At 36.8% G+C, this 57671-nt stretch carries 53 protein-coding genes and 4 tRNA genes (1 of these 57 only partly in view); 32 read left to right on the top strand and 25 right to left on the bottom strand.

Going from position 1 to position 57671, the window contains the following annotated elements; all coding sequences use genetic code 11:
• The first annotated feature begins 116 nt into the window (after positions 1-116).
• The 6 genes from IW16_RS08485 (at position 117) to IW16_RS08460 (ending at position 5379) form a co-directional block, all read left to right on the top strand.
• Positions 117-551, top strand: a complete 435-nt coding sequence (locus IW16_RS08485) for an FKBP-type peptidyl-prolyl cis-trans isomerase (protein WP_084694517.1) — start codon at positions 117-119, stop codon at positions 549-551.
• A 215-nt stretch (positions 552-766) separates the two neighbouring features.
• Entirely contained in the window at positions 767-1717 is a 951-nt protein-coding gene (locus tag IW16_RS08480; protein ID WP_034742180.1) for a hypothetical protein, read from the top strand.
• Positions 1718-1783: 66 nt separating this feature from the next.
• A complete protein-coding gene (locus tag IW16_RS08475; RefSeq protein WP_034742177.1) occupies positions 1784-2194 on the top strand; it encodes an Rrf2 family transcriptional regulator in 411 nt (136 codons plus the stop codon).
• A 60-nt stretch (positions 2195-2254) separates the two neighbouring features.
• Complete coding sequence (locus IW16_RS08470) at positions 2255-2908, top strand: NAD(P)-dependent oxidoreductase (RefSeq protein ID WP_034742174.1); 654 nt, start codon at positions 2255-2257, stop codon at positions 2906-2908.
• A gap of 19 nt (positions 2909-2927) precedes the next feature.
• On the top strand, positions 2928-4103 hold the full coding sequence (locus IW16_RS08465) for an MBL fold metallo-hydrolase (RefSeq protein WP_034742171.1): 1176 nt from the start codon (positions 2928-2930) through the stop codon (positions 4101-4103).
• Positions 4104-4278: 175 nt separating this feature from the next.
• Entirely contained in the window at positions 4279-5379 is a 1101-nt protein-coding gene (locus IW16_RS08460) for an alkene reductase (protein ID WP_034742167.1), read from the top strand.
• 56 nt (positions 5380-5435) lie between these two features.
• Here the strand turns inward: IW16_RS08460 and IW16_RS08455 are convergent, their stop codons facing one another.
• Positions 5436-6464 (bottom strand): M23 family metallopeptidase, encoded by a 1029-nt coding sequence (locus IW16_RS08455; RefSeq protein ID WP_034742164.1) that lies wholly within the window; start codon positions 6462-6464, stop codon positions 5436-5438.
• Between the two features lie 225 nt (positions 6465-6689).
• Here IW16_RS08455 and IW16_RS08450 point away from each other — a divergent pair, with 225 nt between their 5' ends.
• The gene (locus tag IW16_RS08450; protein ID WP_051890020.1) at positions 6690-7730 is read left to right on the top strand and encodes an NAD(P)H-dependent glycerol-3-phosphate dehydrogenase; all 1041 of its coding nucleotides are present in this window, start codon (positions 6690-6692) and stop codon (positions 7728-7730) included.
• 81 nt (positions 7731-7811) lie between these two features.
• Here the strand turns inward: IW16_RS08450 and IW16_RS08445 are convergent, their stop codons facing one another.
• Entirely contained in the window at positions 7812-9209 is a 1398-nt protein-coding gene (locus IW16_RS08445) for an aminopeptidase P family protein (protein ID WP_034742161.1), read from the bottom strand.
• A 353-nt stretch (positions 9210-9562) separates the two neighbouring features.
• On the opposite strand from IW16_RS08445, the gene mqo reads away from it, so the two are divergent.
• The 3 genes from mqo (at position 9563) to IW16_RS08430 (ending at position 12479) form a co-directional block, all read left to right on the top strand.
• A complete protein-coding gene (mqo, locus tag IW16_RS08440; RefSeq protein WP_034742158.1) occupies positions 9563-11068 on the top strand; it encodes a malate dehydrogenase (quinone) in 1506 nt (501 codons plus the stop codon).
• Between the two features lie 134 nt (positions 11069-11202).
• The gene (locus IW16_RS08435) at positions 11203-11604 is read left to right on the top strand and encodes a hypothetical protein (protein WP_034742155.1); all 402 of its coding nucleotides are present in this window, start codon (positions 11203-11205) and stop codon (positions 11602-11604) included.
• A 2-nt stretch (positions 11605-11606) separates the two neighbouring features.
• Positions 11607-12479, top strand: a complete 873-nt coding sequence (locus tag IW16_RS08430; RefSeq protein ID WP_034742152.1) for an AadS family aminoglycoside 6-adenylyltransferase — start codon at positions 11607-11609, stop codon at positions 12477-12479.
• Here the strand turns inward: IW16_RS08430 and IW16_RS08425 are convergent.
• The gene (locus IW16_RS08425) at positions 12476-14059 is read right to left on the bottom strand and encodes a GMC family oxidoreductase N-terminal domain-containing protein (protein WP_034742774.1); all 1584 of its coding nucleotides are present in this window, start codon (positions 14057-14059) and stop codon (positions 12476-12478) included. The two genes, IW16_RS08430 and IW16_RS08425, sit on opposite strands and share 4 nt — an antisense overlap.
• Positions 14060-14193: 134 nt before the next feature.
• Between IW16_RS08425 and IW16_RS08420 the strand changes: the two genes are divergently transcribed.
• The gene (locus IW16_RS08420; protein WP_034742149.1) at positions 14194-14811 is read left to right on the top strand and encodes a DUF1684 domain-containing protein; all 618 of its coding nucleotides are present in this window, start codon (positions 14194-14196) and stop codon (positions 14809-14811) included.
• Positions 14812-14817: 6 nt separating this feature from the next.
• Positions 14818-15291 carry a GNAT family N-acetyltransferase gene (locus tag IW16_RS08415; RefSeq protein ID WP_034742147.1) on the top strand — a complete coding sequence of 158 codons (474 nt, stop codon included), beginning with the start codon at positions 14818-14820 and terminating at the stop codon, positions 15289-15291.
• Positions 15292-15320: 29 nt separating this feature from the next.
• Here the strand turns inward: IW16_RS08415 and IW16_RS08410 are convergent, their stop codons facing one another.
• The 4 genes from IW16_RS08410 to IW16_RS08395 all read right to left on the bottom strand — a co-directional run bounded on the left by IW16_RS08410 (position 15321) and on the right by IW16_RS08395 (position 18605).
• Positions 15321-16088: a LytR/AlgR family response regulator transcription factor gene (locus IW16_RS08410; RefSeq protein WP_034742144.1), complete on the bottom strand. Its 768-nt coding sequence runs from the start codon at positions 16086-16088 to the stop codon at positions 15321-15323.
• A complete protein-coding gene (locus tag IW16_RS08405) occupies positions 16069-17094 on the bottom strand; it encodes a sensor histidine kinase (protein ID WP_034742141.1) in 1026 nt (341 codons plus the stop codon). The genes IW16_RS08410 and IW16_RS08405 overlap by 20 nt, the downstream gene beginning before the upstream one ends.
• A gap of 109 nt (positions 17095-17203) precedes the next feature.
• Entirely contained in the window at positions 17204-17674 is a 471-nt protein-coding gene (locus tag IW16_RS08400; RefSeq protein WP_034742138.1) for a hypothetical protein, read from the bottom strand.
• Between the two features lies 1 nt (position 17675).
• A complete protein-coding gene (locus IW16_RS08395) occupies positions 17676-18605 on the bottom strand; it encodes a heme-binding domain-containing protein (RefSeq protein ID WP_165571972.1) in 930 nt (309 codons plus the stop codon).
• Between the two features lie 210 nt (positions 18606-18815).
• On the opposite strand from IW16_RS08395, the gene IW16_RS08390 reads away from it, so the two are divergent.
• Together IW16_RS08390 and IW16_RS08385 are read left to right on the top strand one after the other, a co-directional pair.
• Complete coding sequence (locus tag IW16_RS08390; protein ID WP_034742133.1) at positions 18816-19625, top strand: glucose 1-dehydrogenase; 810 nt, start codon at positions 18816-18818, stop codon at positions 19623-19625.
• A 33-nt stretch (positions 19626-19658) separates the two neighbouring features.
• Positions 19659-22316 carry an MGH1-like glycoside hydrolase domain-containing protein gene (locus tag IW16_RS08385; RefSeq protein ID WP_034742129.1) on the top strand — a complete coding sequence of 886 codons (2658 nt, stop codon included), beginning with the start codon at positions 19659-19661 and terminating at the stop codon, positions 22314-22316.
• 33 nt (positions 22317-22349) lie between these two features.
• Here IW16_RS08385 and recO read toward each other — a convergent pair whose 3' ends face one another.
• From recO to IW16_RS08365, 4 genes are read right to left on the bottom strand one after another with little or no spacing between them, the layout of a single operon-like run.
• The gene (gene recO, locus IW16_RS08380) at positions 22350-23036 is read right to left on the bottom strand and encodes a DNA repair protein RecO (RefSeq protein WP_034742125.1); all 687 of its coding nucleotides are present in this window, start codon (positions 23034-23036) and stop codon (positions 22350-22352) included.
• A complete protein-coding gene (porZ, locus tag IW16_RS08375; RefSeq protein ID WP_034742122.1) occupies positions 23036-25288 on the bottom strand; it encodes a type IX secretion system anionic LPS delivery protein PorZ in 2253 nt (750 codons plus the stop codon). The genes recO and porZ overlap by 1 nt, the downstream gene beginning before the upstream one ends.
• 1 nt (position 25289) lies before the next feature.
• Positions 25290-26240, bottom strand: a complete 951-nt coding sequence (locus tag IW16_RS08370) for a bifunctional metallophosphatase/5'-nucleotidase (protein WP_034742119.1) — start codon at positions 26238-26240, stop codon at positions 25290-25292.
• Entirely contained in the window at positions 26240-26998 is a 759-nt protein-coding gene (locus IW16_RS08365) for a 5'-nucleotidase C-terminal domain-containing protein (protein ID WP_034742117.1), read from the bottom strand. Before IW16_RS08365 ends, IW16_RS08370 begins: the two co-directional genes overlap by 1 nt.
• A gap of 107 nt (positions 26999-27105) precedes the next feature.
• Between IW16_RS08365 and dapA the strand changes: the two genes are divergently transcribed.
• The 4 genes from dapA to IW16_RS08345 all read left to right on the top strand — a co-directional run bounded on the left by dapA (position 27106) and on the right by IW16_RS08345 (position 29954).
• Entirely contained in the window at positions 27106-27978 is an 873-nt protein-coding gene (gene dapA, locus IW16_RS08360; RefSeq protein WP_034742115.1) for a 4-hydroxy-tetrahydrodipicolinate synthase, read from the top strand.
• Positions 27979-28136: 158 nt separating this feature from the next.
• A complete protein-coding gene (locus IW16_RS08355; protein WP_034742113.1) occupies positions 28137-28640 on the top strand; it encodes a GNAT family N-acetyltransferase in 504 nt (167 codons plus the stop codon).
• A 293-nt stretch (positions 28641-28933) separates the two neighbouring features.
• The gene (locus IW16_RS08350) at positions 28934-29515 is read left to right on the top strand and encodes a helix-turn-helix domain-containing protein (protein ID WP_034742110.1); all 582 of its coding nucleotides are present in this window, start codon (positions 28934-28936) and stop codon (positions 29513-29515) included.
• Positions 29508-29954: a response regulator gene (locus IW16_RS08345; RefSeq protein WP_034742107.1), complete on the top strand. Its 447-nt coding sequence runs from the start codon at positions 29508-29510 to the stop codon at positions 29952-29954. The genes IW16_RS08350 and IW16_RS08345 overlap by 8 nt, the downstream gene beginning before the upstream one ends.
• A 599-nt stretch (positions 29955-30553) precedes the next feature.
• On the opposite strand, the gene recG is transcribed toward IW16_RS08345, so the two are convergent.
• The 9 genes from recG to IW16_RS08300 form a co-directional block, all read right to left on the bottom strand.
• Entirely contained in the window at positions 30554-32638 is a 2085-nt protein-coding gene (gene recG, locus IW16_RS08340; protein ID WP_034742105.1) for an ATP-dependent DNA helicase RecG, read from the bottom strand.
• Between the two features lie 119 nt (positions 32639-32757).
• Positions 32758-33291 (bottom strand): thioredoxin family protein, encoded by a 534-nt coding sequence (locus tag IW16_RS08335; RefSeq protein ID WP_034742102.1) that lies wholly within the window; start codon positions 33289-33291, stop codon positions 32758-32760.
• 41 nt (positions 33292-33332) lie between these two features.
• Positions 33333-34808 (bottom strand): peptide MFS transporter, encoded by a 1476-nt coding sequence (locus tag IW16_RS08330; protein ID WP_034742099.1) that lies wholly within the window; start codon positions 34806-34808, stop codon positions 33333-33335.
• Between the two features lie 22 nt (positions 34809-34830).
• Positions 34831-35229, bottom strand: coding sequence for a hypothetical protein (locus tag IW16_RS08325; RefSeq protein WP_131327863.1), 399 nt, complete (start codon positions 35227-35229; stop codon positions 34831-34833).
• A 57-nt stretch (positions 35230-35286) separates the two neighbouring features.
• Positions 35287-37041: a peptide MFS transporter gene (locus tag IW16_RS08320; protein WP_034742091.1), complete on the bottom strand. Its 1755-nt coding sequence runs from the start codon at positions 37039-37041 to the stop codon at positions 35287-35289.
• 132 nt (positions 37042-37173) lie between these two features.
• Positions 37174-38829: a peptide MFS transporter gene (locus IW16_RS08315; protein WP_034742088.1), complete on the bottom strand. Its 1656-nt coding sequence runs from the start codon at positions 38827-38829 to the stop codon at positions 37174-37176.
• Between the two features lie 130 nt (positions 38830-38959).
• The gene (locus tag IW16_RS08310) at positions 38960-39745 is read right to left on the bottom strand and encodes a hypothetical protein (protein ID WP_034742085.1); all 786 of its coding nucleotides are present in this window, start codon (positions 39743-39745) and stop codon (positions 38960-38962) included.
• A complete protein-coding gene (locus tag IW16_RS08305) occupies positions 39745-41874 on the bottom strand; it encodes a S9 family peptidase (RefSeq protein WP_034742082.1) in 2130 nt (709 codons plus the stop codon). Before IW16_RS08305 ends, IW16_RS08310 begins: the two co-directional genes overlap by 1 nt.
• Before the next feature lie 110 nt (positions 41875-41984).
• The gene (locus IW16_RS08300; RefSeq protein ID WP_034742079.1) at positions 41985-42176 is read right to left on the bottom strand and encodes a bacteriocin-like protein; all 192 of its coding nucleotides are present in this window, start codon (positions 42174-42176) and stop codon (positions 41985-41987) included.
• Between the two features lie 130 nt (positions 42177-42306).
• Between IW16_RS08300 and IW16_RS08295 the strand changes: the two genes are divergently transcribed.
• Together IW16_RS08295 and IW16_RS08290 are read left to right on the top strand one after the other, a co-directional pair.
• Entirely contained in the window at positions 42307-42780 is a 474-nt protein-coding gene (locus tag IW16_RS08295; RefSeq protein WP_034742075.1) for a hypothetical protein, read from the top strand.
• A 10-nt stretch (positions 42781-42790) separates the two neighbouring features.
• The gene (locus IW16_RS08290) at positions 42791-42976 is read left to right on the top strand and encodes a DUF6496 domain-containing protein (protein ID WP_034742072.1); all 186 of its coding nucleotides are present in this window, start codon (positions 42791-42793) and stop codon (positions 42974-42976) included.
• 59 nt (positions 42977-43035) lie between these two features.
• Here IW16_RS08290 and glgP read toward each other — a convergent pair whose 3' ends face one another.
• Complete coding sequence (gene glgP / locus IW16_RS08285; protein WP_034742069.1) at positions 43036-44691, bottom strand: alpha-glucan family phosphorylase; 1656 nt, start codon at positions 44689-44691, stop codon at positions 43036-43038.
• A gap of 201 nt (positions 44692-44892) precedes the next feature.
• Here glgP and IW16_RS08280 point away from each other — a divergent pair, with 201 nt between their 5' ends.
• On the top strand, positions 44893-45690 hold the full coding sequence (locus IW16_RS08280) for a hypothetical protein (RefSeq protein WP_034742066.1): 798 nt from the start codon (positions 44893-44895) through the stop codon (positions 45688-45690).
• 170 nt (positions 45691-45860) lie between these two features.
• Complete coding sequence (locus tag IW16_RS08275) at positions 45861-47960, top strand: T9SS type B sorting domain-containing protein (RefSeq protein WP_034742063.1); 2100 nt, start codon at positions 45861-45863, stop codon at positions 47958-47960.
• Between the two features lie 82 nt (positions 47961-48042).
• Here the strand turns inward: IW16_RS08275 and IW16_RS08270 are convergent, their stop codons facing one another.
• Positions 48043-48378 (bottom strand): nuclear transport factor 2 family protein, encoded by a 336-nt coding sequence (locus IW16_RS08270; protein ID WP_131327862.1) that lies wholly within the window; start codon positions 48376-48378, stop codon positions 48043-48045.
• 82 nt (positions 48379-48460) lie between these two features.
• On the opposite strand from IW16_RS08270, the gene IW16_RS08265 reads away from it, so the two are divergent.
• From IW16_RS08265 to IW16_RS08255, 3 genes are all read left to right on the top strand, one after another.
• Positions 48461-49048: a DUF1572 family protein gene (locus IW16_RS08265; protein ID WP_051890018.1), complete on the top strand. Its 588-nt coding sequence runs from the start codon at positions 48461-48463 to the stop codon at positions 49046-49048.
• 70 nt (positions 49049-49118) lie between these two features.
• Positions 49119-50465, top strand: a complete 1347-nt coding sequence (mtaB, locus tag IW16_RS08260; RefSeq protein ID WP_034742054.1) for a tRNA (N(6)-L-threonylcarbamoyladenosine(37)-C(2))-methylthiotransferase MtaB — start codon at positions 49119-49121, stop codon at positions 50463-50465.
• Positions 50466-50517: 52 nt separating this feature from the next.
• Positions 50518-52035, top strand: a complete 1518-nt coding sequence (locus IW16_RS08255) for an FMN-binding glutamate synthase family protein (protein WP_034742051.1) — start codon at positions 50518-50520, stop codon at positions 52033-52035.
• On the opposite strand, the gene IW16_RS27185 is transcribed toward IW16_RS08255, so the two are convergent.
• Complete coding sequence (locus tag IW16_RS27185) at positions 51950-52219, bottom strand: hypothetical protein (protein WP_117590632.1); 270 nt, start codon at positions 52217-52219, stop codon at positions 51950-51952. The genes IW16_RS08255 and IW16_RS27185 overlap by 86 nt on opposite strands.
• A gap of 660 nt (positions 52220-52879) precedes the next feature.
• On the opposite strand from IW16_RS27185, the gene IW16_RS08245 reads away from it, so the two are divergent.
• Positions 52880-53320, top strand: a complete 441-nt coding sequence (locus IW16_RS08245; protein WP_034742046.1) for an RNA-binding S4 domain-containing protein — start codon at positions 52880-52882, stop codon at positions 53318-53320.
• A 13-nt stretch (positions 53321-53333) separates the two neighbouring features.
• On the opposite strand, the gene IW16_RS08240 is transcribed toward IW16_RS08245, so the two are convergent.
• On the bottom strand, positions 53334-53849 hold the full coding sequence (locus IW16_RS08240; RefSeq protein WP_034742043.1) for a shikimate kinase: 516 nt from the start codon (positions 53847-53849) through the stop codon (positions 53334-53336).
• A gap of 114 nt (positions 53850-53963) precedes the next feature.
• Between IW16_RS08240 and IW16_RS08235 the strand changes: the two genes are divergently transcribed.
• From IW16_RS08235 to IW16_RS08220, 4 genes are all read left to right on the top strand, one after another.
• Positions 53964-54036 (top strand) — tRNA-Lys (locus tag IW16_RS08235).
• 37 nt (positions 54037-54073) lie between these two features.
• Positions 54074-54156: transfer RNA gene (locus tag IW16_RS08230), tRNA-Leu, on the top strand.
• A gap of 57 nt (positions 54157-54213) precedes the next feature.
• Positions 54214-54286 (top strand) — tRNA-Lys (locus tag IW16_RS08225).
• A gap of 182 nt (positions 54287-54468) precedes the next feature.
• A tRNA-Lys gene (locus IW16_RS08220) sits at positions 54469-54541 on the top strand.
• 416 nt (positions 54542-54957) lie between these two features.
• Here the strand turns inward: IW16_RS08220 and panC are convergent.
• Positions 54958-55806 (bottom strand): pantoate--beta-alanine ligase, encoded by an 849-nt coding sequence (gene panC, locus IW16_RS08215; RefSeq protein ID WP_034742040.1) that lies wholly within the window; start codon positions 55804-55806, stop codon positions 54958-54960.
• Between the two features lie 171 nt (positions 55807-55977).
• On the opposite strand from panC, the gene IW16_RS08210 reads away from it, so the two are divergent.
• Together IW16_RS08210 and IW16_RS08205 are read left to right on the top strand one after the other, a co-directional pair.
• Positions 55978-56748, top strand: coding sequence for a glycogen/starch synthase (locus IW16_RS08210; protein ID WP_034742036.1), 771 nt, complete (start codon positions 55978-55980; stop codon positions 56746-56748).
• A gap of 12 nt (positions 56749-56760) precedes the next feature.
• Positions 56761-57671 carry the 5' portion of a DUF4270 family protein gene (locus tag IW16_RS08205; RefSeq protein WP_083536121.1) on the top strand. 682 nt of this gene lie beyond the right edge of the window, so only the first 911 of its 1593 coding nucleotides appear in the window; it begins with the start codon at positions 56761-56763; its stop codon lies off the right edge, out of view.

Here is a 57671-nt window from a genome sequence, read left to right as displayed (position 1 = left end):
TTTGAATTTTGAGGAAATAGGGCGATTCTTCTTTCTCAATCCTGATAACCAGCAACTAAACAAACCGGTATCTATCCTTTTTTCAAAAACCACTATCTTTGTAAAAAATATCAACAATGGGAGTAGCAGATATGTTATTTAAAAAGAAAAAAGAACTGGCAGAAAAGAACCTTAACGATGGTAAGGAATACATGGTGGAATATGGTAAGAGAGAAAGTGTTGTACAATTGCCCAGCGGTTTGCAGTACGAAATCATTACCGAAGGAGATGGACCAAAACCAGGACCGAAATCCACAGTGAAATGCCATTACCACGGAACTACCATTTCTGGTAAAGTCTTTGACAGCTCTGTAAAAAGAGGAACGCCTGCATCTTTCCCTTTAAACAAGGTGATTAAAGGTTGGACAGAAGCGCTTCAGTTAATGCCTGTTGGAAGCAAATGGAGATTGATTCTTCCTCCACATTTAGCGTATGGAGATCAGCAGATCAGCAAAGAAATTGGCCCAAATTCTACACTAGTTTTCGAAGTAGAATTATTGGATATAAAATAATTTTGCTTAAAAATAGATTAAAAATTTACCCGAATTCGGGTAAATTTTTTTATTTGTATTATATTCGTATTGATCAATTACAAAGGACAAACATGATTAAGATTTCTTTTGGGAATACCATGACCTAAAGAATCTGGTTACAATTTTATCGGGAATAAAATTATTTCGCCTTTAGGATCAGCCAACCATGTTACACAAAGCAAAGTACAGACTGAATGAAAAAACTCTTTTACCTTTTGGCAATATTGGGCCTGCTGACTTCCTGTGTTTCCAAAAAGAACCAGGTCATCAGACAGAATATTCTTACCCTGAAAGACAGCTATTGTAAAGCACCTTTTAAGTATAACTATAGCAATAGAGTTCCTTCGTATAATTCGGATTCTATCTTATCGGCCAATAGAGAACTTCAGGGAACGTTCTCTGATCAGAGTATTTTAATTTTAAATGCCCTGGACAATCTGGATGAAGTTCATAAGATTATTAATCTGAAAAAAGATTCCTCGATTACTGCTCAGGTAAAAGTTTTACAGCTTAAAAGTAAAATCAACAGCAAGATTACTATTGCACTTACAGAATTGGATGCAGTAGCTGCAGAATTCGACTGTGAAGGGGAAAGGGTAGCGCAGATTGGAAATTATGTGGACAACCTTAATGATTCGAGAAACAATAAAATGATCCTTTTTTCAATTGTAACCGGTGCAGCAGCATCCATCGCGGGTGGGATTGTACAGGATGGAGGATGGAGTAATGCCATTGATATCGGTGGGGGTGTCGTGGGAGCAGGCTTTGGTTTGGCAACACTTAATCCAAAAGGGAAGAAAGTAGAATTTATCCATCAGAGAAACCTTTTGAGGGATATATGGCGCGAAAAACTGGAATCGCCGAATTTCCCTCCCTTTATCTGGTATATGTACACAGAGAAAAAATTTTCCAATAAAGAAGAACATTCCATTATTACCAGTATGAAGGAAAGATGGCTCCATTATCAGTTTGACGATATAAAAGCAGAAGCCGATCAGTCAGTGATCTTCAGTGACGGAGGTTTCTACAGAGCCGATGACCTTCATAACCGGGCTGCTATGCTCAACCAGATGCAGTCGGCAACAAGAACCATCAATCAGAATATCAATTATCTGCTGCTGGATCTGGACAAATTAATTCTTTAAGAAAATTTTAACTGTAATAATATTTGTTACATTTAAATATTTGTCTATCTTTGCCATGTAATTACAATGAACAATACAAGATTTGCTACGGCAATACATATCATGACCTTATTGGCAAAAAGTCCTCAGGAGTGGCTCACTTCTGAATGGATGGCAGGCAGCATTAATGTAAATCCGGTGATTGTCCGAAAGGAGCTCAGTGTGTTAAGAGAAGCAGGTCTCATTGCCAGCAGACAGGGAAAAGATGGGGGAAGCCAGCTTGCTAAGAATGCCGGTGAGATCAGTATCTCGGAGATTTACAGAGCGGTGAAGAATACAGAAGTGTTAGGCAAGAAAAATCAGAATCCTAATCCCGCGTGCAGTGTAGGAAAAGAGATTAATGATCATTTAAATACATTATTTGAAGAAACAGATCTTTTGGTTACTCAGTTTTTAGGAGATAAATCCCTGAAAGAATTTTCGGAGCAGTTCGAATAAAATTTTTTTAACCATAAATGTAACAAGTTTTATTACAGTTTAATTTTAAAATAAAATATTATGAAAAAAGTATCAGTAATCGGTGCGACCGGTTTTGTAGGAAAAAAAGTAGTAAATGAATTGGCAGAAAGAGGATATGCAGTAGAAGCTTTAGTAAGAGATGCTTCTAAAGTAGAAACAAAAGAAAATGTAACGGCAAAAAGTGTTGATGTCAACAATACAGAAGAGCTTGCAGAAGCTTTGAAGGGAAGTGATGCGGTAATCAGTGCATTCAATGCAGGCTGGACGAATCCCAATTTGTATAATGACTTTCTGAACGGTTCCGTTAATATTGAAAAAGCAGTAGAAAAGTCAGGCGTAAAAAGACTGATTGTCGTTGGTGGAGCCGGAAGTCTTTATACTCCCGATAATGTACAGATCGTAGATACTCCCGATTTCCCTGAAGCCTATAAACCGGGTGCAACAGCTGCAAGAGATTATTTAAACAGGATCAAAGAAAACAATACCCTGGATTGGACATTTTTCAGCCCTGCAATTGAAATGAATCAGGCAAATGTAGGAGAAAGAACAGGTAAATACAGAACATCTTTAGAAACACCTGTATTTGATGAAAACGGAAGAAGCCGCCTTTCTGTAGAAGATGTGGCAGCTGTATTGGTAGACGAACTTGAGCAGAACAACCACATTCGTGAGCGTTTTACTGCTGCATACTAATCCACTGAAAAAATCAACAATGTTAAAAAAGAAATTATTATCACTGATCACATTGCTGGGGTTTGTAAGTATTCTGTTTGCAGGGAACTTAAAGATTAAAGTTTATAATCCCGGTCCCAAAGCTATTTTCCCTATTACTTCCACTATTATTTATGGAGATAAAGACGCTGTGCTGATTGATGCGCAGTTCCAGAAGCAATATGCAGAGCAATTGGTAAAAGAAATCAAAGCAACAGGTAAAAATCTGAGAACAGTTTTTATCTCTCACAGCGATCCCGATTTTTATTTTGGTCTTGATGTGATTAAAAAAGCATTTCCCAATGTAAAGATCATCTCTACGGCACAGACCGCTTATCTGATAGCAGCTTCAAAAGATGATAAAATGGCCGTTTGGAAACCTCAGCTTAAAGAAGATGCTCCATCGGAAATCATTATTCCTGAAGCCGTCTATTCAATTCCTGATTTGGAAGGAAATAAAATTGAGATCAAACAAAATGCCGAAGATCCGGCTCACAGTTTTGTATGGATTCCATCTTTAAAAACAGTGGTTGGTGGTATTTCTGTTTCTGTGGATTCACATATCTGGATGGCAGATACGCAGAATACCAAAGCAATTGATCAGTGGATTGCACAGATTGATGCGATGAAAGCATTAAAACCTGAGCAGGTTGTTCCATCTCATTTTGCAAAGCTCTCTCTGTCTCCCCAATCTCTTGATTTTGTTAAAACCTATCTTGAGAACTATAAAAAGGCAGTCACCGAAAACAAAACCTCTTCTGCTGTAGTAGATTTTATGGTGAAAAAATATCCTGAACTTCACGGAAAAGATGAACTGGAAATGGGAGCGAAAGTTTTCTTTGGAGAAATAAGTTGGGATCTGAAGGCACCCTATCCGGCCATTGGCCATAAAGTAGAAGCTGATTTTGGAACCTTTAAGTTCATCCTTGACTTTAAAAACAATAAAGAAATGTCATTTACAGGAGTATCCGGAAATGTAAAAGGAAATACAGATACGGTTCAGTACACCGCTGTTGAAGTGGCAAAGAATGTCTTTATGGTATACTGGCATGAACCTAAATTGGGATCGAATATTACCCATATTCAGGATTATAACAAAAATATAATCTACACCAATATAGCAGAACCTAACGGATCATTCACCCATCTGAAAGGAACCTTAAAAATTCTGAAATAAACATAGTTTTACATAAAAACTGCTTTCTTGTGAGAGCAGTTTTTTTTATGTTCAAAATCAATGATCAGTACGATTGATTTTTACAAATATGGAATAATTTTTTACAACTAACAAGCCTGGTCTTTACTCTACTTTTGTATGTACAATTGAGGACAACCATAAAAAAAATTATCGTATGAAAAAATTATTTCAACCGTATCAACTGAATGATATCCAGCTAAGCAACCGATTCATAATGGCTCCGATGACCCGAAGCCGTTCCTCAGAACCTGGTGAAGTTCCTAACAGCCTGATGGCAGAATATTATGGACAGCGTGCTTCTGCAGGGCTTATAATTTCTGAAGCTGCTCAAATTTCACTTCAGGGAATGGGATATGCCAGAACTCCGGGGATCTATACGAAAGAACAAACCGAAGGATGGAAAAAAGTAACAGATGCTGTGCATGAGAAGGGAGGCAGGATGTTTTTGCAGCTCTGGCATGTAGGCAGGGTGTCGTCTTCCCGAATCAATGGTTTGCAGCCTTTAGCCCCCTCCGCTCTGATAGCAGGCAATACCAATGTATATATTTTTGACGGAGCATCAAACGGAGACGCTGCTTTTATTCCGGTAGAAGAGCCGAAAGCAATGACAAAAGCGGAGATTGACCAGACCATCCATGATTTTGCGACAGGTGCAAAAAATGCCATCGATGCTGGTTTTGACGGAGTGGAGATTCATGGAGCCAACGGCTATCTTATCGACCAGTTTTTGCGGGGAAATTCCAATATAAGAACTGATGAATATGGGGGAAATATAGAAAACAGGATCCGTTTTCTGATTGAGGTGACCGAAGCTGTGATTAAAACTGTGGGCAAAGAACGAACAGGCGTAAGGCTTTCTCCCTTTATTAAATTTAAAGATATGGATGATCCTGAAATACTGGAAACCACTATGCTGGCCGCCGAAAAACTTAATGAACTGGGAGTTGCATATATTCATTTATGTGAAGCCGACTGGGATGATGCCCCTGGAATTCCATATCTGTTCAGAAAGGAGTTGAGATATAAATTCAAAAATACAATCATCGCTACAGGAAATAAAACGCCGTCTGAAGGGGAAGAACTGTTGGAACAGAATCTGGTAGACCTTATCGGTTTTGGAAGAAAGTTCCTGACCAATCCTGATTATCCTGAACGAGTGCTGCAGAATGCTGTCCTGAATGAGATCAGCGATCCGCATACACTATTCGGAGGAGGTGATGCCAGAGGGTATACAGATTATCCTTTTCTATTCTAGCAGCAGGTTGATCTTCTCTTTATATATAAATGGCTGTCAAAGAGACAGCCATTATTTTATAAATTCATAAACAGTTTCGGATTCACCGGTGTGTTGTTTTTATGTACTTCGTAATGAAGATGAGGTCCTGTAGAACGCCCTGAATTTCCTGATTTAGCAATGACCTGTCCTACCTTTACTTTCTGATTTACTTTTGAAACCAGTTGGGATAAGTGGCCGTACAGTGTAGCCAGCCCGTTTCCGTGAGAAACAATGACACAGTTTCCATAACCGCCTTTCTCACCTGAGAAAATAACGGTTCCTGCAGCAGCAGCTCTCACGTCTGAACCGTAAGCAACCGCAATGTCCAATCCTTTATGGAACTGCATCTGGTCAGCTTCAGCAGGAGGATTGTTCTTTTCCATTGGAGCTTTCTTTGAGGTATTTCCTGCGACCGCTTTTGCAGATGCAGCAGCTGAAGATGGTGCCGGAGCAGAAGGAGCCGCTTTTGGGGTGACCATTACTTTTACTTCTCTTTTATTACCGTAGCTGTCCGTCAATTCGATAATTCTTTCAACAGGTTCAGCTTTTACTTCCGGTTTAGGAGCAGCTGCGGCTACAGGCTTAGAATCTGCAGCACCTGATTTTACAGAAGCAAATACGGTTTTATAAGGAATTGGATTTTTTCTGATGCCAAAATTAGAGGAAATATATCCATCGGTAGGCATTCCGAGAGGAACTTCCATCAGTTTTTTCTGAAGATTCATCAAATACTGACTGTAGCGGTTGGCCTGTTTGGCCAGATATACAGAATTTGAAATACTGTCTTTGCTGAGGATCATCACTTTTTCGTTGGTGATGTCTTTGGATTTCAGAAATGAATTAAGCTCAGATACAGTCTGATCTACCAAGGTAAGATCTGTTTTCATTTTTAAATAATCTACACTGTCTTTCTCAGTGTTTATTTTTACAAGGTTCACCTCGTACATTTTATCATCCTTTTCAGAAAATAATCTGGCAATAAAGATGGCCTGTACAAAAACTACTAGCAAAAGTCCTCCCAGGAGAATATTCACGTTCCTCTTGCTGTTTAGAAATTTCTTCATATTTCTCTCTTAGTATATTACAAAACGGTTTAAAGCGTGCAAATTTAATTAAAAATACTCTTTGATCTATATTTTTAAAGAAAACTTAGTTTTTTCTGTATTTAACGCGTAATTAGATATTTAATTGTGTTTAAGTGTTAATTTTTTCAGAAAGTGGCTTTTATCATAACCCCAAAGTCCTTGTTCCGTCTTTGTTTTAATATATTTGCAGTTCACATTTCAATTATGGCGAAAAAGAAAATAATTTCAGAATCTTCAAATCCAAAAAAGAATAAAAATGAGGTTTCTGTAGGTGTTGTAGGAAGCGGAAGTTTTGCAACCGCTATCGTAAAAATGCTTGTTGAAAACTGTAAAGTGGTACACTGGTGTGTAAGAAGTGAATTCGTAAAAGGAGCTATTGAACTCCGCGGACACAATCCTTCTTATCTTACAGCTGTTAATTTTAATCTTAAAAGTCTAAAACTTACAACAGATATTAACGAACTGGTAAGTGCCTGCGATGTCATCGTATTGGCAACACCCTCCATTTACCTGTCTGATACAATGGATAAAATGACCTGTGAATATGGAGATAAGATTTTTGTTTCTGCGATTAAAGGAATTATTCCCAAAGTAAATGATGTCGTTGCACATTACTTGAGAGACGAATTCAAGATTGGTTTCAGAAATCAGGCTGTTATTGCAGGCCCTTGTCACGCAGAGGAAGTGGCTATGGAAAGACTTTCTTATCTTACCGTTGCAGCAGTAGAGGATGAGACCGCAGATAAGCTGACCGGAATCTTCAGTTCGGATTTTATTAAAGTGCATTCCAGTAAGGACATTTTAGGAAATGAGTACAGCGCAATCCTTAAAAATATTTTTGCAATAGGAGCCGGGATAGCAAGTGGTTTGGGCTATGGCGATAACTTTACAGCCGTTTTTGTTTCCAATGCGATCCGTGAAATGGAAATCTTCCTTGAAGCGGTTTATGAAGCTCCAAGAGACGTTAATGAAAGTGCCTATCTGGGCGACCTTCTCGTAACAGCGTATTCTCTATTCTCAAGAAACCGAAGTTTAGGAAACCTTATCGGAAAAGGATATACAGTAAAATCTGCGATCCAGTCGATGAACATGGTAGCGGAAGGGTATTATGCAGCAGATTCTATCTACAAAACAGCTAAGCAGAAAAATCTTAAACTGCCGATTATCGACACCGTTTATGCGATCCTTTATGAAGGAAAGAATGCAGAAAAACAGTTTAAAAAACTGACTGCAAAATTGAATTAATCTGAAGTAAGATTTACGAAAAATCTAAAAATAATAAAAAAACCGTCATGTACTTTTTCAGTATAATGACGGTTTTACTTTTTAATAGGCCTCTCTTCTGATCTCCTCAATTTCTTCGGTAGTCAGCGCAAGGTGTTTACCCAACATTCTGCTTCCGGTTTCGGTAATAAGGAAATCGTCTTCTATCCTGATCCCGCTAAAATTTCTAAAGGTTTCCAATCGATCGTAGTTGATATATTCTGTAAACTGATTGGATGCTTTCCAACGGTCAATGAGTTCAGGGATGATGTAAATACCCGGCTCAACAGTTAATACATACCCTGCTTCAAGTTCTTTGCCCAATCTTAAAGATTTCAGACCGAACTGGGTGGTATTTTTAACAAGGTCATCGGTATAACCAACATACTGCTCGCCGAGGTCTTCCATATCATGGACGTCAAGTCCCATCATATGCCCCGTCCCACATTGAAAAAACATAGCATGAGCGCCAGCCTGTACGGCATCATCAATATTTCCTTTTATCAGCCCGATATCTTTTAAGCCCTGCGCGAGGATTTTGCACGAAGCCAGATGCACATCTAAATATCTTACTCCCGGTGCCAGCATATTTTTTGCATGATGATACGCGTCGAGGACAATATCATAAACGTCTTTTTGCTCAGCACTGAATGTCTTGCCCGCCGGGAAGGTGCGGGTAAGATCTCCCGCGTATCCTAAAGAAGTTTCCACACCGGAATCATTCAGTACCAACTGACCTTCACGAAGCTGATTGCCGTAATAGTGGTTATGGAGAATTTCCCCCTGAACGGTAAGGATAACCGGATAAGCTAGATTACCTCCCGAAGCTAATGCCTCACTCTGTATTTTGGCGGCAAGTTCACGCTCATACATCCCCGGTTTTGCATGTTGCATCACCATTAAATGAACATCAGCAGATATGGATGCAGCCCTGTCCAGTTCTGTAATTTCTTCAGCTGATTTAACCGATCGCTGTGCAACAACAGCTTTTATAAAATGCAGTGACGCACGTTCTTTAAGCTGATCAACAGGTATATTAAACCAGTTCGATAGCTTAATCTTATTTTCAGGACGGTAAGGAGGCAAAAAATGAACAGGACGGTCTTTCTCCTGATAACGTTTTAGATAAGTGTCAAGCTCATCAAGAGGAAGAACCTTTGATAAACCTGAATCAGCACTTTTTTCGGCCAAAGTTTTCTGTCTTCCCATCCAAACGATATCATCAATGCTCATTTCATTTCCAAAGAGAATGATTTCATCTTCATCAAGATCAATAATAGCCGCCAATGAAGGTTCATTAATTCCAAAATAGTACAAAAAGGTACTGTCCTGTCTGAAATGATAGATGTTATCTTTAAAATTCATTGGGCTGTCTTCATTACCCAAAAAGAGCAATATCCCGGAATTTAATTTTGACTGCAATGCAGAGCGTCTGTTAAGGTAAACTTTCTTGTCAAACATATGATTAAGTATTAAACAAATATCCGCAAGCTGTCATTAACTGAACCTTATCAGAATGAATGTCAAAAATGCGGGTTAATTATACAAATTATGAGCTAAGGTATAAAACTTATGATCATTCCTGAGTATGAATTCTTTGTTTTCTGTAAAGTTTTAAAACTTTAATAAAGGGTATCTGGACACTTGACTGTATCAATTATTGCTTATATCGATAGGAAAGTATTGACCATATCCATAGAATATTTTTGCCTGTTCAGAAAGTGCTCTTACCCATAAAAATTAACGTGTTAAAATCGTTAAAGCCGTCCTTACTTATGAAACTTTTCACGAAATTTGATATAAAATTTAGAATTATGCCACAATCGCTTACAAGCAGAACACCGAAACCAAAATATGACGTTGTACTGATAGGCGGCGGAATTATGAGCGCCACTTTAGCAACGCTGCTTCACGAATTTGATCCCAATCTTGAAATTGCTATATTCGAAAGGCTTGGCAGGTTTGCAAAAGAAAGTACGGCAGCCTGGAATAATGCCGGTACGGGGCATTCGGCTTTTTGCGAACTTAATTATACTCCTGAAAAACCGGATGGAACCGTGGATATTACCAAAGCTGAAAGCATTGCAGAACAGTTTGAAATGTCAAAACAGTTCTGGGCGTATCTGGTAACGAAAGGATATGTTCAGGACCCTAAAGAATTTATCACTTCATGTCCGCATATGAGCCTGGTATTTGGAGAAAAAGATGCTGAATATCTTAGAAAACGCCATGAGAAGATGGCAGATTCTGTTTTGTTCTCCGGAATGAAATATTCTACAGATCATGAGCAGCTTAGAGAATGGATTCCTTTGGTAATGAGCAAGAGAAACCAGTCTGAAGTGATGGCAGCTACCAAAATGGATATGGGAACTGATGTCAACTTTGGAACTTTAACCAGAAAAATGGGAAGACACCTGCTGGAAGATTCTAATGTCGAAGTATTCCTATACCATGAAGTAAAAGATGTTGATCCGAGAGAAGACGGAAAATGGGAGATGAAAGTAAAAGACAGAATTCACAACCACAAGCAGGAGGTAGTTGCTGATTTTGTATTTATTGGGGCCGGAGGTTATGCACTTCCCCTTTTAGATAGTTCAGATATTAAAGAAAGTGAAGGTTACGGAGGTTTCCCTGTTTCCGGACAGTGGCTGGTAAGTCATAATCAGGAACTGGTAGAAAAGCATCATGCGAAAGTTTATACACAAGCTACTGTAGACGCGCCGCCAATGTCTGTTCCTCACCTGGATCTTAGAGTTATTGATGGTAAAAAAGCTCTTCTTTTCGGTCCGTTTGCTGGATTCTCCACAAAATTTCTGAAAGAAGGAAGTTATCTGGATCTGCCTGAAAGCGTTAATACAAAAAATCTGAGATCACTATTCGGAGCATGGTGGCACAATCTTCCTCTGACCAAATATCTTATTCAGCAGGTAGCCATGACGAAATCCCAGAGAATGCAGCACCTGAGAGAATTTATCAAAGATGCCAATGAAGAAGACTGGGAGTTGAAAGTAGCCGGGCAGAGAGTACAGATCATCAAGAAAGATGAAAAAGACGGTGGTAAACTTGAGTTCGGAACCGAAGTGGTTGTTAATAAAAGCGGAACGATCGCTTCCCTGTTAGGTGCTTCTCCAGGCGCATCTACAGCGGTATATGCGATGTTGAATGTTCTTGAAAAATGTTTCCCTGAAAAACTGGAGGGAGAATGGAAAGACAAACTGCTTGAAATAGTTCCATCTTACGGTCAGAAGCTGGCTCATAACCAAGAGCTTACCGATAAGGTAAGAAATTATACAAAAGAAAAACTACAATTAGAATATTAAAAAGTGAAAGTGTACTGTGAATTGTTAATTTTGCTTCGCAAGTGATCGGTGAATTTTTTAATTATGTCTAAAAGATTCACCGTTCACTATTGACTATTCACAGTCACTATTACTCACTACTCATTATTAAAAAGGTGGAAGAAATACTCGTAAAGCCCATTATTGCTAAGGAACTCCTGGCATCTCTTCAAACCAAAATAGAAGAGGAAAAGCAGGTCATTGTGCACTGCTGTTTTCCTGCATCGCCATTTTTAGGAAATCTGATAAGAATTTGGAATTCTACATATCTTCTTGATAATCAGTCTGACCACAAAAGCAAACTGATTCATGCAGAAAATATTACTATTTATCCAAACTGGACGCCTGTACCTTTTATGCAGGATTTTTGGTTCACTTTAGTCTTTTCCGGTTTGCCAAAAGACTGTAAGAGCTTCGATCTCAAAGAAGTTATTCCTGAAGAAGGAGGATTCTTTGTGGGTTCTATCAAAAGAAATTCTCTTGATGTTTACCGTGTGAAAATATCAGAATCTTATTAATAATGAAAGCACGGGAGGACAAGCTTGAGCGAATCATCAGCTGGGCAGAAAGTAATTCTGATATCCGTGCTGTATTGCTGACCAGTTCATTGGTAAATCCTCACGCTCCGGTCGATGACTTCAGCGACCTTGATATTGAGCTCGTCTTTGAAAATATGCAGGAATATCAGGCCAATAATCAATGGATTGATCTTTTCGGTACGCCGATTTCAATGATAGAGGAAGATGATAGCTATTTTGATGGAAAACATGCTATGAAAATGGTATTGTACGCGGATCATGTGAAGGTTGATTTTAAGCTGTATCAAAAGTCAGAGTTTATTAAAGAGGTTCATGAAGAAGCCCTTCCCGATGATTGGGATGTTGGTTACAAAGTTCTGATTGATAAAGATGATTTAACTAAAGATCTACAACCACCAACCTACCGGTCTGTCATGATCCATCAGCCGTCAGAAAAGAGATTCCGGCAGCTGATCAATGATTTCTGGTGGGATACAACCTATGTGGCAAAATGCCTTAAACGGGATGATTTGTTTTATGCTAAATTCATGTCTGAAGATGTGATCAGAACAGATTATCTGGTACCTCTTATCGAATGGTATATTGCCAGTACCTATAACTGGAAAAACATCACCACGAATAAACACGGACGCCTTTTTAAAAAATATCTGCCTGAAGAACTTTGGAAGCAAATAGAAGCTACATTCTCCGGGAGTAATATCAATGATAACTGGAGTGCTTTGTACTCTGCTGCAGATTTGGTGCATGAGCTTGGTACCGTTTTGTCATATCGTCTCAGTTTTGAATATCCTCATAAGCTTGAAAATGATATCCGAAAATACCTTGATGAGATAAGATCTATGCCTCAGCCTTAAGCAAATTCATTTTGTCTGATTAAATTTTCAATACAGTATTCCGCGATAGCAGTGATCGTCATAAAAGGATTGACACCGATTGTTCCGGGAATTAAAGAACCATCCAGAACATAGAGGTTGTCATGGTCTTTTAATTTTCCATACTCATTGGTTGCTTTACCCAATACACAGCCACCCAGAGGATGATAACAAACATCAGCCCCGAAACCGTTATTGAACAGGAAGTGGCTTCTTGTTCCGCCATTGGCTCTGTTCATTTTTTTTATAAAATAATCCGCATTTTCTCTCATCTTAGCAGTGTTGCTCCCGTTCCAGTCCAAGCTGAGTTTTTTTGTCGAGGCATCATAAGAAACCGAGCCTTTTTTATCTACTCTGTTAATAAGCAGATATAATGCGGTTGCTACATCCATTCCCATAGGAAGCGGTGCGATCTCTGTGAAGAAAGGATGTTCTTTATCGTCCCAGTTATCTATACCACCTACAGGAATAGTCGACTGTTTGGATCCCGTTCCGCCAGACAAAGGTTTTACCCAGTTTCTGCCGGTCATGAAATTGCCATTATTTCCCCAGCTCTTTCCGATTTGTTCATGAACAGGTAAATTATTGACGGCCGCGGATTTTAATAACAGTTTTAAAGTTCCCATTGTTCCTGCGGCTAGAATCAGCTTTTTACAGTTAAATACCTTATCGGAAACCACAGTTCCTGAAGTGTCAGTCTGCTGAACTTCCAAAGTATAAGTTGTGTCGTCATTAAGCTTTATATTATCAACACAGTGAAGGTCCAGAATCTCAAGATTTCCGGTTTCCATAGCTTTTTTAAGATATGTTTTATCCAAACTGTTTTTACCGTGGTTATTTCCATAGATGACTTCAGTATTCAGAGCAGATCGGGGCACCTCATTTCTGTACTCCTTCTCCATGTACTGGAAGTCATACACATTCGGAACCCGTATGGTTTTGAATCCTGCTTTATGGGCTTCTGCTTCACCCACTCTCGTAAATTTATAGTAGGGGCAGTCTTTTAAAAACTGTTCACTGATAACATTTACTTTAAGTTCTTTGTGTACCAATGGAAAATAAGTATTATAAAACTGGTCTGCATCAAGATCAGGGAAAACTTCTTTAAAATAGCTCTCCTTAGGCGTAACGGCCATTCCTCCATTGACAAGAGAACCACCGCCAACACCTCTTCCAACCCAGATATTAATGTGTTCAAAATCCATCCTGTCCAGCGTTCCGGTAAAAGGAGTTAAAGAAAAAATATTCATGAACGGAGATATTGTTTTCTTTTTAAGCCATGCCGCGCTTTTTCCAGGCTTCAGAAGGTTAGAAAAAGGAATTCCGGATTTTTCCCAGTTAAGACCCATTTCGAGCATAACGACTTTTTTTCCTGCTTCACAAAGACGAAGGGCAGAAACAGCACCCCCGTATCCACTTCCAATAATTAGAATGGGAGCATCTATGACTATTTTTTCTCCTCTGTCGGCTTTGGGCTGTACCGCCTGAAACAGGTTCGAGTTAAGGAAGTAAAATCCCGATACTGCGAGAATACCGGTCTTGATGAATTTCTTTCTGTCCATATGCTCCATGAGTCAAAAAATATGCTAAAAGAAAGTGAACACTTATTATTTAAAACAGATTGTGCTTTTTTATTACAATTTTAACTTTTCAAGCCATGAAAAATTCATAGTTTTACTTATAATTTGAAGCATCCATGAAAAAATATTTAATCATACTTCTGCTGTTTCCACTGTTTATTTTATCTCAAAAAAAAGTTTCAAAAGAGATCGTGGAGATCAGGAAATTTCAGAACGAACTCAACGAAGAGTATCTAAATCCAAAGGAAACACCTTTACGTGGAGATAATTTTACCAATTTTAAAGAACATCCATTCTTTCCTGTGGATTTAAAATACAGAGTTACAGCAAAATTAACCAGGACTGAAGATGCACAGCCTTTTGATCTTCCGACATCTTCAGGTAAAACCAAATCTTACCGTGAATATGGAAAAGTAGTCTTTGATCTGGATGGAAAACCTTATACCCTGACGATATACCAAAGTCTGGATCTCATCAAACAGGAAAAATATAAAGACCATCTTTTCCTTCCCTTCCGGGATGCGACCAACGAAAAAGAAACTTATGGGGGCGGAAAATATATGGATCTGAAGATTCCGAAAGGAAAAACTATTATTCTGGATTTTAACCAGTCATACCAACCTTATTGTGCGTATAATGCTTATGATTATAACTGCCCGGTGGTTCCTGAAGAGAACAGGCTTCCGGTGGAAATCAGGGCAGGAGTAATGTATAACGATGTATATCATCATTAGAATAATATGGTCAGTTTAGAGTTTTTTAAGCAGGAAGACTTTTCGGAGCTTCATTATGTATTGGATGAAAATCAGCTGCAGTATACTTCAACAGTAGAGCAGGCATTGCAAAGAACCGAAGAGAGGAACGATTCTAATGCGTTTGCCATTACTGTTTTTGACGACGCGAAACCGTGCGGATTTTTTGTGCTGGATTTTGGAGAAGATAAATTCGAATTGACCGATAACAAAAAATCTGTTTTGCTGAGGTCTTTATCTATCAATCCCAATGTACAGGGAAAAGGAATCGGAAAAGCAGCGATGCAGATTGTTGATGATTTTGTGAAAAAAAACTTTCCTGACTGTAACGAAATTGTGCTTGCGGTCAATCAAAAAAATAATTCCGCCTGTCATATTTACCTGAAAGCAGGATATGTGTACGAAGGTAAAAGCAGAATGGGGAGAAGCGGTCTGCAATATCTGATGTATAAGAAACTTTAAGAATTGAGTTAATGTATTTCTTTCATTGATTAACGATTTGCCAGCCATTCCAGGAATAGAGTTGTCTTTTCTCTGGGCACAAAAACCTTCTCAGATGTTTCAACATCCAGTATTATCAAAAGTTTTCGGTGAAAATAGTGTTGCACTTCTCTGATACTTTTGAAAGCGATCAAATATTGTCGGTTGACCCTGAAAAAATCTTCAGGACTTACCTGCCGCTGGAGTTCCTCTAATGTTTCTTTCATTGGATACATCTTATTTTCAGTTGTTGATAAAAATGTACCTTCAGTTTTTTTACAGAAATAGGAGATTTCTATGGAAGGAATATTTAAATATCTGTTTTGTGAAAAGATGAGGAAATTAGTTTTTGCTTTTTCGGAGGGAAACACCGATTTTATAATCTGTAAAAGTTCCGCTGGTGAATTTTGTTTTTGAAAGTAATTACGGAACTGTTCGAGTTTTTGTAATGATAACTCAATCTCATTTGGCGTAAAAGGTTTAAGGATATAGTCTATTCCATTATTTCGGAAAGCCTCAAAAGTATGATCACTGTATGCAGTACAGAATATAACGGGAATATTGATATCAACAGATTCAAAAATTTCAAAACATTTACCATCTGCTAATTGGATATCCATGAATATCAGATCCGGCAGAGTTTCATTCTGCAGCCAATCTACTGCAGATTCTACGCTTTGTAAAATACTGAGAATATGACTTTCAGACCTTATTTTCTTAAGATTATCTGCAAGTACTTTAGCAGCTTTTATTTCATCTTCAATAATGAGAATATTCATAAATAAGCGGTAATTTAACAATAAAAAATTCTTTATCATGGATCACTTTCACATGTTGATCTGTTAGGTGTGCATATCTTCCTTTTATATTATCCAGACCAATTCCAGATGATTGTTCTACATTTTTTTTGGGTTGTATATTGTTTCGAATTACCAGATCATTGTCATCTTCAAAGATGGAAATGTGTATAGGTTTGTTTAATGACACAATATTATGTTTAATACTGTTTTCAATAAGAAGCTGCATGGTAAAAGGAGGAATTATAGACTTTCTGCTTTTGTCTGAAATTGAAATTTCAATCCGGAAACCATCTTCAAACCGTGATTTTAGGAGGAACGTATAAGCTTCCAAAATAGCGATTTCTTTATCAAGGGAAACCACATTCTCCCTTCTGCTTTCAAGGGAAAAACGGTAGAAACTGGATAATTTTACAACGAAATCTGATGCCTGGCTATCATGTACATCGATCATTGATTTGAGCGTATTGAGACTATTGAATAAAAAGTGAGGATTTACCTGTTGTTTTAATAACTCGTATTGAGCATTCAGATTATCTGTTTTTATTTTCTCAAGTTGTAATTTTACCTGTTGGGTATCATAGCTTTGATAAATGAAGTGAATCAGTAAAAAAATCGTCAGATTAATTAGAATTCCTCTGAACTGATACATAAGAAACATTGGTAGAAATTGGTAATGTGAGAAAATGAGATGGTACAAAGCGACGATTAAAGCCATAAAAATCGTTCCTGAAATTAAGCTGAGTATAAGTTTCTTAGGAAGTTGATTCTGATTGTTTCCTGATATTGAAAACTTAGGAAGACAGTATAGATTATAATACCATATAAATAAGGTATAAATGAAAGCCATTCCGGCATCTACAGCCAGTTCTGATTTTGTAATATTAATCTGGAGAACCTTTGGAATAGATGCCAAAATAGCCATAAATATGGAACTTAGCCATATTATTTTGGGGGAAACGGTAAAGGTATTTCTATTCGGTTGCATGTGATTATTTTGAAAAATTAAAACTGGCTTCAACAAGTTACAAAAATTCAATGTTAATTATTGAATGGAAATAGAGTTCAACAAAAATTTCAAGTATAAGATTTCTCTTTTAAGGCATGACTGCAGGCTGCAATGTCAAAATATCTTTGATTCGCTTGTCTGTATCGGATGTCGGGATGATTTTTTCTGAATGGCTACCAGGTAAAAATTCATACACAATATTGTGTTCATCTTTAAAGGTGGTATTTGTTTTTAAAGTTTCAATGCTTACCAGTGAGCCTGGGATTTTTGCACCAAACCAATTAGGGTCATCTTTCTGTTTCCATGTGATCAGTACTAACGTTTTATCGTTATTTATGGAGCCTGAATTTAACATCGCTTTGTAGGCATTTTCATTTCCATATAATGTACTTGTTGTATAGTTATGTGTATTAATAAAAGTTGTAATTGTTTTGAGCTTCATCTCTTCGAAATTAAATTTTTCAGGAAGAGAGGCAGATTGATTTCTATTTTCCAGGAGCGCTTCATTGCATGAGCATAGCAAAAAAGATAATGTGATGGTAATGATAAGGTATTTCATATTAGTGTTGCATTGGTAAGGTGAAAACGTAATCGGTATTGGCTACAGGTGAATGGCAGCTGACACACTCTTTGGTAAAGCTGGCGTCAGTTCCATAAGGTTTCATTTCTGCCGTAAGAAATCTTGCCCAGCCCCATCCTTTGGTAGAAGCATATTTTTTACGGTCTTTAATCATATATTCGACGCCTCTGAAAGCACCGGGAGAAATATTCCCTTCTGGAGTAGTCAAAGATTCCCAGTTGACCTTGGCAATTATAGTTCCATCAGGCCATGGATTGGTTTTATGGTCTTTTATAGCTTTTATGGCAGTGCTATTACCGAAAATTATACGGACAGTTCCATTGTCGATTCTTTGTGTTGTGCTGATAGGGGTCCAGTTTTTATATTCCGGAATGTAAGCAATTCCGTTTACCGCTACAGGTAATGTTTTGGGCGTTTTTATATCATTGTTACGCCATGCTTTATACTGTGTACTGAGTTTATGATTTTTTGCTGTATCCTGTTTTTGTTCCGGAGCTAATGTAAGTGCATATTTTTTGAGTATTTCCAGATCAGTTTTGGATACTGCTGCTTCCGGATGTAATGCCAGATAGTTTTTTAATGGCATTGCTCCCAGTATAATTTTATTAACAGCTCCCCAAACTTTTGTATTTTGATCTGATTTTTGAAGTTGATCAAACTCCGAAAAATTTAAAACACTTCTTGCCTTGTTTATATCCTTTGCCACGATCCAGTTGGCCGGGGCTATCTGATCAAACCATTTTAAATCCGGTTGGTTGGAATGGCAGTCGTAGCAGGAATTCTTTAGAATGGCCTGTACTTCGTGAGGAAACACTTTTTTTTGGCTTTCATAATGCCCTTTATCTATTTTCGGACGGTAAAGCTGCATGAGTGCAAAAATACCTGTTAGGGCAAGTCCAATTTTAGTCATCTTGTTTTTCATAAATATGCTTGAATTGGGTACAAAGTAAAAAATGTTTTTTTTATCAAAAGCAGAAAAACAGGCGAAACGTTCATTTTTATTCTTTAAACGTTCATAAGGATAAGGTTTGGTCTAAAAAACTTTAAGAAAATTTTAAATTTTAAATTTCCTTCCTCCTGAATTCTTTCCATAACTTTGAGTAACATCAAATCGTAAAATATGGAAATATCACTTCGTAATCAGCTAGCTGTCGTTACAGGAGCCTCAAGCGGAATTGGTTCGGGAATCGCAAAATCTCTTGCCAATGCAGGTGCAACAGTTATCATCAATCATTCCTCAGAAAGATCTGTAGAAGAAGCGCAGGCTGTTTTGAAAGAAATTACAGATGCGGGAGGACGGGGAATGACCTATCAGTGTGATGTATCCAAAGAAGATCAGGTTATCAAAATGTTTCAGGATACAGTTTCCCAATTCGGGACTGTAGATATTCTGATCAATAATGCAGGAATTCAAAAAGATGCCAAATTTACTGAAATGACCCTCGATCAGTGGAATGCCGTAATTGGAGTTAATCTTACAGGGCAGTTTCTGTGTGCAAGGGAAGCAATTAAAGAATTTCTGCGAAGGGGTATTGATCCATCCCGTTCAATTGCCTGCGGAAAAATTATTCATATCAGTTCAGTTCACGAAATCATTCCATGGGCGGGCCACGCCAACTATGCTTCGAGTAAAGGAGCCATCCGCATGTTGATGCAGACCCTTGCACAAGAGTACGGAGCAGATAAGATCCGTGTAAATTCCATATGTCCAGGTGCTATTCAGACACCCATCAATAAAGATGCATGGAGTACTCCTGAAGCTTTGAATTCACTGCTTAACCTCATTCCATACAACAGAATAGGACTGCCTCAGGATATTGGAAATTTAGCTGCCTTTCTCGCAAGTGATCTGGCGGATTATATCACCGGAACCAGCATCTTTGTAGACGGAGGAATGACCACTTTCGAAAGCTTTTCTACAGGTGGATAGGCGCGCAGTTTTATCAATATAATTTACACACTTATGATCGAAAAACAACGACTTTCAGATGTTTCATGGAAAAAATGGGGACCCTATGTCAGCAATCGTGAATGGGGGCTGGTTCGTGAAGATTACAGTGAAAACGGAGATGCATGGAACTATACCAAGCACGATACAGCAGAAGCCAAAACCTACCGTTGGGGTGAAGAGGGTATTTGTGGAATCTGTGATGATCTCCAGAAACTTGTTTTTTCGATAGGATTCTGGAACAAGAAAGATAAAATGGTGAAGGAACGTTTCTTTGGACTTACCAACGGACAGGGAAATCATGGGGAGGATGTCAAGGAGTATTTTTATTATCTGGATTCTACACCAACGCATTCTTATATGAAGATGCTTTATAAATATCCACAGAATGCCTTCCCTTATGAAGACCTGCTAAAAACCAATGCAGAAAGAAATAAAAATGAGCCTGAATATGAGTTGATCGATACCGGAGTTTTTGATCAGAATGAATATTTTGACCTCTTTATTGAATATGCTAAAGAGAGCGGGCACGATATTTTGGTTAGACTTACCGTCATCAATAAATCTGAAAAAGAAGCGCCTATTGTTATATTGCCTACCGTATGGTTCAGAAATACATGGAACTGGGGTTATGACGATTACAAACCGCAAATGGATAGTGAGGATGCAGACCGTATCAGCATCAGTCACAGAGATCTTGAGATTAAAAATATCTATGCAAGAGATTCATTGAAAACATTGTTCTGCAATAATGAAACTAATAATGAAAGATTATATCAGTCCGTCAATGAGTCAAAATACTGTAAAGATGGAATCAATGATTTCGTTATTCACGGAAGCTCGCAGGCTATAGATCCGAAAGGGACCGGAACAAAAGCATCCTTTTTTATTGATGAGACAGTAAAGGGCGGAGAGTCTAAGACTTTTGAATTTAGAATTACAGATAAAGAATTAAAGGAACCATTTGCTGATTTTGAAGAGATTTTTAACCTGAGAAAAAAGGAAGCAGATGAGTTTTATGTCCATATTCAGAAAGGAATAGAGTCGGAAGATGAAAAAATGGTGCAGCGACAGGCTTTTGCAGGAATGCTGTGGAATAAAATGTTCTATCATTATAATGTAGAAAAGTGGCTAAAAGGAGATCCTGCAGAAGTACCTCCTTCCAAATCCCGTGAGAAGATCAGAAATTATGGATGGAAACATCTCAATAATGAACATATCATTTCGATGCCGGATAAATGGGAATATCCATGGTATGCGACGTGGGATCTGGCCTTTCATGCGATCAGCTTTTCCCTGATCGATCCCGATTTTGCCAAATACCAGTTGAAACTTTTCCTGTTCGAATGGTATATGCACCCCAACGGCCAGCTTCCTGCTTATGAATGGGACTTCAGCGATGTAAATCCTCCAGTCCACGGGTGGGCTGTTTTCAGAGTTTTTAAAATTGATGAATACATTAAAGGAAAACCGGATATTGAGTTTTTGGAAAGTGCATTCCAGAAGTTACTGATGAATTTTACATGGTGGGTCAATAAAAAAGACAACAATGGCAACAATATTTTTGAAGGTGGCTTTTTAGGACTCGATAATATTGGAGTTTTTGACCGGAACAGCACACTTCCAAATGGTGAACAGCTGGAACAGTCCGATGGAACCAGCTGGATGGCTATGTTTGCTTTGAATATGATGAGGATTGCCCTTGAGCTGGCTTTATACAATAATGTATATGAGGAAATGGCAATGAAGTTTTTTGAACATTTCCTTGCTATTGCCAATTCACTGGATAATATGGGCGATGAGGAATTTAGCCTTTGGGATCAGGAAGATGAATTTTTCTATGACGCGATTGCTTCCAGTGATGGCGGGCATATGTATCTTCGAATGAGGACAATTGTTGGACTGATACCAATGTTTGCCGTTGAGGTGATTGATGATGAAATGATAGAAAAACTTCCGAATTTCAAGAAAAGAATGAAATGGGTTCTTGAGAATAAACCGGAACTGGCCTCACTCGTATCAAGATGGGAAGTAAAAGGGCAGGATTCCAAACACCTTTTGTCATTACTTCGGGGACACCGTTTAAAAAGGTTACTTAAAAGAATGCTGAATCCTGAAGAATTTTTAAGTGATTACGGAGTACGGGCCTTATCTAAAGAATATGAGAAAAATCCATATACTTTAAATTTAAATGGAATAGATTACAGTGTAAAATATACCCCCGCAGAAAGTGACAGTAGCCTTTTTGGAGGAAACAGCAACTGGCGTGGACCCATCTGGTTTCCCATTAACTTTCTGATCATTGAAAGTCTGCAGCGTTTTTTCTTTTATTACAGCCCCGATTTCCTGGTGGAATATCCTACAGGAAGCGGAAATTACTCTAATCTGGACCAAATCGCCGACTCGTTAAGCAAAAGACTTGCTGGAATATTTTTAAAGGATGAAAATGGAAACCGGCCTGTCAATAGTCAATATGAAAGATTTCAAACCGATCCCGATTTCAAAGATTATATTTTATTCTATGAATATTTTCACGGTGATACCGGAAGAGGAGTAGGAGCTTCCCACCAAACAGGATGGACGGGGTTGATCGCAAAAATTCTGCTGCCAAGATATTCCAAAAAAGAAATCGCGGAATCTGAAACAGAACTGCCAGGGGAAGTAAAAAGCTAAAAGAATGGTGTGAAATAAGCGACTTAACTTACCTTACTCAAAGATCTGCTGAATGACTTCCAGCGATGCCGGTACTTTAAAATCAGTAATGTGATAATGATAATACACTAAGAGGCTGTCCATGAAATCCTTTCGTAAAGAGGGATGAATCTTTGTTATATAGATGTTTTCTGAGCACAGAGCTATTTTCCAGATCCCCGATATTTCTTCATTGAATAACTGATGGCATGGAGTAGCAGAGAACGTTCCTGTTTCCGGATCTAAATAGGATCCGTTGTTTATTAAAGGTGCAACCCCCTGAATTTTTAAAATCATAATTAAAAAAAGGAGATGGCACTGATAGTTTTTGTCTGTCAGTTCACTGACAAATTTATCGATCCCGAAGAAGAGATCTGGGTTTTTATTTTCGTGCCTTAAGACCTGGTTTAAGAAATCTGAAACGAAAAATATGACAGTATTGGCTTTGATATCCATATATATGTCATGATTTTTCACCAGTTCAAATCTTGAAACCAAAGGTATTCCATTGCCTCTTGTAGGATTAATGGTAAAGTTCAGCATATTCAAAGGCTGAAGCAGGGCTTTCTTTTTATTTCTTTTGGAGTAGATCCCTTTTACGAAATAAGTCTGAAAGCCATCCTCTTCTGTAAAACAATGCAGAACTGCATCATTTTCACCGTATTTTATGAAAGATAATAAAAATCCGTTTTGTGAATTCATTAATTGACTACTCCTATTTTTGCAGTAGCTTTATCTGAACCGTCTTCATTGGTCATCAATACAAAATAAATACCTGACGCTACTCTGGTGCCCTTCTGATTATTAAGATCCCATTCATAATATCCTCCTCTTGCTACCGCTGAGTGGATGACATTTCCTGCTGCATCTGTGATTCTGATATTTGTTTTTTCTGCAAGTCCTTTAATAGTAACTTTTCCTTTAAAGTTAGAATATACTACAGGATTAGGGTAAACTACTATTTTGCCGAAGTTAGACGTAACATCTGCCACATCGCCCTGATAGGCTACAATACCATTGAAAGTTACAAAATATACTTTCCCCGTTTTTTTGTCCACTTTTATGTCGGTAACAGAATTGGTAGGAAGTGGGGAATTTTCTTTTGTAAAATGTTTTATCGTCTGTTGTCCGTCAGCAGAAAGGTAATATACACCACCTCCGTCTACAGAAACCCATTTGTAATTTCCTGCATCTACTTCTACCTGGAGGATCTGACCGTCTCTGAAAAGTTCCTCTCCAAGCCCGTTTTGTTCAATAATAATAGGATTTACTTTGGGTTCGGGAGTTTTTATTTCTGTAGTAGCATTAGACATTATTCTTAATCCACTATCGGTGCCAATCCAGGCATCTCCGGATTTGTCAAATGCTACTGATAGCGTTCCTTTTGAATTTCCTGCGAAACCATTGGAATCTTTTAATATGTATTCGGTATCATCAGAAAGATTAAGCGCATTTTTATAGTCATATACCAGAAAATTATTGGTTCTTGGTAAAGGCATCCAAAGCATATCTTCATGAATAATAGGCTTTTGTGCGCCATCGCTGGATAGTATTATTTTTTTTAAGACAAAATTGTCCGCTGCTTTATCATAAATCCATACAGATGGGCTGCCTCCATTGGCTGCAATGGATACAAAAAGATTATTTTGGCTGTCTGTTGCAAAACCGACAGGACGAAAAGGTCCTGTATAGTATTTCATTAAGTCGAAATCTTTATTGCTTGCATTATACTTCATTCTATAGACTCCTTCACCTTGGGCAACACCTATATAGTTGGTGAAGAAAACTTCGCTGTTGTCGGTTGGGTTTAGGACAGCATCCAGTACATTAATTCGGGAAGTGGCTCCTGAAAAAAAGGAAGGATATATCCATTCTGATCCGTTAAAATAATAAAAACCTGGTTTTTTGGGATTTAAATATGCCTGATTATATCTGCCTATTCTCGCCCCGGATGATACGAGCATCTGGTTATTATCATACAGATTGATCTTGTAGGAGGAATTGGAATAAGGACCTGAGGGTTTATAAGTAGTACTGCTTTCGTCTTTTATTCCGGATAATATAGTTCCTCCGTATATTTTTCCACTGCCTACGGTAATAGCTGTATTACAGTCTTCTCCCAAACTTACAGCATTTAATGATATCCCATTTAGGCCGAATGTGTAAATTCTGTTGTCCGTTACGACAATATTATTTGAACTTAAAACAATATCCCTGATATTTCCGAAAGCTGTAGGAAGCGGAGTAGGGGTGCCGTTATTATAGATAAATGCAGAGGTTGCAGAAGAATAAATAAGAGAAGTGTCTTCTGCATCAATATGCTTGAATGACCCTGGTATTTCAGTAGTCCATGTGGAGAATACCGGGAATGTGATATTCATTTCGTGGCTTTTCAGACCACTGTTCGTAACCGAATATACCTTACTTCCAAAAATAGTTGCTTCATTGCTGGCTTCATATATACCGCCGTTCATGAAAAATGCAGAATCTCCGAATTCCAGTTTTTTAAGATTGAATATAGAAAGTCCATATCCTACAGAAATAACCGCCTGATCTCCTGTAATAGAAATATGATTAACACTCTTACTGCCGCTATAGCCTGCGGCGATAGGTATGTCTACAACATATTTAATCTCTTTTGGTGTTATAATGTCTAAAGCACCGTTCGCATATCCTATCACCCCTATTTTGGTCTGGGGATTATAGTCGAACGCAGAGATATTGACATCATGAAGACCGTTGGCTTTTGACAGCTTAGTAACCTCTCCGGTTGAAATGGTATAGTAGAATACCCCGTTTTCAGTAGCGGCAATTATTTTCCCATTGTCCTCCTTCATAGCAAGGACATTATTGTAAGAAAAATGATCTGTCCATTTTTTTGATGAAATCACCTGCGCATTCATGAATTGCAGGGAGGCTAAAATACCCAGAGAGATTAAAGAGAGTTTTTTCATATTATACGGTTATGCTGCTGTCTATTGCCTGATTGTTCCAGGAAATATGCTTTACGTTTTTATTTGAATCAAAGTAAAAATCTATTCTGCCAAGAAGAAGACCTGCCCATCCCACCTGATTTACCAGAACATTTTTACCTTGTCTGTTGGTAAGTGTTTGTGGTTCAGGTAAAAAAGTATGAGTGTGTCCCCCTAAGATGATATCAATATTCTCTGTTTTGGCAGCCAGAATTTTGTCGCTTATTTTATTAGGTTCATCTTTATAATCATAGCCAATATGCGAAAGGCAGATTACAAGATCACATTTTTGTTCATTTTTTAGAAAATTGGAATAATGCTGCGCTACATCTACAGGGTCAGAATATACGGTTTCTCCATATTGCTTTTTGCCTACAAGACCGTCAAGCTGTATACCTACTCCGAAAATACCTACTTTTATTCCGTTTTTATTAAAGATCTTGTATTGTGAAGTTTTTCCGTCCAGAACTGTATTTTTAAAATCATAGTTTGAACAGATAAAAGGGAACTTCGCATTGGGAAGCACTTTTAGGAAACCATCAAGGCTGTTATCAAAATCATGGTTTCCCATCGTAGAAGCGTCATACTTCATCATAGACATCAGTTTGAATTCCAGCTCACCTCCGAAGAAATTAAAATAAGGAGTTCCCTGAAAAATATCTCCTGAGTCCAAAAGAAGAACATTGCTTTCCTGATTTCTGATCTGCTGTATCAGGCTGGCTCTTCGTGCAAAACCTCCCTGATTGGGATTCTTGGTATAGCTTTCATCGAATGGCTCGATTCTGCTGTGCTGATCGTTGGTATGAAGAATGGTCAGTTTATTTGCAGATTTAAAAGGATTGAATTTCAATTCTTCTGCCATCATCATATTGGGAGCTAAAGCTGCTGCTAAAGATCCTCCGCCTATTACTTTTAAAAAACTTTTTCTATCCATTACTTCTTACCGATAAAATTTAAACGAACATCTGTATTGGGAACCACCTCAGAATTCTTCCTGAAATATTCAATGAAAAGATCTCTTAATCTGATTCCTGTGGAAATTGATTCTCCTTTGGAGAAAAATTTCATATTGTCGCCTCCCAGCGCCAGATAATCTGAAGTAGCAATGTAATAATCCTTTGAAGGATCTACAGGCTTTCCATTGATCTGAGATTGGGTAAGCTGTCCGTTATTGGTTTCAATATATAAATTAGAAACAGGATTGTTTACCTGTGTTTTTGCATAATAATCGAAAAGTCCCTGAAGATCTGATCCTTTCATTTTTACAATGATGACTTCATTTTCGAAAGGCATAACTTCAAAAACATTTTTCAGAAGCACATCTCCTTTACCGATCGTGGTACGGATTCCGCCAATATTGATCAGAGCAGCATCTACGTTTTTCTGAAGATTCTTTTTTGCCCAGGCATCAGCGCCTTCAAAAGTATAGTCAGCCAAAAGATTACCCAGATTGCTGTTATCACCCTGTTTGGTAAGATCTAAGCTGGTGTGAGAGATCTTCTGATTCATCTCCTTGTCCAGTTTCTGCTTATAAGGTTCAATAACTTTTACAAACTCCTCATCATTTTTTAGCTCATTATTAATAGAAATGTTTTTCTGGGGCTTCACATCCGCCAGCTGCAGCGTAGAAGCTGTCTTGCAGGCAGTAAGAGAAGCCAGAGCAATTCCTAGTAACAAGAATTTATTTTTCATAATATCTTTTAGTATATGCAAATATAATTATATGTATAATAAAACATTATTATTTATTATAAATTCTTATCGTAAATTATTAAATTTGACAAAAATAATTCTAACAGATGAGCATTTTAAAAGGAGTAGGTGTTGCGTTGGTGACGCCCTTTAATGAAGATTTATCCGTTGATTTCGACAGTTTAACAAAACTTGTTGAGTATAATATCGAAAACGGAACCAATTATTTAGTTGTTTTGGGAACTACAGCAGAGGCGGCAACGCTTTCAGAGGAGGAGAAGAAACAGGTGATTGAGCATATCATTAAGGTTAATAATAAACGTCTTCCTTTGGTTTTAGGAATTGGCGGTAATAATACTCTTGAAGTCAAGAAACAGATTGAAGAGGCAGATCTTTCTGCATTTGAAGCCGTACTTTCTGTGTCTCCATACTACAATAAACCTAACCAGGAAGGACTTTACCAACATTATAAAGCGTTGGCTTCTACAGGTAAAAATATCATTATTTATAATGTTCCATCAAGAACAGGACAGAATGTTGATGCAGATACGACGATCCGTTTAGCAAATGAATTCCCGAATTTATTCATGATTAAAGAAGCAGCTCCGAATATTCTTCAGTATTTCGATATTTTAAGAAAAAAGCCTGAAGAATTTTCACTAGTTTCGGGAGATGATGAATATACACTTCCTGTAACTTTAGCAGGTGGAAACGGGGTAATTTCTGTCATTGGCCAGGGCTATCCAAAAGAGTTTTCCACCATGGTTCAACTTGCTTTCGATGGAAAAGTGAAAGAAGCTTATGAAATCCACAATAAATTAGTAGAGATCACAAGACTGATTTTTGCAGAAGGAAATCCATGCGGTATTAAAGTAATCCTGACAGAAAAAGGAATTATTAAAAATTATTTGAGACTACCTTTAGTTCCTGCTTCAGAAGGGCTTTATGCAAAAATCAAAGCTGAAATGGCGAAAATCTAAAAAGTCAATCGGTAAAACGGGAATTGTAAATTTTGTTTAGCAAGTGAAGAGTCAATTTCTGAATCTTAATGAATCATTTACACTTGACCGTTAACCATTACAATTGAAATAATGAAGTGAAAAGTTCCGGCTTTTCACTTTTTTTAATCATAAAAATTATGAAATTACTAGAAGCAACAGAAAAAGACATTCCTCTTATACAGGATCTGGCGAGAAGATCCTGGGAAAATGCTTACGCAGATATTCTTTCCGAAGAACAGATGGAATATATGCTGTCAGAAATGTATTCAGAAACTGAGATTGGAAATCATCTGCAGAATCCGGATTATCATTATTATATGATCCAGGATGAAAACACGGGTTCTTATGAAGGTTTTATAGGCTATCAGCATCATTATGAAGAGAAAACGACTAAACTTCACCGTATTTATCTTGTTCCTGAAAGCAAAGGCAAAGGTTTTGGAAAAATTGCCCTGCAATTCCTGAACGATAAAGTATCTGAAAACGGAGATCACAGAATAATCCTGAATGTCAATAAATATAATGCAGCAAGAAACTTCTATGAATCCCAGGGATACGAGGTTTATGGTGAAGGAATTTTTGATATTGGGCGGGGATATGTTATGGATGACTACCTTATGGAATTCTTAATTCACAAATAATTGACTTAAAATTGTGTAACATTTAATTTTAATTCTATAACATGTGATGTTTCTTTTTGGTTCATCTTTGTATCAGAACCAAATCACTTTCAATAATACATTCATATGCTTGGTTTTGAGCTATAGCAGCTTTTTATCAGTATATTTTTTTCATCCTTAGTGTTTAAATTCCTGTATTCATATGCAGGAGTTTTTTGTTTTTATACATTATGTTAAAAATATTCACATCTATTTCACTTTTAAATGAAATAAATTATTATATTTACTTCGAAATTTGACACACTTATAACAGGATGAAAATGTATGTAAAATTTGATTTCAATGCTCTCTGTAAGAAAGTGTTGGATGAGAAACTAAAAGAGCACGGGCTAAAATACCGTCTACTGAACTTCGGAGAAGTGGAATTCTATGAACCCATTACTCAGGAGCAGCATAATCTGTTTAAGAAGAATCTTAAAGATTATGGCATAGAGATTATTGAAAGTCAGAAGACAGCTTTGGTACAGAAAATTAAAGATGCTATCGTAGAACTGGTTTTTTCTGAAAATGCTGTTCCTGTAAAGGCATCCATATATATTGCTGAAAAACTGAATCACAGTTATGGATATCTTTCCAATCTTTTTTCGGAAGTTGCCTATACCTCTATAGAAAATTTTATTATCCTTCAGAAAATTGAGTATGCCAAGGAGTTGATCTTAAATAATAAACAGAGCCTTACGGAAATTGCCCATAAGTTGAATTATTCCAGTGTAGCACATTTGAGTACTCAATTCAAAAATACAACAGGGATCACACCATCCCAATTTCAGAAGATCATTGCAAAAAGGAGAAAGGTGCAAAGTATGACTGTAAATTCAGAAATGTTGTATGAATAAAGAATATTTAAATATAATAACGGCAGATGACGACGAGGGTAATATCATATTCTTTAAAAATATTTTCAAAGGTTTAAAAATAGGGGTAAAGTCGCAGTGCTTCTCTAATGGTGAAGATCTTATGGGCTATCTGAACAGCTGCGGAGCAATTATTCCGGAAATGGTTTTTATCAAATATGATATTCCTGGAAAAAAAATGATGGAATGCCTTGAAGAAATCAAAACAGATCCGAAATTCAGAGACATCGTAATTACGGTTTATACCGACCAGATTTCGGAAAGTGAAGTAGAAGAGATCTTTGTAAACGGAGCCAATGTTTTTATGAAAAAACCTGATACTTATGAAGGCTTAAAAAAAGCAGTTACTGAAATTATTACTATAAACTGGCAGTATCATACATCAGGACTCAATAAAGATAGTTTTATCATGAAAGTATGATAAATAGAGGCTTTTTTAGTTTTTATTTTTAGTGTTAAAATTGGTATTTGATGCATACTATTCACAATAAGGTGAAAATTGTATAACTAATAATTAAAATAATATAAGGAGGAATCAAAAGAATATCAGCAATTTTGTAAACGTAAACATTGCAACACAAATTAGCTATATAAAAAAGCAATGGATGACAGAGAATAGATTATTTCATTTAGAAATCAAGATATAAGTCACAATGTTAGTTTTAACAAAATGAATTATGTTATTTCCAGCTATAAAGCATAGAAGATCTTTAAACAAAACGGTACAATCATGAAAACTTGAGATAGTTGAAGGGTATTTATTCGTTTCATTCCCACTTCCTTCAACTTGAAACAGTTAGTTTTTATAATAAGCAAGTTGGAAAAATAATTCATTTTGTTTTTTAAATTTATTTTAATAGTTAGAACTGAAAATTCAAATAATATATAAATATTTTCACACCAAATCACAAGATATTAGTTCTTGCTATTAAAATAAATTTATTTAACAGACCAAAAGTAATTTCTTCTAAATAACAGTTTTATAAGGGGGCCGCGAAAAGATTTCTTTTCGCGGTTTTTTTATGAAATTTTGCTCCATTTATTCTTTCCCTTGTAGTACTTCAGATAGTAGTTTTTGATGATCAGATTGTCTGGATTGGCCAGAAGCGGATCTGTTTCAAGGATTTTATCAACCGTATTTTTTGTTGTTTTGATAATAGCGGAATCGTTCACCAGATCTAATCTTTTGAAATCTACTACACCGCTCTGCTGTGTTCCCAAAATATCTCCGGGACCTCTGAGCTGCATATCCACTTCAGAAATTTTAAATCCGTCGTTGGTTTCTGTCATTGTTTTGATACGGGTTCTGCTCTCTTTAGATAATTTATCGGAAGTCATCAGTATACAGTAACTCTGCTCTGCACCTCGGCCCACCCGGCCCCTTAACTGGTGAAGTTGAGACAGACCAAACCTTTCAGAACTTTCAATCACCATTACAGAAGCATTGGGAACATTGACTCCCACTTCAATTACTGTGGTCGCTACCATAATTTCTGCTTTTCCCGAAGCAAAGTAGTTCATGGCAGCATCCTTTTCTGCAGGTTTCATTTTTCCGTGAAGCATCGTAGTATTGTAATCTGAGAATGCATCCATGACATGATCAAGACCTTCCATAAGGTTTTTATAATCCAAAGTTTCAGATTCTTCGATCAAAGGATACACAAAATAAACCTGTCTTCCTTTTTTAATCTCATCCCTGCAGAAATTATACACATAAGTTCTGTCTTTCTCTCGTCTGTGAGCTGTTATAATCGGCTTTCTTCCTACCGGCATTTCATCAATTACAGAAACATCCAAATCAGAATAAAAGCTCATGGCCAGTGTCCTTGGAATAGGGGTTGCTGTCATCACCAGGATATGTGGTGGAATTTTATTTTTCGCCCATAATTTCGCCCGCTGTGCCACCCCAAACCGATGTTGTTCATCGATGATGGCCAGACCCAGGTTTTTAAATTTTACCTTATCTTCCAAAACGGCATGAGTCCCTACCAATATAGAAAGTGTTCCGTTTTCAAGTTCCTCATGAATGACTTTTCTTTCTGAGGTTTTTGTAGAACCTGTCAGGAGACGTACATTGATATCGGTTGCCTCTAAAAGTTCTTTGATCCCATTATAGTGCTGCTGTGCTAGAATTTCAGTAGGAGCCATCATACAGCTCTGAAAACCGTTATCCATAGCAATCAGCATGGTCAGTAGGGCGACCATCGTTTTTCCGGATCCCACATCGCCCTGAAGAAGCCTGTTCATCTGAACCGGTCTTTTCATATCCAGACGAATTTCTTTTAAAACCCTTTTTTGGGCGTTAGTAAGATCAAAGGGAATATGGTGATTATAAAAATTATTGAAATGATCACCTACAACGGGAAATGGGTTTCCCGGTGAATGTGTTTTGTGGTGAAGTTTTTTCAGGGCATATCCCAGCTGAAAAAAGAAAGACTCTTCAAACTTCAGTCTGTTATCTGCTTTTTCAAAATGCTCCATATCCTTTGGAAAATGGATGTTTAAAAAAGTATGCTGCCTTGATAAAAATTTAAATGCTTTTATTAGATAGTCAGGGAAGTTTTCTTCAACGAGATTAGGGATCTCTTTGCAGATATTCCTTAAGACAACCTGAAAAAATCTCTGATTCAATCCTCTTTTAGTAAGCTTTTCAGAGCTGGGATAGATAGGCTTTAATCGGTTTTCGCCTTCTTTTTTTTCCTCTACTTCTATTTCCGGATGAGGCATAGAAAACTGGCGGTTAAAAGCATTGATCTTTCCGAAAATATATACTTCACGGTTGATCGGCAGCTGCTCTTTCAGCCATTTTGAATACTGGAACCATACCAGATCCATTGTCCCGGTGTCATCATTGAATTTTGCCGACAGCCTTTTTGTTTTTCCGGTTTGGATTTCCTGCACCTGCGTGATTCTGCCTTTAAGCTGTATCTCAATACCACTTTCCTCAAGCTGAGAAACTTTATATATTTTACTTTTATCCAGATAGCGGATAGGATAAAAATTCAAAAGGTCATCAACGGTAGAAAGCCCCAGTACACTTTTGATAAGTTTGGCTCTGTCAGGACCTATTCCTTTTACATATTCTATGGAGGTTTCTAAAGTCATTTTTAAAAATGAGCCCTAATTTCGGGAAAATAGGCTTAAGATTAAAATTTTTTATCGAAAATATTGGCCGGTAAGATTAAAAAAAGCGGCTTCCAATTTTTGAAAGCCGCTGTATGGTTTTAATCTTTGATTTTAGATTTGAATTTTTTCTGATAATCTTCCCATTGCTCCCTCGTACGGATTTTTTTGAAGAGGTCTTTTGAGATAAACTCCAAATAGGGTTCCAGTTCTTTTGCGGAGAGTTCTCCCTGAAGGATGGTAATCGGGCCTCCTTTCTCATCAAGAAATACAGTACTGGGAACTGCACCCACATTCATATATTGGGTGAATTCGTGTAAAGAGTTTTTTCCTTTTTTAGATTCTGTATTATCATTAGAAAATGTTCTTCCAAAAACGTCAATAGATTTCTTTTCTTCAGCATTAAACTTTACAGGATAGTAATTATCATTTAAAATCTGAGCAATCACTGCATGACCGTATGTTTTTTTGTCCATGATCTTGCATGGACCGCACCAGTCCGCATAAAAATCTAACAGAATTTTTTTTGGATTTTCTTTCTGAGCTTTTAAAGCTTCTTCAATAGTCATCCACTTTACCTGCGCAAAGCTAAAATTTACTATAAGTAGAAGTATTATGCTTATAATTTTCTTCATAATTTGATATTTATGTAAAAATAAGCATAATCTTGCTTACTTTATTTTACATCCTGCATTAATTTTCTGACGAATGATGACATCAAAATTAATACCACACCAGCAATTAATGCATAGATTCCCAGAGTTTTGTATCCATCAGTATAAGCGATGAGTTTAGTCATGTTTGTATTTCCTGTATTTGCTTCAGAGAAACTGGCACCGATTTTTCCTGCAGCAAACTGTCCAAAAGCACTGGCTAAAAACCATAAGCCCATCATCATCCCAAACATTTTCTTAGGAGATAATTTAGTAATGATAGACATTCCGATAGGTCCTAAACATAATTCACCGAAAGTGATGACCAACCATGTGAAAGTAAATAAATTAAGTGAAGATTTCCCGTCTGCACCAGCGAAATATCTTAAACTGTAAAATAAGAAGAATCCTCCGGCCAGAAATAAGAATCCAATTCCAAACTTATTGATTGTATTGGGTTCAAGCTTCCTCTTGTTTAAGGCAATCCACGCTAAACCGATAAGCGGGCTGAAAAGAATGATAAAGAGTGAATTGGCACTGTTGTTAATGATATTGGGATCCATCCCAAAGCCTAACAGGTTGTGAACCAAATTGTCTTTAGCGAATAAAGATAAAGATCCTCCACTTTGCTCATAAATAGAGTTGAACAGAAAGTACATGAAAATAAATATAAACGCAGCTACAAGTTTCTTCTGATAAGGAGATGTTTGTTTCAATGTTTCAACTATGAAATAACCTACCGCTGCAATACCTATTAGATACATGAAATAATCTGTATAATCCGTATTTTTTACCATGATAAAAATAAGAGGCATACTTAGCAAAGCGCCAATATATACCAATACCTCTCTCAGGGTTCTTTTAGATTGCGGAAGTACCTGTAGCGGAGAATCTCCGATAGGTCCCAACGATTTTTTTGTTGCAAAAAAAGTTACTAAGCCCAGAAGCATAACAACAGCTGCCGCCAGGAAGCACCAAGACCATGAGTGATATTTTCCAAGATATACACAAAGAGCTCCTCCTAAAAGTCCGCCAATATTGATTCCAGCATAAAAGAGTCCATACCCGGCATCTCTTCTCGGGTCATCCTCCTTGTACAGTTCTCCTACCATTGAAGAAATATTAGGTTTGAAAAAACCCGTCCCAATAATAGAGCAGGTAATCCCGAAGTAAAAGAAGTCATGCGGAGAAAAAGCAATGATAAGGTTTCCGACAGTCATAATAAGTCCTCCAAAAACCAAAGACTTTTTGAATCCGAGAATTTTATCGGCAAAAATTCCGCCAATAAATGTGAAAGCATATATAAAGGCTTGTATAGCACCATATTGTAAGTTCGCTTTGTCTTCTAACAGACCCAGCTGGTCGACCATAAAAATGGTAAGTACGCCCCGCATTCCATAAAAACAGAAACGCTCCCACATCTCTACCGTAAACAGCGTCCAAAGCTGCTTAGGATATTTTCCTTTAAAATTTTGTATTTCTTCTAGAGTTAAGCTCATAATCGTATATGATTGATTTTAATTAGGGTTGTTTATTATTGTTTTGAACCAGTTCGAAATGGATTCTACCCTGGTCTGTATTTCTTTTCATTCTTCTTCTTTTGGAAGGTAGAGAAGGTATTGGCTTGAGAAGATATTGTTTTTTTTGATCAGGCAGTAAGTCTGAAAACTCAAAAACAGACGAGCATTTTAAGATACTGTGGATATTCTCTACTGGAGGTTCCCTATGTTCCGGAACTCTTTCGTAGGCAAGTGAATTGATTTGTCTTTTCAGATCCCGGTAATTCCAGCTATTCTGAATGGCTTCGCTGATGTAATTGAGCAATAGAGTAAAATCCTCTATCCGAAACACTTTCGCATGCGTCGGTGTAATAATTTCCTTTACGGATTGAAATAAAAGATCTTCGGAAATTTCCATCATACGAAAATAAAAAAAACCTCTGACTTAGCAGAGGTTTTGTTGTATTTTATTGAACGGTTATTTTACACCGTGCATCATTTTCTTTAAGATTGGAGAAAGGAACGCCAAAATTACTGCTGCGATACCACAAAGTACTACGAATACCATAAAGAATTCGAATAAGTTATGAATCTCAAATCCTGCAAATGTAGGATTGTGTAATGGCAACTGAGCTTTCTCAAATGCTGCTGCCTGCTCAGTCGTTAATGTTACTTTTTTATCTAAAACATCCTGAAGATTGACACCGATCTCCTTTGCTTTGGTGAATTTATCACCAGTAGCCGGGATAAGCGCTCCCAATGAACCTGCTAAAGCGTAACCTGCCGCATTAGAAATAAAGAATACACCATATAATAAGGACGCAAATCTCTTTGGAGCAAGTTTACCTACTAATGAAAGACCAATTGGAGATAAACAAAGTTCACCGCAAGTCTGGATGAAATATAGAAGCATTAACCATTTGATGGCTAGCAATCCTGAATTTCCAAGATCTTTTACGTTGTGTGCGATAATGAAGTAAGAAAGAGCAATCAATGCTAATCCCATTGCCTGTTTGAAAGGAGACACGGGTTCTCTGCCTTTTGCTCTTAATTTATCCCATGTTAAACTGAATGGAACTGCTAACAGAACTACGAAAATACCATTGAAGATCTGAACCATTGAAGGAGGCATATTCCATCCGAAGATGCTTCTGTCCGTCTGGTTATCCGCGATAAATGTTAGTGAAGATCCTGCCTGCTCGAAAGCTGCCCAGAAGAATATGATAAAGAAAGATACGATATAAATTACCCAGATTCTCTGTCTTTCAATCTTATTTTCTGCAGAACTCATGATAAGGAAAGCTAAGGAAATACCGGCTGCATAAATGAAAGGATAAATAATTCCTTTAATCATCTGCCCCATTTCTACAGCTTTAAACCCTAATTCTCCTACCAGCAGATATCTGAAAGCGAAGAACAAAATAACAAATAAAACGCCGGTGATACCCAAAGATAATCCTGAGAATTTCGCAGTTTGCGTTTCACCTTCTTCAAAATCTTCACTTGTATTATTCTTCGGCAATCCACCAATAGGTCTTCCTTCCGGATTAACTACATACTTATTTTTAAGGATAAAGAATGTTACGGTTCCAATTACCATTGCAATTGAAGCGGCTAAGAATCCCCATTTGAATGCAAAAATATCTCTTACTCCTGTAGCTGCATCTTTTACATCCCCTACATATGGACAGATGAACTGTCCCAGGAATGCTCCAATGTTGATCCCCATATAGAAAATGGTGAACGCAGAGTCTAGTTTAGATTTCTCCTGTTTAGGATAAAGACTTCCCACCATTGAGGAAATATTAGGCTTGAAAAATCCATTACCGAAAATGATAACGAATAAAGCGAGCCACATGATCATTTTTGAACTGCCCAGATCGGCAGAGAAAGTTGAGGCACTGATAAATAATAGAAACTGACCAATAGCCATTAAAGACCCACCAATTAAGATGGCATTTCTGTTTCCGATATATTTATCTGCAATAAATCCTCCTAAAAGAGGCGTTAAATAACATAAAGCTAAAAATCCACCGTAAATGATTGCCGCATCAGCTTCTTTTATTAATAAGGAATTTACCATAAAGAGCGTCAATAATGCTCTCATCCCATAAAAGTTGAAACGCTCCCACATTTCTGTTCCGAAAAGAACCCACAATCCCTTTGGATGCCTTGAATTCTTATTCTCTACAAATTCATCCGGTTTCGGACTTAATGCTTCAATATTATCCATTCTATTGTTAATTTTTGTTAAGACTGACAAATATAGTTTTTTTTGAGTTTTTGGCAAGGTTTTAATTTTATATTTAAATAAAAAAGCTGCAGAGTGATTCTGCAGCTTGATATTCTTTATGATAATTAGGGATTAGTGCCCTTTTTCCTTCATGATTTTGTTTAATCTTTTTAACATAGAAAGACCTAAAAGTGTCGCAAATATTAACAAAGCAAAGTTAACAAGGAAGTAATTCATTTTGTTGTCATAGTTGTACCATGTACTGGCAAGAATTCCCGAAAGTTTATTTCCTACTGAATTCGCAAGGAAGAAACCTCCCATCATTAAAGCTGTAATTCTAGCCGGTGAAAGCTTCGAAACAAAAGAAAGTCCCATAGGAGAAAGACATAGTTCTCCAACAGTAATTACTCCATAACCGGCAACAAGCCATAAAGGAGAAACTTTTACCGCTCCGTTCTCTCCGGCCATGACCGCGAGCACCATGACAAGACAGGATAATGCAGAAATAAATAATCCCAGGACAATTTTTGTTGGTGTTAAAGGTTCTTTTCCTTTTCTTCTTAATAACGCCCAGAAACCTACCACCAGCGGAGTAAGGGCAATGACCCAGAATGGATTGATCGACTGGAATAATTCCGTATTATATAAATACACTTTAGATTCAGGATTTTTTTCTAAAGCTGCACGTTGTTCGGGAGTGATATTTTTGAAATAGATGTCTTTTCCTGTTTCTTTAATACTTTTTCCATCTTTATCTTTTTGAGACTGAAATTGGTTATCATAGACGGGAACTTCTTTATCGTCATAGCTTTTCCCCTCTACCATATAAATGTCTTCAAGCGGCTTTTCCAGGGAAGCGGGAACGCTTCGGTCCGTATAGTAGTTGGCCCATCTTGTAAGAGCTGTACCATTCTGTTTGAAAACTGCCCAGAAGAACATACTGATCAGAAATACCGAAAGCAGCGCTCCAATAGAAGGTTTTTCTTCAGGTTTAGCTTTAAAGTAAAGCGAAGCATAAAAATAGATTACGGGTAAGCAGGCAAAAATAAAAGCATCTGTACTGTCACTTCCAAAAATATTTCCGGGAATAAACCATCCTATAGCCCCAATGGCAATAGCAGGAACAAAAACTTTCATTAATATTTCAGAAAGCTTGGTATCTCCTTCCTGTACAGGTTTCATCTGTGCAGCATGGATATAGTGTTTTCTTCCTATTGTAAAAATCACCAGCCCTACAAGCATTCCTACCCCTGCAGTAATGAAAGCTTCACCCCATCCGAATTTGTTACGCATGAAGGCTGCAATAATATTACAGATAAAGGCTCCGATATTGATTCCCATATAGAAAATATTATATCCAGAGTCTTTGTTTGCCTTATAAGGTTCTTCAGAATAAAGGTTTCCTAGCAGTGTTGAAATAGTAGGTTTAAAGAAACCATTTCCAATAATAATCAATGCTAAAGAACCATAAAAAAGGGGAAGCTCTTTGAAAACCCCCATTCCTATATATCCTGCGGCCATTAGAATTCCGCCCAGATAGATAGATTTGATATATCCTAAGACCCTGTCAGCCAAAAATCCTCCAAGGAAGGGAGTTAAATAGGTCAAAGCGATGTATGTTCCGAAAATATCATCAGCTGTTTTATCCGGAAGTCCAAGTCCGCCTTTCATTCCTGTAGGTTCAATAACATACAGGACAAAGATTCCAAGAATCAGATAGTACCCGAAACGCTCCCACATTTCTGTGAAAAAGAGAAAGGGCAGGCCTTTAGGATGTTTAGTCTTCATATAATCAAATTTCAAATTTCCCAAAAATAAGTTTTTAATTTCAATTGATAAAATAAATAATACATCCCTAAACGATTAATGAAATAAATAAAAATCCCTTTCAGAATTTGAAAGGGATTAAGATATTCGTTTATTTTGAAGGTGGAGGCGGCGGTACTAGATATTGTTCATATCTTTTCCACTGTTCAGCTTCTGAAAGCCCATTGATCAGTTTTTCCAGTTCTTCTTGGTTTTTCGTAAACTGTTTGCTGTAAGTATATGCTGAAATATGGCAATAACCATAAGTAGTTTGAAAATAATTATCCAGAACATCAAAAGTGCCGGTATCCAGTTTTCTGCTATAATATATATGGAACATAGGTAAACCATTCACAGTTCTGTACTCCGTACTCTTTAAAGTTGAATTATTAGGAAGATTCAAAATAGAGCCAATGGCTTCATCTTTAATAACCTCAATATTCTTTTTTTTCGAATTGATGCAGTAGAAATAGCCGTAAAGTTTTGAGTCATCTGAACTTACAAAATTATACTCAGAAAATCGAAGATTGTCACTTTCGTAAGCGTTCCATTTTTTCTTGTTAAAATAAACACCACCATCAGCATATTCACTTCTTACCAATGAATCTGCGGAGGATGGTTTTGTAAGAATCTGCTTATTGACAGGAATGTTTTCAAAAGCCTCGCGGTCTTTAATGTTTGCGTATTTCCATGTTTTATCTTTATACAGGATAAGTTTTGCCCCGTTTTCGGTAATTGCTGTTGTTTGAGAAAGTTTGAATTCATCTTTGATTTTTCTGATTTCCCAATTTCCTTCCGAAAAAACAGCAACCTCCATTTTCTCTTTTGTCAATGCCAAAGCCTGCGATTCTGCAAAAGAATAGCATAAGAGCATTGAAAAAACAAATAAATACTTCATTACAGATTCTCTATAATGAAATCAGTCATTTTCTGATATAGCTGTGGTCTGGTTTGTCCACCATAGATTCCATGGTTTTTATCAGGGTAGGCCATAAAATCAAACTGTTTTTTATTCTGGATCAAAGCTTCAGAAAATTCCATAGAATTCTGGAAGTGTACGTTATCATCAGCCGTTCCGTGAATTAACAGGAATTTACCTTTCAACAGTTTTGCATATTCTGTAGGTGAGTTTTTGTCATATCCATCCGGATTTTCCTGAGGCGTTCTCATGAATCGTTCCGTATATACAGAATCATAATATCTCCAGTTGGTTACCGGGGCTACAGCAATTCCCGCTTTGAAAACATCTGCACCTTTGGTCATCGCTAAACTGGTCATATACCCGCCGAAACTCCATCCGAACATTCCGATTCTTGATTTATCAATATAAGACTGTGTTCCGAACCATTTCGCAGCGGTGATCTGATCTTCAATCTCGTATTTTCCTAAATTCATATAAGTTGCTTTCTTGAATTTAGTCCCTTTGTATCCTGTTCCACGGCCGTCTACACAGGCAACAATATAGCCTTTCTGCACCAAGTGGTTAAACCATAAAGTATTTCCTGTGTCCCATGAATTAGCTACCTGCTGCGATCCCGGTCCGGAATACTGGAACATAAACAGAGGATATTTTTTATTCGGATCAAAATTCTTAGGCTTGATGATCCATGCATTCATTTGGTCTCCGGCACCGTTTGGAATAGTGATGAATTCTTTCTCTGAAAAGTTATCTGCTTTTAATTTCTGAAGCTGATCATTATTATTCTGAAGTTCTTTAACGGTTTTACCATTTCCGTCCTTTAATACAAAAGTGTAAGGTTTTGAAGCTGTAGAAGATGTTTCAATGAAATAGCTGTAGTTTTTACTGAAGTTGGCAGAATTATTTCCTTCAGCGTTAGAGATCAGCTGAGATTTTCCGTTTTCGATATTGACTTTGGAAATCACTTTGTTGATGCTTCCTTTTTCAGTGGTCTGAACGTAAATCTCTTTAGATTTAGGATTGAATCCATAATAATCCGTTACTTCCCAGTTTCCTTTTGTGATTTGCTTTTTAAGTTTTCCGTCTTTGTCATACCAGTACAGGTGTCGGTTTCCATCTCTTTCAGAGGCCCAAAGGAAAGAATCATCCTCAAGGAATTCAAGGGTAGGGCTGTCTGTATCGATCCATTTTTCATCTGTTTCTGTGAATAATTTCTGGATAGCTCCGGTTTTGGTATTAACCTTTAAAATATCAGAAGCATTCTGAATTCTTTCGGAAGTAACCAAAACAATTTCGTCAGGTTTTGCTGTCTGAATGACATTCGGAATATAATAATTTTTGAAAGAACTTAAATTCAGAGGCATCGTCTTTTTTGTGTCAAGACGGTACAGCTGAGCTGAAACAATAGAGTTTTTTTCTCCTGCTTTAGGATATTTGTAACGCATTTCAGCTGGATAAAGATTTTTTCCATAGATCGGAATGTAAATTTCCGGAACCTGGCTTTCGTCAGATTTTACAAATACTACAGCATCAGAATTCTTTGTCCATTCGTATTGTCTTGCATGCCCGAATTCTTCCTCATATACCCAGTCTGCAAGTCCGTTGATAATTGAATTTTTCCTGCCGTCATTTGTTATTTGAGTGATTTCTCCCGAGTTCAGATCCTGATAGAATAAATTATTTTCTACAATAAAAGCTACTTTAGTGGCGTCTGGAGAAAATCTTGGTTCCTGAAGTGCCTGCCCATCATTTAAGCTGATTGTTTTTCCTGATTTTAAATCTTTAACATCAAATTTTCCAAGGAAAGAATGTCTGTAAATAGGTTGGCTTTCTTTTAAAAGAAGAATTTTTGACTCATCATCAGAGAATTCGTAACTCTCAAATTTACCGTCAACAATATTTCCTTCCTTTTGCGAAGTTTTGTACGAATACTTAGCAATTCCTGTCGGTTCAATGACCAGATAATTCTCTCCGTTCTTCATGGAAGCAATACCGGCAATTCCTTTCCCACGGTAATATCCTGAATATATTTTATCTAAAGTGATTTCCTGTGCCGATACATTATGGAATGCCACAGCCACAGTAAGAGTTAAGAGTAATTTTTTCATTTCTAATTTTAATGATTCCAAATTTAATAATTCTTACTCATATAACGACATAAAACAACAAAAACAGGACATTGGAATCCTGTTTTTGTTGTTATTTTTACAAATACTTCTTACTCAATAGGCGGATTAAGCTCCGTTAGGCACAGAGGAACTGATGGAGTACATGGGCTGTCCAAAGCTACTGCTGCGTACCATATTTTGGTTTCACAGGTAACAGGATCTAAGCATTTTTTCATTCCAGGCAAAACGCCTCCCTTTACTTCTTTTAATTGCTCTCTTGCCATTTTTTTGAGATTTTTCATAGTGTACTATTTTTTTTGAATTACAACTTCTAAAATAATAAAAAAATTCATTATCCAGTGAATTTTTTAAAATTAACAATTTGGCAAAAAAATTGAATGTATTAATATAGAATCAAATTAAATAATAATTATGGAAACGAATGCATACAATCAGAAACTGAATCGCTACGTTTTAGCCGATCAGATCGTTTATACCGGATTTTCAAGCTTTAAAGATGCTGAAGAATGCGCAGCCAAGAAAGGAGGAACTTTAGTAGAAGTTGGATTTAAGGATGGAAACGATAACCCACAACTTACAAATGAGGCCGGGCTTATTGAAAAAAAACTCCACTATTATGTCTATGCCGGGGACGAATACAAATTTATTCACTCATCAGATCCAGGATTTAGAAAATACGCAGATGAATTGCAGAAAATAAAAGCAAATAAAGATAAAACAAGTCCCGATGAAAGGTATTTTGCCAGTTTCGAAATCGAAAATATTGAAGACCCGATTATTGTGATTAAGAATGACCATTTTGAATCGGTCACTTCCAGAGAACGTTCAAAATATTTGAAGCACGCTGAAGTTTATGAATTAGGGGTATCCCTGCCAAAATCTTAAATTTTTTATCATGAGCAAAACAAAATATTCAGATAAAGCTCAGGACAAAGTAGGAAAAGTAATGCATGAATTCAAAGAGGGAAAACTGAAATCCTCTTCAGGAGAAAAAGTTACTGACAGAAAACAGGCTATAGCTATTGGAATTTCTGAAGCTAAAGAAAAAGGCTTAAAGGTGCCTAAAAAGAAAAAGGAATAATTTCAATAAAAATTCCGTGAATACTTTTTCACGGAATTTTTTATTGAAAGGCTTTTCAACTATTTATAAAGTATTTTATAATATTCGTCTGCCATTCTATCACTATTGAAATGGTCTTTTACATCATTCATGGCATTATACTGTATTTTTCTCCATCGGTCAGGATGATCATAATACGTTGGAAGAATCTCGTTTTCAAGAATCTCATACAGTTTATTCAGATCATAAGTGTCCTGTTCGTAGATACTCATGTTTAAATAATCTGCTTTTGGAACAACAAATGAATTTTCTCCGGGCTTTGCAAATTCGGGAATCCATCCATCATCAGTAGACAGGTTTACAGATCCGTTCATCGCAGCAGACATTCCGGAAGTTCCCGAAGCTTCTCTTGGTACCCTTGGGTTATTTAACCATAAATCAGATCCCTGCTTCATAGACTTGCTTAAAGAAAGTTCATAGCCTGTAAGAACAGCCATATTTTTATGATTTTTACTTTCTTCTACCAATGTATTGAATGTGGAGATAGCAGAATAGTCCATAGGATAAGGTTTACCAGACCAAATGATCTGTACCGGATATTTTGGGTTGTTTAATAATCTGTAGAACCTTTCCTTATCATGCAGCAGCAAATCTGCACGTTTGTAGCCAGCAAATCTTCTTGCCCAGACAATGGTGAAAATATTGGGATTGAACAGGTTTCCTGTCTGATCAGCAACGATCGTAAATAATCTTTTCTTTAAATGTTTTTTGCGATAATCAAAAACGGTTTCATCATTTTCGTCCTTGGCGTTGTAAAGAGGTTTATCCGCCCAGTATTTGAATTCCTGTGCATTGGTAATAGACGTAATTTCGCAGATTCCCGGATATTTGCTCCACATCGCTCTGGAAACAGTACCATGAAGCTGGGATACTCCGTTTGCTTTTCTTGCCATTTTCAAAGCACATAACGAATGGTTGAAGCGGTCATCATCGGCACCTTCAATGCTTTTCACATCCTGCATACTGAACCCTGAGAAATAGGACATATCATAACACAGTTTCAGATTGTGTTTTTCGTTTCCTGCCTCTTCAGGAGTGTGGGTTGTGAAAACCAACTTTTCTTTTACCCTGTTTAAGTCTCCGTTATATTTTTTCAGAAGGTAGAATGCAGCGGGAAGTCCATGAGCTTCATTCAGATGGTATACATCTCTTTCGGTGTTCATTTCATCCAGTAACTTAGCTCCTCCTTTTCCTAACAGGATATATTGGGCAAGCTTTGTAGATTCGTTAGCATCATATAATTTATGACAGATGGTTTTAGAAACATGATCATTTTCAGGAACATCTGTAGAAAGGAAAAACATAGGTGCAGTGTTGAATATTTCGGGATCAAGGTACCACACTTTAACCCATACCGGTGCGCTGTGGATCTCGATCTGGAATTTTATTCCTGTGTCTTCGAGGAAACTGTACATTTTTTTTGTCCATACAGGCTGAAGGGTTTGATCATGGTTTCTGGCTTGATCATAATACCCAAACTTCCATAGAATTCCTATTCCGATAAGATCCTGTTTCAGGTTGTATGCACTTCTCATGTGGGACCCTGCCAGAAATCCTAATCCTCCTGAATATATTTTCAAAACCTGTTCGATGGCAAACTCCATCGAAAAATAAGCAGCTTTTTTAGAATATTGTGGATTGATGCTGTAAGGTATTTTAAAATTTTTAAAATCCATAAATCACAGTTTTGTATTTAGATGGCTAAAGGTATTGATTATGAAAATAAACTTTACATTAATTATTTGATAAATTAATTTAAAAGTATCTGATGAATAGTTTTTTTACCTACCTTTAATATGTAAATTTTTGAAAATCAAAAACTTCTAACGGTGAAACCAATATAGCATGTGTTCTTTGGTCACATAAAAAAATCACCCATGAAAAAGACATTTTCTGATGAGGATTTAATAAAGAATCTAAGCTTGTACTACATGAACCGGCATTTGAAAAAAAAGCCGATGGAAAAGTATCACCGTAAAATAGACGAATCTCTCCTTCATGATCGCGAAAAATACAGAAAGAAGTCTGAGATTTTACTGCTTAACTCTTTTATGCATCATTTTCCGGATGTTAAATTTGAAGATCTTACTTGCGAAAGCCCGGACTTTATCGCAAAACTTAACGATAAGAAGATCGGAATAGAATTGACCGAAGTGATCAATCATCTTGAAATGAAAAAAGTTGAAAGTAATTTAAATAAGATGTTCCGTCAGGCAGAAATATTATTAGAACAGGAAGACACCGCGAAATACCGTGGTGTTTATTTTTTAGAATTTCATCCTAATATCAAGTTTGACAATATTGATGAACAGGAAGAAAATATTGTCAGCATTTATAAGAGTATCAAAAGGAATAAGGCTGTGGGTTGTGTGAAGGGAATGAGAAAATCTTTTCACCGCAGAAATGTTTTTATCACTCATGAGTACAGCATGAATCTTTTTGATGAACTCTGCTCCGAAAAGATTCTTGAACTGATCGATAAAAAAAATGAAAAATTTCCTTATTACGATACTTCCGTAGATGAATGCTGGCTGGTGATTGTCTCAGATATGAACTCCATTGCTTCCAGATATACGTTCATTCAGGATAAAGAACACCTTCAGGAAGTGAAGAGTCCATTCCATAAAATTTTTCATCTTGAAAATTTATGTGGAAATATTACAAGTATAAAATAGTGCTTGTTTATGTTGTTATATCGTAATTATTTAATGATTTTATTTAAAATAATTTAAGATTTTCAAAAATCCATTGTTTGTGATTAAAATATAGGTATATTTGGTGTATGTGTTGTAAATCAATACATACCATGTGATTTCAAATCAAATCAACTAAAAACTATATATCTATGAAAAAACTTTTACTTCTTATTTTTTTCGGGATATCACAGACTTTCTTCGCGCAGGCAGATTGTGCGACAGCTTTGGCAGTTTGTGGTAATTCGAATATTACTTACAGTCCTTTCGGAATCGGAGCCGTTAATGAAAATTTAGGTGGATGCTTATCAACAGGTGAGCATAATTCGATCTGGTACAAAGTTACAATTGCCACGAGCGGAACCCTTACTTTTGATTTGGTTCCTAATGATCCGGACGCAGATTATGATTGGGCGATTTATGGTCCTAATGTTAGCTGTGGTAGTTTGGGCTCACCTATACGCTGTAATGCGGCAACTGTCGTAGGAGTAGGGCCGTCAACAGGATTAAATATGACCAGCACGATTACCAATGCTATTGGAGGTTCCTCTACTCCTTACTGCAGGTATTTAGATGTTGTGGCAGGACAAACCTATTATCTATACATCGATAACTGGGTTGATGTATTTAATCCAACGTTAGCTCCGTTTTCTTTAACCTGGGGAGGAACTGCCACATTGGCATCGCCTTTTACCGATCCTAATACACAGCCATTCCCATTTAATCCGCCGGGAGTTCCCGCAGCTAATCCTGCAGATCCCAGAGAAGTGATTATATGCGTTAATCCGGCTGTATTTGATTTTTCTACACTGTCTGCCGGAATTCTAAACGGAAATCCAAACTTTAATGTAAGTTATCACACAAGTCAGAATGATGCCTTAACGGGAAATAATCCTATTACTGTTCCTACAACAGTAAATACTACGTCTATTTACTATTACAGCATAGGATATACAGACCCTACCAATCCAAACAGCCCGCTCAATAAATGTAAACAGATCGGAACATTTAAGTTTAGAGATGGTAAGATCACAACAAAAAATGCAACGCTGACTCAGTGCAACAATAATAATGCAGGTACTTCGGTGTATGATCTGACAACAGCAGATGTAATTGCAGATCCGGCAGTAATCAAGAAATACTACAATACCCTTTCTGATCTCAATGCAGGAATCAATGAAATTACAAATCCAACTGCATTTACTTCCGCAGAGGCAACAATTTATGTGAAAGTGATTTCACCTTTCGGATGTACTGCGATAGCGCAAATCCTATTGAAATTTCATCCTGTAGTAGTAGTGAATGATGCTACTTTAAGATCATGTTCTATACAGACAAGTCCTTCTACAGCATCTTTTAACCTTACAGGAGCATCGGTAACCATGCAGAACGGGGCTGTGAAGAAATATTATCCTTCAGCGACAGATGCAGCCAATCAGACCAATGAAATTACTACACCGGCAGCATACATTGCTCCCAGTGGTGTTGTTTATGTAAGGGTATCTAATGCACAGGGATGCTATAATATTGCCAAAATTACTCTGGTGGTTATTGATCCCGTTTACTCAAGTGTTCTTAAAGATAAAATTATTTGCGTAGAAGATAAAACCACTTTAGATGCCGGACCTGGATTTAATGGCTACGAATGGAGTACAGGAGCAACGACGCAGGCTATCACAAATGTAGGTGTAGGTACATATTGGGTAAAACTTAAAACAGGAGACTGTATAGTATTGCAAAATGTAAAAGTATATCCGTCTGAGCAGCCTGTTGTTTCAAGTATTGAAATTTCAAGCACTACAGTGACGGTATTTGTTCTGGGGGGAACTCCTGCTTACAAATATTCAATGGATAATATCAACTGGCAGGATTCCAATGTATTCAGTAATGTCAAAAGAGGTGACGCTACTATTTTTGTAAAAGATTCTTATGACTGTGATCCTATAGAAATCAGCATAGTGGTTCCTAATCTGATCAATGTGATCACTCCAAACGGTGACGGTTATAATGATGTGATTGATTATTCAGCATTAGCGAATAAGAAAAACCTTGTGATGAATATCTTTGACCGTTATGGCACTATGATTTTCCAGGTAGATAAATCAACGGGCTATAAGTGGGACGGAACCATCAAAGGCGGTGTGAAAGTGACAACAGGAAACTATTGGTATTCTGTAGGCTGGAACGAAAATGATAAAATGAACACACCAATCAAGTATTCAGGATGGATTGTGGTTAAAAACAGAGATTAAGCTTTTTTAATAATAAACTATTTAAAGATAAAACCATTTCGAAAGAAGTGGTTTTATTTTGGTCTTATGAAAGATAAAGCCTTTAATTAAAAGCTTGTGTATCTTTAAAATAATCAGAAAGATAAATGATTTTTCCTGCTTCCGAAAAATGGACAACCGTACAGATATTATTTTCATAGATGCCTTTATTAATCATGGTTCCGTACGACTTAGTCTGATAGAAATACTTTTGATCTCCCAGTGGGAAAATTTCAAAGACCTGCCATTCAATACAGTCATACTTTCGGAAGATAGCTTTGAATAAAGCTAAAATTCTATTCTTCCCTGAAATTTCTTTCGTGGGAGGAATCCAGATTACACTTTCATCTGTAAACCATTTTTCGAGATGTTTAATATCTAACGAATTCAAATCCTTCATAAAATCACTGATCTGACATACCATATTACGATTTACTTTTATATACGGGAAAATGAGTAACTTGGTTTTTATTTTAGATATAATGAAAGATCTTTTTATTACACGTTTTAAGTATTATAAATCCCTAGGAGATAAATCATTCGAACAGCTTTCCGATGAGCAGATCTTCTGGCAGTTTAATGAGGAAAGCAATTCTATTGCTGTAATTGTAAAACATATAGCGGGAAATATGCTTTCAAGATGGACTAATTTTTTCACGGAAGACGGAGAAAAATTATGGAGAAAGCGGGATGATGAGTTTATCAATACATTCAAAACAAAGGATGAAGTCGTAGATTATTGGGAGTCTGGCTGGAAGTGTCTTTTTGAGGCTTTGGAACAGATTAATGATCATAACTTATCTGATATAATTTACATAAGAGGAGAATCGCACTCAGTAATTGATGCTGTTTTTCGCCAGCTTGCCCATTATCCCTATCATATCGGGCAGATCGTGTATATTGCGAAGATGATGAAAAATGATCATTGGAAAACACTTTCTATTGCAAAAAATAAGTCTCAGGAATTTAATAATGAAATGAAAGACAGGTTTTCCGGTGAAAATGAAGAACCCAATTCATCTCCCGTATGCTTTCAAAACAGTTCTGAAGTAAGGGACGAATATAAATAATAGACTGAATCGATTTAGAATTCTTATTAAAATTACTATCTTTGCACCCATAAAATTCAGGAGTAAATAAATGTCTACTTTTCACGGAACTGCCGCATTTCATACACTTGGCTGCAAATTAAATTTTGCGGAAACATCTACTATTGCCCGTCAATTGACAGATGCAGGCTATGATAAAGTCAGTTTTGATGATAAAGCGGATGTCTATGTGATCAATACCTGTTCAGTAACTGAAAACGCTGACCGTGAGTGTAAACTTCACGTGAAGAGAGCAATGAAAGCCAATCCGGAAGGACTGGTAGTTATCGTAGGATGTTATGCTCAGCTGAAACCTGAAGAAATTTCGCAGATCGACGGTGTAGATCTTGTCCTTGGAGCTAAAGAGAAGTTCAATATCTTAAGTTACCTTGATGATCTTGAGAAGATGGAGAATGAAGGAATAGTTCATTCGTGTGAAATTGAAGAAACCGATTTTTTTATAGGAAGTTATTCCATTGGTGACCGGACAAGAGCTTTTCTGAAAGTTCAGGACGGATGCGACTATAAATGTACGTACTGTACCATTCCACTGGCAAGAGGAATTTCACGCTCAGATACTATTGAGAATGTCATTAAAAACGCCACAGAAATTGCTGCAAGGGATATTAAAGAAATTGTTCTCACAGGAGTCAATATAGGGGATTACGGAAAAGGTGAATTTGGTAATAAAAGACATGAACATACGTTCCTTGATTTAATTTCCGAACTGGATAAAGTAGAGGGAATTGAAAGAATACGTATTTCTTCTATTGAGCCAAATCTTCTGAAAGATGAAAGTATTGATCTTGTTTCGAAAAGCAAGAGCTTTGTTCCTCATTTTCATATTCCGCTGCAGTCGGGGTGCGATGATCTGTTGAAAAAAATGAAACGTCGTTATCTTACGAAGCTGTACAATGACAGAGTAAACAAAATCCGCGAGGTAATGCCTGATGCGGCTATCGGTGTAGATGTCATTGTAGGATTCCCGGGGGAAACGGAAGAAAAATTCATGGAGACTTATAATTTCCTGAATGAGCTTCCAATCACTTATCTTCACGTTTTTACCTATTCTGAAAGAGAAAATACAGAAGCTGCCGATATGGATGGGGTAGTTCCTATTCCGGAAAGAAAAAAACGTAATAAAATGCTTAGAATACTTTCTGAAAAGAAAAAAATGGCATTTTATCAGACCCAGCTTGGGAAAACGCTTCCTGTTCTTTGGGAGCACGAAAATAAAGATGGAAAAATGTATGGCTTCACTGAAAACTATGTGAGAGTCCAGAAAGATTTTGATCCTGCATTCGTAAATCAGATTGAATTTCTAAATTTAGAAAAAATCCTGTCAGATGGCACGGTTTCTGTGCAATCATCCTTCGAAAGTTTTTTAGCAAAAGCGTAGTCTCTTTGCGAAATTTCCACTAAATTTATTTTAACTTTTAAATACTACATTCATGAGAGATAAGTTTTTATCTTGGGGAATTGTATTAGTAACTGCTACATGGATCGTCGCATTACTGATCAGAGCGCATTATTGGATACCCATCCTGTTATCTGCCATCTATGCATTGGGTGTTTACAATGCTTACCAGTCGAAACACGCTATTTTGAGGAACTTCCCGGTCTTGGGTTACTTCAGGTACTTTTTCGAAAGTATTTCACCCGAAATGCAGCAGTATTTCATCGAAAGGGAAACAGACGGGAAACCATTTCCCAGAAACCAGCGTTCTGCAGTCTACAGACGAGCGAAAAATCTAAGTGATACCGTTGCTTTCGGAACGCAGTTAGAAGTTAACCACAGAAAATATGAGGGGATCAAGCATTCTATCTATGCAAAATCACCTGTAGAAGAACTTCCGAGAGTATGGGTGGGAGGAGAACAGTGTACTCAGCCCTATCATGCCTCATTATTTAATATTTCGGCAATGAGTTTTGGAGCGTTAAGTGACAGAGCACAGATGTCACTGAACAGAGGTGCGAAAAAAGGAAATTTTTATCATAATACTGGTGAGGGGGGGATTTCTCCATACCATATGGAGGGCGGAGACCTTTGCTGGCAGATCGGAACCGGATATTTCGGATGCCGTGATGAAGAGGGGAAATTTAATCCTCAACTGTTTGAAAAGTACGCAACCCTTCCCAATGTAAAGATGGTGGAAATTAAGCTTTCTCAAGGAGCAAAACCAGGACATGGAGGAGTGCTTCCGGGTGTGAAAAATACACCTGAAATTGCGAAGATCCGTCACGTCACGCCAGGAATGACTGTTATTTCACCACCGTCTCACAGTTCATTTTCTGATGCTGCAGGTCTGTTAAGATTTGTACAGAAACTGAGAGAACTTTCTGGGGGTAAACCGGTTGGCTTTAAACTTTGTATTGGGGATACCAAAGAATTTGAGGATATCTGTGTACAGATGAATGTTTTAAAAATTTATCCGGATTTTATTACAATAGATGGAGCAGAAGGAGGAACCGGAGCTGCACCGCCGGAATTTTCTGATGGAGTAGGAATGCCGCTGGAACCAGCTTTGATTTTCGTTAATAGAACGCTTAATAATTATAATTTAAGAAGTAAATTAAGAGTGATTGCCAGTGGAAAAGTACTGACGAGTTTAGATATACTTAGGGCTGTAGCAATGGGAGCTGATATGTGTAATAATGCGAGAGGCTTTATGTTTTCATTAGGATGTATCCAGGCTTTAAGATGTAATAACAACAACTGTCCTACAGGTGTTGCTACTCAGGATAAAATGCTTGTTAAAGGACTTGATGTGACTGATAAAAGTGAAAGAGTATATCACTTCCACAAAAATACGTTGCATACCTGTAATGAACTGATTGCAGCAGCAGGAAGAACTTCTTATGAAGAAGTGGATGCCACCATGTTTATGAGAGGAGATGAATTTGACCATCTGGCTGATCTTTATTTCCCTGATATTCTGGGAAATGTAAAGCAGAAAGCAAGATCATAAAGAAAATAAAAAACGCCTTCATTATGAAGGCGTTTTTTTTACTGTATATTTTTTGATTTATTCCTGATCTGTAGGTCTTGCTTTTCTTCCATACACCTGAAAATTGAAACTGAAAGAATAGTTTCTTAAAGAATTGTTTCCGATATACGGATAATGAGGATCTCTTGCAAAAGCAGCTCTTGATGGAACAAGGATTACTCCCTGAAGATTATAGGGACTTCCGCTTGGAATATTATCAAAAGCTTTGAACTTCTTAATGGCTTCCTGGAAACCTTCAATTTCATAATAACTTCTGGTTAGTCCATTAGTTAAAAACGCTTTTTTAACATAAAAGAATGCCGGATCAATCATTGGAATAGCATTGTCGTTAATAGTATTCACCATTTTCAGGGTTGAAATGAAAGCTACATTTCCATCCGTATTAGTTGCTAAATGGGCATTAGCTTTTACCATAAGGGTAAGAATATCGTTTGTTTCTATAGTTTGAGGATTTTCAGTTGGCTGTGCGCCTTCTCTCATAATGTAGATAGTTCCGGATGGAAGTGTTTCATAGGGCAGGTCTGATAATTTTTTTTCATTGTCATCACTGGTATCTGTTGTACTGAAGGTTTTTATGTTTCCCTGAGCATCCAGATAGTTATCATTCATAAACTTCTTAATGGCTTGATCGTCATAGCTGTTTTGAACAGCGATGTCTTCAGGCTCTTTATAAGTTTCAACTTCGTCATCTTTCTTACATGCAGAAAAACATAAAGATCCCGCAAGGATATATAAAAATATTTTTTTCATTTCAAAAAACTTTAATTACTTTACAAATAATATAACGGCAAAAGTATAAAAAAATATGAGAATAGATAAATTTTTATGGTGCATTCGTTTTTATAAGACGAGAAGTATTGCAACAGAGGAAATTAAAAAGAACAGAGTTTTCTTAGGAACCTCTGCTGTGAAGTCGTCTAAGGAGGTGAAAGAAGGAGATGTTATTAAAATCCGCAAAAACCAGATTGATTATAAAATAAAAGTTATTCAGATCCCTAAAAGCAGGCTCGGAGCAAAGTTAGTTTCTCTTCATATACAGGATGTGACAGACAAGGAGCAGTATGAGTTATTGAAACTCCGTAAAATGTCACAGGATTATTATAGAATTAAAGGAGAAGGTAGGCCTACTAAAAGAGACAGAAGGGACATGGACGAGTATGTAGGAAATGACATCGCCTCAGACTTTACAGACTGGGATGATTTTTTCGGAGAAACCACGGAAGGAACCACCGAAAACGAAGATTAAAAATGAAAAAGCTCTAGAGATAGAGCTTTTCTATTATTTCCTGAACAATATCTTCAGGATCTCTTGCATCTGTAATAACGCTGAATTGTGCTTTACCATAAAAAACATTTCTTTCGAATAAATGTTTAGCAATAAATTCCGGAAGGTCTTCGTCAGAAATATTGGCAATCAACGGCCTCTTTTCTTTCTGTTTTGAAATCCTTTCATATAAAGTACCGACAGAAGCTTTTAAAAATATACTTTTCGAGCTGTTGTTGATAATCTCCATATTATTATAGTAAACCGGAGTGCCACCACCAAGGCTTAAAACTACATTTTCTTTCGATGCAAGTATTTCCTCCAAGGCCTCTCTTTCCAGCTTTCTAAAATGAATTTCTCCATGTTTTTCGAAAATCTCAGGAATGGTTAATTTATTTCGTCTAGAAATCTCTTTATCGAGGTCTATCAGGTTAAAATTTATTTTGTCGCTTAATATTTTGGAAATGTGAGATTTGCCACATCCCATGTATCCGATGAGTGAAATAACCATGAATTTTTTTTAAACAAATTTGCAAAAAAGTTTTGAGATAAAGAAAAAACTTATATCTTTGCACCACTGAAAACGAGGGACATTATTCAAATGCAAATCGTTACTAAAGTGACCGACTCGGTAGCTCAGCTGGTAGAGCAATACACTTTTAATGTATGGGTCCTGGGTTCGAATCCCAGCCGGGTCACAAGCGAAAAAGATTACTAGATTTTTGTAATTTTATAGCCTGCGTGGTGAAATTGGTAGACACGCCATCTTGAGGGGGTGGTTTCCTAAGGATGTGCTGGTTCGAGTCCAGTCGCAGGCACTGCAAAGAAAAAAATTAATGATTATTAATGAATTTATTTCATTCGTAATTGTGGCCGACTCGGTAGCTCAGCTGGTAGAGCAATACACTTTTAATGTATGGGTCCTGGGTTCGAATCCCAGCCGGGTCACAAGTTTACTGAAAAGTAAATTTTTTTCATATTAATATTTTGTGATTTGGTGTTTCAAAGGTCTCCACAAGAGACCTTTGATTTTTTAAAATAAAAAGTTTGCAGATATAAAAAAAAGTTATATCTTTGCACCTCTTAAAAACGAGAACATTTGATTAAATGAAACTCGTTGACAAGTGACCGACTCGGTAGCTCAGCTGGTAGAGCAATACACTTTTAATGTATGGGTCCTGGGTTCGAATCCCAGCCGGGTCACAAGTTTACTGAAAAGTAAATTTTTTTCATATTAATATTTTGTGATTTGGTGTTTCAAAGGTTTCCACAAGAGACCTTTGATTTTTTTTATATACTATACACAAAAAGAATCTCGTGACAAACTTGCGAATTGAGCAGAACTATTTTGGGGTTGTGAGTTTGTTCTTAAATTTTCTACAATACAAAAAGTATGTCCAATCAAAGATTGATGTATGACACCAAATCGCAATTGGTGTAAGGCTATTGTACTTTTGTTGCGCTTATAATAAAGTAGTGAAGAGTGACTTTGTGACAAAAAATTAAACCTGTGATTTTCCGTACTACTTTGGGATCTGACCAAAAAAAAACTCTGATCAATATGTCAGAGCTTAATTCTTATAAATAGTATGCTTTTTTTGTTGAACGCATGTTTAATCTTAATCAAGATGCATATTGTCAATTAATCTCACACCATCTACTACAACTACGATGAATGCTCTGTAATTCCTGTCTTTGTAAAAGAAATCAGTTTCTTTCAGTGTATCTTCGTCGGCAATAAGAAAATATTCTAATTTCATTCCTTTTTCGTGATCAAAAATATCTGTCACCCTTTCTTTTATTTCTGGAATAGTGACAGTTCTGAACCAGTCGTTAACTTTGTTTAATGTCTGGTAAATTACTTTTGATACTTCTTTTCGGTCTTCATGAAGTCTCTGATTTCTGGAGCTTAAGGCCAATCCGTTTTCTGCTCTGTAAATTGAAACACCTGTTATTTTTACCGGAAGATGCTTCTTTTCAACCATTTTTTTGATAATGGCCAGTTGTTGAAAATCTTTTTCTCCGAAATAAGCATGATCTGGTTGAATTTGTCTGAAAAGCTCTTCTACAACAGTTCCTACGCCATCAAAATGTCCGGGTCTTGATTTTCCTTCCATTTCATTTTCCAGTCCGTCAAAATCGTAATGCTGGCTTTCTGTTTTTTCTGGGTAGATATCGGCTACTTCAGGAATGTAAACGGCATCCACTAATCCTGAATTTTGTAAAATAAGAATATCCCTGTTGACGTCTCTTGGGTACTTTTCCAGGTCTTCCTGATTATTAAACTGGGTTGGATTTACAAAAATTGAAGAAATGACCAGGTCATTATCTTTTCTGGCTTCTTCATACAGGGAAAGATGGCCCTTATGTAGGGCTCCCATGGTAGGAGCAAAGCCTATCTTTTTCCCCATTTCTTTCTGTCTTTCAATGAAATCCTGAAGGGTTTTCTTGTTCTTTATAACTTCCATAGTTTATTTTAATACTAATTCAAAAATACTAAAAATATCACATAATTATATGAGTTTTTAATAATTTGAAAATAGGAATTATCGTAAAATAATGTTAATTAAAATAATGTTGGATGTTTTTTTGTAATTTTGCACATTAAAGCATTTTTACAAAAATATAGATAGAAATTTATGCCGAATCAAAAAATACTGTACATTACTACAGAGATGTATCCATATCAGGAAGACACAAATATGGCTGCAGTGGTAAACAAAATGGCACTTAAGATGCACAATGAAGGCAATGATGTAAGAGTTTTTATGCCAAGATTTGGACAAATAAGTGAAAGAAAATTCCAACTTCATGAGGTGATCCGTCTTTCAGGAATGAATATTATTATCAATGACTTGGACCAGCCTTTGATTATTAAAGTAGCATCTCTTCCTGGGGAAAGACTTCAGGTTTACTTTATTGATAATGAAGAATACTTCAAAAGAAAACAGTACTATGTCGATGACGAAGGAAATCCTTTCGATGATAACGACGAAAGAGCCATTTTCTTTGCAAGAGGTGTTATTGAAACCATTAAAAAGCTGAACTGGGTTCCGGATGTAATCCACCTGAATGGCTGGATGTCTTCTTTTGTTCCAATTTACCTTAAGACTTATTACGAATCTGATACTTACTTCAAAGACGCTAAAATTGTTCTTTCTTTATACAATGAGAAAGATGCTGATCTGGATAAAAATATCGCTGAAAAATTAACTTTCGATAATATTTCAGGATTAAAAGCGTTAGAGAATCCGACGATTAAAAATTTTGTTATCGAAAGTATGAATTACGTAGACATGGTTGTGAAGGGAGATGAGTTTTTAGATGAGGACCTTGATAAGGGATTCAATGAAACATCAACTCCAAAGTCTGAATACGTGGACGTAGATTCTATAAACCAACTTTATTAAATCACATTTTTAATGACTTATACTGTTAAAAGGACTTTAGCCATGCTTTTTATGGCTGTTTTCGGAAGTGCTCTTCTTTATAACTGCGAACCGGAAGCGGATTCGCTTGGTGAGCAGCTGTTTATTGATGGGGCTGCACAAGGCAATGAAACTTCTTATCCACTTATTGCTTACAATATTAATAATAATGATACCATCAGAAGTGATGCCAGCAGGCTTTTAAGTATAGTAAGCGAAACTAATTCAACAGCTGCTGCTGTTTTAGGGGCTTTCGATGAAGGACAGTTTGGGATGCAGAAAGCATCATTTCTTGCTCAGTTGAGAATGAGTACTGATAATTTTGAGTTTGGAAAAACTCCAAAAATAGATTCTGTGGTGCTTGTCATGAAACCTGCTTATGTACCCGACTCAATAGTTACACGTCCGGTTAAGGATGAGAATTTACTGGTAGGAACTGAAACTGTACCAGTATCTACAGTGGTAAAAGAGTATCCTGTTGATTATCAATATAAATATGGTAAGATGAAATTAGGACCTGGAGGAACAAATACGTTATTACATATCAATGTAGATGAAGTTACAACATTCTTAGATGGTAATAATGATGCTTTCAAAAGATCTAATGTAACGGTCAATACAGGAACTGCATTAGGTTCTACGGTGTTTAACGGAACTGTAACTGCTAAAACAATTACAAAGAAATCGGATAATTCAACATTATTCACATCTACTGATCCGGCAATTAGGATTCGTTTAGATAAGGATTTTTTCCAGACTAAAATTCTTGATAAGAATGGTAAGCCTGAACTTATGGACGCGGCTAACTTTACCAGACACTTTAAAGGGATAAGACTTTCTGTTACGGATACAGATGGATATCTTTTGCAGTTTAATCCAGATTCGATGGAAGTGGTAATGTATTA

It is taken from the genome of Chryseobacterium vrystaatense, assembly GCF_000737765.1.
Classification (GTDB): Bacteria; Bacteroidota; Bacteroidia; order Flavobacteriales; family Weeksellaceae; genus Chryseobacterium; species Chryseobacterium vrystaatense.
Note: the sequence above shows the minus strand (reverse complement) of the source record. Positions and strands in the feature narration are given on the sequence as shown.

Bases quoted from the DNA above. Each gene is read 5' to 3' on its own strand.
- IW16_RS08485 (WP_084694517.1), top strand. From the start codon at position 117: ATGGGAGTAGCAGATATGTTATTTAAAAAGAAAAAAGAACTGGCAGAA.
- IW16_RS08480 (WP_034742180.1), top strand. From the start codon at position 767: ATGAAAAAACTCTTTTACCTTTTGGCAATATTGGGCCTGCTGACTTCC.
- IW16_RS08475 (WP_034742177.1), top strand. From the start codon at position 1,784: ATGAACAATACAAGATTTGCTACGGCAATACATATCATGACCTTATTG.
- IW16_RS08470 (WP_034742174.1), top strand. From the start codon at position 2,255: ATGAAAAAAGTATCAGTAATCGGTGCGACCGGTTTTGTAGGAAAAAAA.
- IW16_RS08465 (WP_034742171.1), top strand. From the start codon at position 2,928: ATGTTAAAAAAGAAATTATTATCACTGATCACATTGCTGGGGTTTGTA.
- IW16_RS08460 (WP_034742167.1), top strand. From the start codon at position 4,279: ATGAAAAAATTATTTCAACCGTATCAACTGAATGATATCCAGCTAAGC.
- IW16_RS08455 (WP_034742164.1), bottom strand. From the start codon at position 6,464: ATGAAGAAATTTCTAAACAGCAAGAGGAACGTGAATATTCTCCTGGGA.
- IW16_RS08450 (WP_051890020.1), top strand. From the start codon at position 6,690: ATGGCGAAAAAGAAAATAATTTCAGAATCTTCAAATCCAAAAAAGAAT.
- IW16_RS08445 (WP_034742161.1), bottom strand. From the start codon at position 9,209: ATGTTTGACAAGAAAGTTTACCTTAACAGACGCTCTGCATTGCAGTCA.
- mqo (WP_034742158.1), top strand. From the start codon at position 9,563: ATGCCACAATCGCTTACAAGCAGAACACCGAAACCAAAATATGACGTT.
- IW16_RS08430 (WP_034742152.1), top strand. From the start codon at position 11,607: ATGAAAGCACGGGAGGACAAGCTTGAGCGAATCATCAGCTGGGCAGAA.
- IW16_RS08425 (WP_034742774.1), bottom strand. From the start codon at position 14,059: ATGGACAGAAAGAAATTCATCAAGACCGGTATTCTCGCAGTATCGGGA.
- IW16_RS08420 (WP_034742149.1), top strand. From the start codon at position 14,194: ATGAAAAAATATTTAATCATACTTCTGCTGTTTCCACTGTTTATTTTA.
- IW16_RS08415 (WP_034742147.1), top strand. From the start codon at position 14,818: ATGGTCAGTTTAGAGTTTTTTAAGCAGGAAGACTTTTCGGAGCTTCAT.
- IW16_RS08410 (WP_034742144.1), bottom strand. From the start codon at position 16,088: ATGAATATTCTCATTATTGAAGATGAAATAAAAGCTGCTAAAGTACTT.
- IW16_RS08405 (WP_034742141.1), bottom strand. From the start codon at position 17,094: ATGCAACCGAATAGAAATACCTTTACCGTTTCCCCCAAAATAATATGG.
- IW16_RS08400 (WP_034742138.1), bottom strand. From the start codon at position 17,674: ATGAAATACCTTATCATTACCATCACATTATCTTTTTTGCTATGCTCA.
- IW16_RS08395 (WP_165571972.1), bottom strand. From the start codon at position 18,605: ATGACTAAAATTGGACTTGCCCTAACAGGTATTTTTGCACTCATGCAG.
- IW16_RS08390 (WP_034742133.1), top strand. From the start codon at position 18,816: ATGGAAATATCACTTCGTAATCAGCTAGCTGTCGTTACAGGAGCCTCA.
- IW16_RS08385 (WP_034742129.1), top strand. From the start codon at position 19,659: ATGATCGAAAAACAACGACTTTCAGATGTTTCATGGAAAAAATGGGGA.
- recO (WP_034742125.1), bottom strand. From the start codon at position 23,036: ATGAATTCACAAAACGGATTTTTATTATCTTTCATAAAATACGGTGAA.
- porZ (WP_034742122.1), bottom strand. From the start codon at position 25,288: ATGAAAAAACTCTCTTTAATCTCTCTGGGTATTTTAGCCTCCCTGCAA.
- IW16_RS08370 (WP_034742119.1), bottom strand. From the start codon at position 26,240: ATGGATAGAAAAAGTTTTTTAAAAGTAATAGGCGGAGGATCTTTAGCA.
- IW16_RS08365 (WP_034742117.1), bottom strand. From the start codon at position 26,998: ATGAAAAATAAATTCTTGTTACTAGGAATTGCTCTGGCTTCTCTTACT.
- dapA (WP_034742115.1), top strand. From the start codon at position 27,106: ATGAGCATTTTAAAAGGAGTAGGTGTTGCGTTGGTGACGCCCTTTAAT.
- IW16_RS08355 (WP_034742113.1), top strand. From the start codon at position 28,137: ATGAAATTACTAGAAGCAACAGAAAAAGACATTCCTCTTATACAGGAT.
- IW16_RS08350 (WP_034742110.1), top strand. From the start codon at position 28,934: ATGAAAATGTATGTAAAATTTGATTTCAATGCTCTCTGTAAGAAAGTG.
- IW16_RS08345 (WP_034742107.1), top strand. From the start codon at position 29,508: ATGAATAAAGAATATTTAAATATAATAACGGCAGATGACGACGAGGGT.
- recG (WP_034742105.1), bottom strand. From the start codon at position 32,638: ATGACTTTAGAAACCTCCATAGAATATGTAAAAGGAATAGGTCCTGAC.
- IW16_RS08335 (WP_034742102.1), bottom strand. From the start codon at position 33,291: ATGAAGAAAATTATAAGCATAATACTTCTACTTATAGTAAATTTTAGC.
- IW16_RS08330 (WP_034742099.1), bottom strand. From the start codon at position 34,808: ATGAGCTTAACTCTAGAAGAAATACAAAATTTTAAAGGAAAATATCCT.
- IW16_RS08325 (WP_131327863.1), bottom strand. From the start codon at position 35,229: ATGATGGAAATTTCCGAAGATCTTTTATTTCAATCCGTAAAGGAAATT.
- IW16_RS08320 (WP_034742091.1), bottom strand. From the start codon at position 37,041: ATGGATAATATTGAAGCATTAAGTCCGAAACCGGATGAATTTGTAGAG.
- IW16_RS08315 (WP_034742088.1), bottom strand. From the start codon at position 38,829: ATGAAGACTAAACATCCTAAAGGCCTGCCCTTTCTCTTTTTCACAGAA.
- IW16_RS08310 (WP_034742085.1), bottom strand. From the start codon at position 39,745: ATGAAGTATTTATTTGTTTTTTCAATGCTCTTATGCTATTCTTTTGCA.
- IW16_RS08305 (WP_034742082.1), bottom strand. From the start codon at position 41,874: ATGAAAAAATTACTCTTAACTCTTACTGTGGCTGTGGCATTCCATAAT.
- IW16_RS08300 (WP_034742079.1), bottom strand. From the start codon at position 42,176: ATGAAAAATCTCAAAAAAATGGCAAGAGAGCAATTAAAAGAAGTAAAG.
- IW16_RS08295 (WP_034742075.1), top strand. From the start codon at position 42,307: ATGGAAACGAATGCATACAATCAGAAACTGAATCGCTACGTTTTAGCC.
- IW16_RS08290 (WP_034742072.1), top strand. From the start codon at position 42,791: ATGAGCAAAACAAAATATTCAGATAAAGCTCAGGACAAAGTAGGAAAA.
- glgP (WP_034742069.1), bottom strand. From the start codon at position 44,691: ATGGATTTTAAAAATTTTAAAATACCTTACAGCATCAATCCACAATAT.
- IW16_RS08280 (WP_034742066.1), top strand. From the start codon at position 44,893: ATGAAAAAGACATTTTCTGATGAGGATTTAATAAAGAATCTAAGCTTG.
- IW16_RS08275 (WP_034742063.1), top strand. From the start codon at position 45,861: ATGAAAAAACTTTTACTTCTTATTTTTTTCGGGATATCACAGACTTTC.
- IW16_RS08270 (WP_131327862.1), bottom strand. From the start codon at position 48,378: ATGAAGGATTTGAATTCGTTAGATATTAAACATCTCGAAAAATGGTTT.
- IW16_RS08265 (WP_051890018.1), top strand. From the start codon at position 48,461: ATGAAAGATCTTTTTATTACACGTTTTAAGTATTATAAATCCCTAGGA.
- mtaB (WP_034742054.1), top strand. From the start codon at position 49,119: ATGTCTACTTTTCACGGAACTGCCGCATTTCATACACTTGGCTGCAAA.
- IW16_RS08255 (WP_034742051.1), top strand. From the start codon at position 50,518: ATGAGAGATAAGTTTTTATCTTGGGGAATTGTATTAGTAACTGCTACA.
- IW16_RS08245 (WP_034742046.1), top strand. From the start codon at position 52,880: ATGAGAATAGATAAATTTTTATGGTGCATTCGTTTTTATAAGACGAGA.
- IW16_RS08240 (WP_034742043.1), bottom strand. From the start codon at position 53,849: ATGGTTATTTCACTCATCGGATACATGGGATGTGGCAAATCTCACATT.
- panC (WP_034742040.1), bottom strand. From the start codon at position 55,806: ATGGAAGTTATAAAGAACAAGAAAACCCTTCAGGATTTCATTGAAAGA.
- IW16_RS08210 (WP_034742036.1), top strand. From the start codon at position 55,978: ATGCCGAATCAAAAAATACTGTACATTACTACAGAGATGTATCCATAT.